Genomic DNA, 57,671 nt, shown 5'->3' on the forward strand with positions numbered 1-57,671 from the left:
CGACCTTCTGCTCTCCTGGTGGTTCCGGGGGAAAACCTGGGCCGACAAGCGATTCCACTGGGCCGGAACCCCCGAACACACCCAAACCCTGCAACTCATGGATCGTGCGGTCCGCACCGAAAACCACGACGAAGCGAAGAAATACTGGGGCCAGGCCATCAACATCATCGCCGATCAGGTCCCGCTCTATCCGATTTTTCATCGCAAGCTCCCGACGGCGTGGCACGGCAACGAGCTCAAAGGCTTCCAGCCGCTCCCCACCACCGGTCTCTCATTTCTGGGAGTTGAGCGAGCATGACTTTCCGTTCCGGCACGCCCACGATCCAAGGAGGATGACCCGTGGGGAATTTTCTGAGACTTCTAGGGCGTCGACTCATCGCCCTGCCCTTCATGATCCTGGGCATCACGCTCCTGGTGTTCATCGTCTTGCAACTCGCACCGGGAGATCAAGCCATCACCGCGCTGGGCGAGAACTCGACCCCCGAAGCGCGCGATGCTTACCGGCAAGAGCACGGACTCAACGACCCGCTCGTGGTCCAGTACTTCTCTTTCCTCGGTCGCCTGGTCACCTTGAATTTCGGGTCGACGACGCCGCCCGAGTCTCCGATCTCGACGATGATCGCCGGGGCTTTCCCCGTCACCCTGCAACTGACGTTCTGGGGTGTGCTGATCGCAGCCGTCGCGTCGTTGGTGCTGGGAGTCGTGGCTGCGCTGTGGCGCGATCGCTGGCCCGATCAGGTGATTCGCGTGGTTTCGATTGCCGCAGTGGCGACACCGTCCTTCTGGCTCGGCATTCTGCTGATCCAGTGGTTCGCGGTCGGGTGGAAGATTCTTCCCTCGGGCGGATACACCTCCTTCTTCGAGAGTCCCGGACAGTACGCGAGCTCGATGCTCATGCCCGCCGTGGCGCTCGCCGTCCCGGTGTGCGCCTCGCTGATCCGTGTGGTGCGAACCTCGATGGTCGAGGAACTGGACAAGGACTACGTCCGAACCGCGATCGGTAACGGCGTTCCGCGAAGCGAGGTGTTGCGAACCAACGTGCTCCGCAACGCCCTCGTCACCCCGATTACGGTTCTTGGCCTGCGCATCGGTTACCTGCTCGGTGGTGCCGTGGTCATCGAAATGATCTTCTCGATGCCGGGCATGGGTCAGCTGATCCTGAACGGCATTACCAATAAGGACGTCAACTTGGTGCAGGGCGTCGTCGTCACCATCGCCGTGACGTTCGTACTGGTCAACATCGTCGTCGACCTGCTCTACCTGCTCATCAACCCGCGCATTAGGACGGTGTGACCATGAGATTCCGACTCGCAGACCGCCTTTCCCAACCGGGAATTCGATTCCGCCGGATGCCTTGGGGTTCCAAGGTTGCGTCCGTCTTCCTCATACTCGTGGTCCTCGCGGCGATTTTCGCACCGCTGATCGCGCCCTACGACCCCTTGGCCACGGGATCTGGCATGCCGGCCGCCCCGAGCCTTCAACACCCCTTCGGCACCGACCGGCTCAACCGGGACATCCTGTCTCGCCTGCTCTACGGTGCCCGAGGATCGCTGATGATCGGCATCGGATCGGTCCTCTTGGCCTTGGTTCTCGGAGGCATCCTGGGCTCGATTGCCGCGACCGGACGTCGCTGGGTCAACGAAACCACGATGCGGGTCATGGACGTCATCATGGCGTTCCCCGGCATCGCCCTGGCAGCGATGTTGCTCTCGACGTTGGGTAACTCGGTTCCCGTGATCATCGTGGCCATCGCGATTATCTACACCCCACAGCTCGCTCGAGTGGTGCGCGCCAACGTTCTGACCCAGTGGAACGAAGACTACGTGCGGGCCGAACGCATCATCGGTGCACGGCGCACGTTCATTCTGCTCAAGCACGTCGTGCGCAACTGCGCGGCGCCGGTGCTCGTGTTCGCGACCGTGATGGTGGCCGACGCCATCATTTTCGAGGCCTCGCTGTCCTTCCTCGGCGCCGGTATTCAAGATCCCGAGCCGAGCTGGGGCAACGTGATCTCCTACGGTCGCAATGTGGTTCTGGCGGGGGCCTGGTGGGCCACGACCTTCGCGGGTATCACCATCTTGCTGACCGTCTTGGCGCTCAACGTCCTCTCGGAGGGTATGACCGACGCGATGGCCAACCCCAAGTTGCGGACGCGTCCGGTCAGCTCGGAAGACAGCACCGTACCGTCCTCTGACGCGCACCCCTCCACCGAGGCCTTGCAAACTCAAGAACGTGCCGATATTCCGACGTCGAATATCCAGACGGTGAGCCCCGGGGCCCAGAGTCTCCTCGATGAACAGCTCGCGAAACTTGCGCGCGTCGAAAAGACTCGGACCGACCGATTCCGTCCGGATCTCGAGGCGAGCCCGTTGCTCGAGGTGAAAAACCTGAGCATCGCTTTCCCCGACCGATACGGAGACACCGAAGTCGTCAGCGACGTCAGTTTCTCGGTCGCACCCGGCGAAACCATGGGCTTGGTGGGGGAGTCAGGTTCCGGCAAGTCCATCACCTCCTTGGCGATCATGGGCCTCCAAGCCCCGAATGCGCGCGTGACGGGATCGATCCTGTTCAACGGTAGGGAACTCGTGCCGAGCACGCCGGGACGCCGTGCCCTGGATCAAACCTTCGACGGCCTGCGCGGCGAGCAGATCGCGATGGTCTACCAGGACGCGCTCTCCTCTCTTAACCCGTCCATGTTGATCAAGGATCAACTGCGTCAGCTGACACGGCGTGGTGGGCGGACTTCACCTTCAGAGCTGCTCAGTATGGTCAACCTCGACCCGGAACGAACCCTCGCGAGCTATCCGCACGAACTGTCCGGAGGCCAGCGTCAACGAGTCCTCATCGCGATGGCCCTGTCCCGTTCGCCCAAGCTCGTGGTGGCCGATGAGCCAACGACGGCGCTCGACGTCACGGTCCAGCGCCAGGTCGTGGATCTCCTGCTGGACCTGCAGCAGAAACTGGGATTCGCGATGATCTTCGTCAGCCACGATCTTGCCCTGGTCGGTTCGCTGTCGCACAGGGTGACGGTGATGTACGCCGGTCAGGTCGTGGAAACCGGGACCTCCTCGGACGTCCTCTCGGACCCGCGCCACGAATACACTCGTGGTCTGCTCGGAGCGGTGCTGTCCATTGAGTCCTCGGCCGAGAGGCTGTACCAGATCCCCGGGACCGTCCCGAGTCCCACGGAGTTCGCTTCGGGAGACCGATTCGCTCCGCGCTCGCAGTCCCCGGAGGCGAATCCGCTCGCGCCCTTGCGACTCGAGCAGGTGGGCGACCAGGACCATTACTGGGCCACGAACGCGCCGACGTCGGGCGAAGCCCGGGTACACATTGTTCAAGGAGATCCATCATGAGCATCGCGGCATCGACCACGGAAACACCCGTCCTGGAACTGAAGGATTTGCAGGTTCACTTCACGACGCGGATCGGCACGCTGTTTCGGCGCAAGGTCGTGAAGGCGGTCGACGGGATTTCCCTCGAGATTCGGCGGGGGCGCACCGTCGGCGTCGTCGGCGAATCCGGTTCCGGAAAGACCACCCTGGCCAACGTGATAGTGGGTTTGCAGGAACCGACCGGGGGCGAACTGCTTTATCGCGGTCGGCCGGTGGGGAACAGGTCCGCGGACCGCAAGGAATTCGGCAAGTCGATCACCATGATCTTCCAGAATGCCTCCACCGCGCTGAACCCGAGGATGACGACGCACGACATCATCCGCGATCCGATGGACGTTCACTCGATGGGATCCACAGTGGATCGTTCACGGCGCGTCAGTGAGCTGCTCGACCTGGTGGGGCTTCCGGCATCGGCGGCGGAGGCGGTCCCGGCCCAGCTCTCGGGCGGTCAGCGGCAACGCGTCGCGATCGCCCGGGCGCTCTCTTTGAATCCCGAAGTGATCGTGGCCGATGAGCCTACGAGCGCCCTCGACGTCTCAGTTCGCGCGCAGGTGCTGAATCTCTTGATCGACCTCAAAGACGAGCTGAACCTGGGCATGGTCTTCATCTCCCACGACATTCAGACCGTCCGCCACATCTCCGACGACATACTGGTGATGACCGGTGGCCAGGCCGTGGAGCAAGGACCGGCGGATCGGGTCTTGACCGACCCCTCCACCGATTACACGCGCTCGCTCCTCGGCGCTGCGCCGAGCCTCTTACGAGGTATGTAGCCAAGGGGCCCGAATCGGCCCTCAACCCCACTTTTCACGCGGTGCCCTCGTTGCCGCACCCCCACAACAAGGAGAAATATTCCATTGTCTGCACAGCCCGCATTCCACGGCGTCATCCCCCCGGTCATCACGCCCCGCACCGCGAACGGCGAGATTGACCGTGAAGGCCTGCAACGGGTGATTCGTCACCTGCTGGACGGCGGCGTCCACGGATTGTTCATGTTGGGTTCGTCCGCCGAGACGCCGTACATGAGCAATGAGGAGCGACGCCAGGTCGTCGAGCTCACGGCCGAGTTCGTGGATGGTTCGGTCCCGGTGATCGTCGGTGCGAACGATCAGACCGCCGTGCGCGTGGCCGACGAGGCCCGGCGCATGACGGATTCCGGCGCAGATGCCGTGGTAGTTTCGAGCCCGTACTACGTCATCACCGACCGCCACGAAATCCTCGATCACTTCCGGTGCGTGCGCGAAGCCGTGAACGTTCCGGTCTTCGCCTATAACGTGCCGGTGCGAACTCACATCCCGCTGACCGTCGACCTTCTGGCTGAATTGGCGCGCGAAGGCACCATCGTGGGCGTGAAGGACTCCTCCAACGACGACGTCTCCTTCCGCCAACTTCGTCTCGCGACCCGTGAGCTGCCGGAGTTTTCCTTGTTCACCGGCCATGAGGTCGTGTGCGATGGCGCGATGCTCTCCGGCGCGGACGGGTTGGTTCCGGGGCTCGGCAATGTCGATCCCGCCGGGTACGTTCGGTTGTACGAGGCGGCCCGAGCCGGAGATTGGGAGGCCGCACGTCGAGAGCAAGACCGCCTGGCCGATCTGTTCACGATCGTGACCTGCGCCGATCCCACCAAGATCTCTGGTGGCGCGGCCGGCCTCGGGGCGTTCAAGTCAGCTCTCGTGGAGCTTGGCGTGATGGAATCGAACACGATGTCCCGCCCCATGGTGTCCCTCGACGACCACGCCGCGGCATCGATTCGACGAATCTTGGAAAGGAACGGACTTCTATGACTCGAGCTGCGGTCGCTCTCGACCTGGGCGGAACCAAAACCGCCGGTGCCCTCGTGACCTCCACGGGGGAGGTGATCGCCCGGGCCGAGGAGCCGACGCCGGCCAAGGACGGCCCTGACGCGGTCCTCGATGCCGTGGCCTCGGTCGCCAGACAGCTCGTGGGCCAGGCCGTCGATCGTGGGATCGACGTGCGGCCCATCCTGGGCATCGGATCTGCCGGCGTCATCAATCCGCACACCGGGTGCGTCGTTTCGGCGACGCCGCATATTCCCGGTTGGACCGGCACACACCTCGCGGAACGTCTGACCGAGCGTTTGGCGGATATCCCAGGTCGGCCGATCCACACGGTGCGGCCGATTAACGACGTGCACGCTCATGCCCTCGGTGAAGACATGTTCCGGAGGAACTCCGGACAAGATTCCGAAGGCACCACCGTATTGGTGGCCTTCGGGACCGGCGTGGGCGGCGCCGTGCTGATCGACGGGAAACCGCAAGTGGGTAAGCACTTCGTGGCCGGGCACGTCGGCATGATGCCGGTTCCATATCACCCCGAGATGGACCTGTTTGTGCCCACGGCCGTGGATCCCGAGCACCTCATCCTGGAAGATGCGTGCGCCGGAGCTTCGTTTCCCGGGGTTTATCGCACGGCCGGTGGCACCCGCGACGTCGCGACCACCCGGGACCTGTTTGCCGTGGCCGAGAGCGACCCGGTGGCACAAAAGGTGATTCGGGTGTCTGCGGAGATCGCGGGGTCTTTCCTGGCGGGCCTGGCCAATGCGCTCGACCCCGACCGTTTGGTGCTCTCGGGGGGTCTCGCAACCGCTGGCCCGCTCTGGTGGGAACCCATGCTCCGCACGTATCGGCACGTCCGCATTTCCGGTATCGAAACACTTCCCGAACCCGTGTCTTCGGGAGGGTCCGCCGCATTGCTGGGCGCCGCTTCTCTGGCCTGGGCGGACGAGAACCCGGCCGACCCTCAGAGCTGACCACGAGAACGGGCGGTGAAAGGCCCGAACCTGCGAAAGGAATATCCCATGCTTCTCACCGACCGCGAGCTGGAGGCCCTCCGGGGCAAACTCATCGTCTCGGCCCAAGCCTATCCGGGCGAGGCGATGAGAGACCCCCGCACCATGGCGCAGGTGTCGCAGGCCGCCGTCGTCGGCGGCGCGGCGGCGGTCAGGGTGCAGGGAATTGCCGATATCCAGTTTGCTCGCTCAGCCGTGGAAGTCCCCGTAATTGGCCTTTTCAAAGACGGCCACGAGGGAGTTTTCATCACCCCGACGCTGCATCACGCCCTCGCGGTGGCTCAGGCCGGTGCCCACATCGTGGCCCTGGATGGAACCCGCCGGCCTCGGCCCGACGGTCGCTCGCTCCGGGAAACCATCACGGCCCTGCATGAGAGCACCGGGGCCCGCGTCATGGCGGATTGTGGGTCACTCGACGACGCGATCGCGGCCGTCGACGCCGGTGCCGACCTCGTGGGGACGACGCTCGCCGGGTACACCGGAGAACGTCCCGTGAGCAACGGGCCCGACCTGGAACTCATTCGCGCCATCGCCGAGGCGGGACTAGGCCGCATGCTCGTGGCCGAAGGGCGCATTCATACGCCGGATCAAGCGGCGGAAGCGATGCGGGCTGGTGCGGACGCCGTCGTGGTGGGGACCGCGATCACGCATCCGTCGAGCATTACCTCGTGGTTCGTGGAGGCCCTGAACTAGGGCGCACCGCGTGGGCACGTGCCCGGTGCTCCTCGCCATGGCGGTGGGGGCACCGGGCTGTGCCGTTGGACGGTGCGGCTAGCGTTGCCAGTCGGGACGGTTGTCCCGGACGAAGTCGTAATACTCCCTCTGCGTCAATTGAGAGGCCGCGGCTTCGTCCACCACGATGATCGCCCGACGGTGCCATTGAAGGGCCGTGGCGGGACAGAACGCTCCGGCGGGTCCCTCGACCATGGCCTGGACCGCGGAGGCCTTATCTTCGCCGGTCGCCACGAGAAGTGCGATCCTGGCATCCAGGATGGTGCCAATTCCTTGCGTGATGCAGTGCGTGGGGACCCGGGAGAGGTCGCCGCCGAAGAAGCGCGCATTATCGCTGCGCGTCTTGGGAGTGAGGGTCTTGACGCGGGTGCGGCCTGCGAGCGAGGAACTGGGTTCGTTGAAGCCGATGTGGCCATTCGCCCCGATGCCGAGTAGCTGAATGTCGACGCCACCGGCGGTTGCGATGGCGCGCTCGTACTCCTCACACGCCGCGGGGATGTCGTCAGCGTGGCCGCGGGGAACATGGACCCGCTCCGGATTCATGCCGAGGCGTTCGGTGACGTCGCGGCGGATAACCTCCGCGTAGCTTTGGGGGTGACCCTCCGGTAAGCCGACGTATTCGTCGAGTGCGAAGGCGCTGGCCTGGGAAAAATCCAAGCCCTGTTGGGCCATGCGCTCGAGGGCCTCATACGTCGGAACGGGGCTGGACCCTGTGGCCACACCCAAGACGGCGTTCGGTTTAGCGTCGAGAACTTTCGCGATGCGACCGGCCGCGAATTCGCCGACATGTTTCGGGGTGGGAGCAACGATGATTTCCATACCTCCAGCATATCCCTCATCCTCACTAGAGGTACGTACCAATCTCGATATTTTTGGGTGGGAGTGTATCTTTGGTTCGTACCACTATGGGAGGACGGTTCGAATGGTCGAGAAGTCTGGCGATGCCGCGTCGCGGTCCAAATATCGCGAACTCGCGGCGACGCTCCGGCGTGATGTCCTGACCGGTCTCGCTTTTCACGAGGCCATTCCCACCGAGCGGGAGCTCCAGAAAACGTACGGCGTGAGCCGAGCAACGGTACGCCGGGCCATCGCCCAGCTGGTGGATGAGGGCATGCTGTACGTGGTTCACGGCTCGGGAACCTATGTGGCCGATCCGGAACTGATCCGTAAAGATGTGCGGCTCACCTCCTTTTCTCAGGACATGGTGCAGCGTGGTCACGTCCCGGACAGCATGCCGTTGGGCTGCACCTCGCGACCTGCCGGTCAGCGGTTGGCCGAGTTGCTTAGGGTCGCGGCGGATTCACCAGTCGTTCGTTTGCACCGGCTTCGTTTGGCCGACGGTGAGCCGATGGCTCTGGAATTCGCGGACGTCCCACTGGATGCGTTGGGCGGGCGGCTTCCCGATCCTCACGCATCTCTGGACCGTCATCTGAGCGAGTGCGGGCATCGAGCCGAATCGGCGCATCAGTCGATCCGCGCGGTGAACCTGACCCCAGAGGAGGCGGGTCATCTTCGGGAACCCGTGGGTGCGGCGGCCCTCTGCGTGGAGCGGCTCGCATTTGATGCCCGAGGGGGCCCCGTGGAACACACCGAGACCACCTACCGAGCCGACCGATACGGTTTTGACCTGACCGTGATCCGTACACCGAAGGATTCCGTTTCATGACGACGCTTTTGCATTCCGCCCGGCCCACGCGTTCTCTGCATACCCATCACGCATTCGCCCACCTTCCCGAAGCGTCGCTCGCTCAAGGACGCCACAGCGTGTGGGTGCTGTTCGACGAGGTGGGGTTCCCGCTCAAAGCAGGACTCGACGAGACGTACACCTCCGCGATCGACCCGGTAACGGTGGATGAATGGACCGACGGTTCTGGCCTGATGATGGTCCCACCATTCACGGATATTCACTGTCATGGCGGAGGTGGGCATGCCTACGAGGACGCGGACGGAATGCGGCAGTTATTGGAGACCCACAGACGTCACGGGACAGGCCGAACCGTCGCCTCCCTCGTGGCCAATCCAATCGAGCAGTTGGAAGCTTCCTGCCGACGGATTGCCCGAGCGATCGAGTCGGGCCGCGACATACCCGAGGGCATCCGTTTGGAGGGAATTCACGCGGAAGGACCGTGGATTTCCCCGGCGCACAAGGGCGCGCACAATGCCGATTACCTGCATCAAGCCTCGATCGACGAGGCGCGACGTCTCGTGGAGGCATCCGATGGATACCTCCGTCAGGTCACGCTCGCACCCGAGATGGACCCCGGACTTGCCGTGACGCGCTACCTTGCGGACCAGGGAGTGCGTGTGGCCGTGGGGCATACCGACGCCGACTATCCGACATCGCGCGCGGCCTTCGACGCCGGTGCATCGATCCTGACCCACGCATTCAACGCGATGAACGGGATTCATCACCGTCAACCCGGTCCCGTGGTGGCGGCGATGGAATCCCCGCACGTGTATTTGGAGGTCATCGCAGACGGGGTGCACGTGGCACCTGAAGTGATTGCGATGCTGTTCCGGGCGGCACCTGGTCGGGTCGTCCTCATTACCGATGCGATGTCCGCCACCGGGCAACCCGACGGCGACTACCGGCTCGGTAGCCTGGGCGTTCGGGTCGACGCCGGCGTGGCACGCCTCGTGACCGATGACGGCTCCCAGGGTGCGATTGCCGGTTCCACGCTGACGCTGGATCAGGCGGTGCGCACGGCCGTAGCCGCGGGAGTCTCACCCGACGAAGCGCTGGAGGCAGCAACCAGCAGGCCCGCCCAGGCGCTCGGTCTCGCCACCTGGGGCGAGGGCCTGCCGCTTCAGCTCGTGGACGAGGAATTCTCTCCCGTGCGAGACCTCACTCCCAGAACATCGTCTCGACGTCTACGCCCCTGATCATGAGCTCTTCCAGGAGCACGTGGCGGCTCTCGATGGGGAGCGCCACGGAACCGATGGTGTCGTCGGGCCCCAGGTAAGAGGTCAGCTGGTCGAATCCCACCCGGAATCGACCCAGGGTTCGGCACAGGTCGGTGATGTCCCGGAGGTCTTCTTCCGAGGCGAAGACCCAGTAAGAATCCTCCTCGGTCAACTGGAACAGACCCACAGGGTATCCGCGGCCGTCGGAGGCACTGCGGCGTCGTATCCACCCGCCGTCGCTACCTGGTCCGAGCGCAGGCGCTATGGGGTCGAAGAACCACGACTGCGCGCGGTACAACCAGTCGGGTATATGGGGAGCGTAGGCAACGGCGCCGTCTTCTTCGGGCCATTCGGTCTGCTGGAAGATCGCGGATTCGATGGCGTTCCAAAACGTGGTCTCGTCACCTTCGATCCCGACGCTGTTGATGTCTTCGGGTTCGGGATCGGGGTCGAAATCTTCTGGGTCCTGGGTGATGCGGTCCCAATAGGTGGTTCGGGTGGCCAGATCCGCGGTGAGCAGATAGGTCTCGATGGGTTTCAGAAACGACGGGTCACCCAAGACCACGGTTTGTTCCTCAAAATGAAAAATATAAGGAGTCCGTGCCCTGTAGCTGGGTGTGATGTTCACCGTCCACTCCTCTTCTGGCCTTCTCTTTTGGTCTCCATCATTATTCACGGGTCGCACCTCCGTTGTCCTGCTTGCTCCCTGAGAGCGGAAGTTCATGCCACGCACGGGCGTCCCGGCGAAGTCCTGTGAAGCCTCCCAGGATCGCCAGTGATTCCGGCGTGACGGGCCAAAAATTCGTCAGCTGTGGTGAGCTGACGACGACGGCGGCCCACTGCCCACGTGAGACCGCGACATTGATTCGATGTGGTGACAAGAGGAAGTCCATCCCCCGAGGCACCTCGTCCGCGGACGACGCCGCCATGGACACGATCACGATGGGTGCCTCTTGCCCCTGGAAACGATCCACTGTTCCGACGCGAGGGCCCTTCGCTTCGCCGTCACCAAGACCCGCCTCGGCCAAGACCTCAGCAATGAGTTCGACCTGAGCGTTATATGAGGCCACGACGAGGATGTCTTCAGCCTCGAGCGGGCGAGGAGTTGCATCGGCGCCTGGGGTCCACTGGAGTCCGATCAGCTGCCGCGCGACCTCGGCGATCACGCGGGCCTCCTCAGGGGACGAGGTCGCGTTGCCGTGATGGTCGACATCGAGTCGATACACACCGGGTCCTATACCCTCGAGGCGCCGGGTGGCCGCGGCGGACGCCGAGTGCAATCGGCCCTGATAAGACAGCTTGGACACCGGCTCACACAATTCGGGGTGCATGCGCCACGACGCGTCCAGAAAATAGCCGTATTCGGGCGGCAAGGTGCGTTCTCCGGCGGAGAGCCATCCGAGCGCGGATTCGTCCACCGGGTACGGATGGCTTCCCTGCGTCACCTGCGGCAATTGCTGTGGGTCTCCCAACAGGAGCATGTTTCGCGACGACCGAGATACCGCGAGCATATTGGCCAAGGAATACTGGCCAGCCTCGTCGACCACGAGGAGATCGAGCGAACCCGGCGCGAAGCGATCCTGATGGGAAAAGTCCCAAGCAGTACCGCCGTAAATGCGGCCTTCGGGCGGTCCACCCGTGGTCTCGGTGGCTTCGGCGAAAAAGTCGGGGAGCTCCTTCGGGGAAATTTCACGCCAGGGCACCGCCGGACGATCCGCGGCGTCGGTACCCCGGGATCGCTTGGCCTTGGCGATGGCATCGCCCGGTACACCGCCATTGGTGATGCACCCGCGCAACAGATTTTCGACGACCGCGTGCGACTGCGCCACGACACCGATCCGCCACCCTTGACGCACGAGCCGGCCGATCACATGTGAGCCCACAAAGGACTTTCCGGTGCCCGGAGGGCCTTGAACGGCGACGTAGGAGTCGTCCAGACGCGTGACGGCGGAGTGGATAGCGTCAGCCATGGGCAATGAGCCGTCGCCGAGGCCCGGTTCCCCGACCTGAGGCAAGGGGCCGCCACCGCGGAGTCGTGGACGGCGTCGGGCGAGAATGTCCAGACCAGCGCCGAGGGGCAACTCGGGGAGGGAAGCGTCTACCTCTTCCGCCAGGGCTGCCAGAGATTCTTCTTGCGCGACAGTACGAATCGGCGCAGGAGGCGTGATGGCCATGGGGACCTGGTCGAAAGGTTCGGAATCTTGCGGCCGTGACTCGGTGAGGTGGATTCGGAATTGGCCGGGCGTCTGAGTGGGTTCGATCTCCTCGAGCGTTAGGCGAGCCGCGCTCGCTCGAGTGACCACGGAACCGCCATGCTCCGGGGCCGAAGGTGAATTGCCGGCGTCGTCGCGGAGATACGGCGGAAGGGGAAAGGCGTACATCCCAAAGAGCCCGGACTCTCCGGGGCGGAGCGAGGATCCTTCCGGAACGCGTACCGTTCCCTCGAGCACGCGCTTTTCCACCCTCGCCCGGGCGGACGCCTTGTGCCAGTCTTCCGCCACGGCTAACCGCTCGACGACGGCGACATCTCGTTGGTCCTCCCAATCCGAGACCGGGGCACTGAGCCGGTCGAAATGGGTCCACCAGAATTGCTTGCGTTCGCGGCGGTGATACCCCGTCGCGCTCGCGACCATGGCGACTGCTCTCACCACGGCGCGGTGCTCTTCCGGGTCCAAACCGGTTACGTCCGGTGATGCGGTTTCCACGAAGTGCCCGAGGGACTCCTCCACGGGGGAAGCCGAGGCGTCTTCCGCGAGGATGTCTTGGTCGACGGTCTGCCTTGTCGGAGTAGGGGCCGAGCGTTCCGCCTCGGCGGACCGGGAAGCGAGGGAGAGGAGCCAGTCCCTGAGCCGCAGTGTGGACAGGCAATCGTACTCGTTGTAATCCCCGATGGCGGCGAGGATTCCGTGAGCATCTTCATCGCGGCCGGCGTCCCGGGCGGCACAGAATTCGGAATATGCCACCACCGACGCCGCGGCGTTGGTGACGTCGCCAGCGCGGAGATTTTCCCCCATATAGAGCGGTTCGAGCTTCTTGATCGAATAGGAACCCTCCGAAATCCGTAGTGCCTCGCGGACTGGTTCGTACAGATCGACGAGAACCTCGTGGCGCAGGAGATCGTCGACGTCTTCCTCACCGACGCCATGCCGTGCCGCGAGATCGCGGAGCGCACGCTTCTCATAGTTGGCGTAGTGGTAGATCTTCATGTCCGGGTAGCGTTCGCGACGGTCACGAACGTAGGCGAGGAAATCGATCAGGGCTTGCTTTTCCTCGGCCCGGGAGTGTGCCCAAAACGGGACAAACCGGGGAGTCTCGGCTGGGTCTTCTGGGGTCTCGACGAGGCCGAAAAGGTACTCGATGCCCCAAGAAGAATCTTCTGGATCCTGCCACAGGGGGTCTCCTTCGAAGTCGAAGAAGATGTCCCCTGGGTTGGCCCGCGGAATCCGGGTTAACGCGGCGGCATGGGAGACCACGTACGAGACCGTATGCTCGACGCCGTCGTTAGCGGTGTAGGTCACCGAGTTGTCGGGAACGGCCAGCCCCGCTTGCATTGCCGCTTGGTCGCGGGCCTTGCGCACGGACGATGGTAAGGATGGGTCGTCCAGTTGTGCGAGATCGTGGACCGTTCGCACACCGTAGCGTTCCCGAAGTTTCGCGCGACGCGTCCGAGACATTCCCGCCACGAGCAGGACATCCTCGTGCGCCTCGATTTCGGCCGCACAATGTGGACACGAGCCGCATCGGGGAATGGAATCATCCCACCAATCCAGTGGTTCGGAGGCCGCCCTGCGCTGCCGGGTGAGTTCCTCGAAGCGCTCGCGCCGCTCCAGATAGACAGCCATGAACTCGGTGACCGGGAAGGTTGCCTGTTCGCGATTGCCGAGGATCAGCGAGACCTCCGGGGAAACCGGAATTCCCGCCGCGCTGAGTTGATCCGCGTATGCCGCGAGCTGGAGCAGCGCCGTCACCTTGGCGTGCCGAGCCAGTTTGGTGTCGAAGACGCGATAGCTGCCATCCGGTTCGCGCACCAGGAAGTCGGACCGTCCGTGGAAACGACCGTCAAAGAAGGACGCCTGAAAAACGACGTCGGCACCGGAGCGAAGGGCCGCCAAAGATTCGAGGTGCTTGGCTTCGAGGGTTGCCCAATCCATCTTCTGTGCGGGTTCAATCTCATAGACGCCGCGCCCGGTTGCCGGATCAAATCGACCGTACCGTTCGACCATTTCTGCGAGAACGGCGGCTTCGTGCTCGTCACCGAGTTTGGAGGTTCGCTCGAGCATGGGGTCTTCAGGGACCTCATGCCGCGGGATTTTGCCGATCTTCTCGTCCAGCAGATGCAACGTAGCCCAGGTGCATTCCGCGGCGCGGACGAGATCCGATGCCGAGTACACAAGGGTTTTCGAAGAATCCTCTGACTCGTGAGCCGGGGCGTCGACGAAGAACACAGCCACCTCCTGGGTTGCCACCCGGTCCGGTACCGGGTGTTGACCCCAGGTTACGGGCGGCGACCGACAAGTTAAGCGTTGTCTGCGGATTCGAAGTTGACGGATCGGTCGGGAGAGAGCTGTAGATGCATGGACAACTGGTACCGATCCGAGCGGTAGGTCGAAATGGAGTATTCCAAGGGAACCGGCGCGCCGTCCTGTACCGAGAACGTGTGGCGGATGAAGCGCAACACGGGGGAGGCTTCGGCAATATCCAAAACCTGCGCCAACTCAGATTCCGCCGATGTTGCCTCCACTGTCTGGTGCGCCGAGCGGACCGGAAAATCCGTGGTGGACAAGTGTCCGTAGAGGGACTTCGTGAGGTCCTGCGCGAGGAGGAATTCGGTCAGGTCCGGACGCATCCATGATTCATCCACGCTGACCGGCGCATCATTGGCCGAGCGGAGACGCTTGATGCACAGTGTCGGTTGATTCGCGCCGAGCCCAAAGAACTCCGAAACCTCGGACGGGGGAGTGAGAGGCTCGGCCACCAGAATCTGGGTGGAGGGCTGTAAACCGGCGAGGCCCATATCTTCGGTGAACGACGCCAGGTGGAGATCCGACCGGACTCTGCCGTGAGAGACGAAGGTGCCCTTGCCGTGGATGCGGACCAGCACGCCCTCGGCCACGAGATCTGCGACTGCGCGCCGCACCGTGATCCGAGAAACGCCGAAATGCTTCTCGAGCTGACGTTCCCCGGGAAGCGAAGCCCCCGGGGACAGCTCGGTGAGGGCGTATCGGCGCAGCGCGGTCCGAACTTTTTCGTGTTTATGAACCATGAACGAGGCGGAACTACAGAAGATCCTGGATATCTTCGGCAATGTTCTCGGCCTGAGGCCCAACGACCACCTGCACCATGCTTCCCGAGACGACGACGCCGTGCGCACCCTGAGCCTTCAAGGCGTCCTGATTGACCAGGGATGAGTCTCCGACCTCGGTGCGAAGCCGAGTGATGCATCCTTCGATGTCCTCGACGTTATCGGCGCCGCCCAGGGCTTCCAGGATCTGCTTCGGGTCCAACATGAGAATCTCCTCAAGTCTTGACAAGTTTCAACGGGTCGATGAGAGTGATCAGAACCACTGGTTATAATCAGTACGAAGAGCGTATCACTGCGCTCCCTCAGCACCAATCCACGCCAATCTCGGACACCCGAGAATCGAGGTCCCCATGACATCCCCAGCAGCCTCAACGGCCACCTCGCAGAAAAAGGGTGACGGCCGTGCCATGAAGGTCTTGCAGCGCTTTGGGCGTAGCCTGATGCTTCCGATTGCCGCTTTGCCTGCGGCAGCGATCTTGCAAAGGCTCGGCCAGGACGACCTTCTGGGTCAGTTCTCCTCCATCGAAACCGCCGCCCACGTGATCGGCGCGGCGGGCTCCGCGCTCTTTGACGGCCTTCCGTTGCTTTTCGCCGTCGGCATTTCCTTCGGCTTCGCCAAGAAGGGCGATGGCTCGACGGCGCTCGCCGCCGTCGTTGGCTATCTGGTGATGACCAACGTTTTCAAGGTCATGTCGCCGATCGTCCTGTCGGATCAATCCGTTTCCTCGGGAGACCAAGGCAGTGGCATTAACTATGGCGTTCTCGGTGGCATCGTGATCGGTCTGACCTCCGCCCTGCTGTGGCAGAGATTTCATCGCACCCGCCTCCCGGACTTCCTCGGGTTCTTCGGCGGCCGCCGGCTGGTACCGATTCTGACGTCCGTCGCGGCGCTCGTCCTGGGCGTGATCCTAGCGCTGGTGTATCCCCTGTTTGATAAAGGACTGTCTTCGCTCGGGGAAGCGGTTTCGAGCAATACCATCGTGGGTGCCGGCGCCTACGGCTTCCTGAACCGGCTCCTGATTCCCTTTGGGCTCCACCACATTCTCAACTCGATCGTGTGGTTCATATTGGGCGACTACAACGGCGTCCACGGCGATCTCAACAGGTTCTTCGCCGGCGACCCGAGCGCCGGCGTCTTCATGACCGGCTTCTTCCCCATCATGATGTTTGGTCTGCCGGCCGCCGCCCTGGCCATCTGGCAGGAGGCCAAGCCGAGTCAGAAAAAGGTCGTCGGTGGCGTCATGCTCTCGACGGGTTTGACCGCGTTTCTCACGGGAATCACCGAACCGCTGGAATTCTCGTTCATGTTTATCGCGTGGCCTTTGTACCTGATTCACGCGGTGCTCATGGGAACCTCCATGGCTTTGGTCAATTTCCTGGATATCCATACCGGTTTTGGATTCTCCGCCGGGTTGATCGACTATTTGTTGAACTTCGGAATCTCGCAAAATTCGATCTGGCTGATTCCCATTGGGCTGGGCTATGCCGTGATCTACTACGTTCTCTTCCGATTCGTGATCCGTAAATGGAATCTGCGAACGCCGGGTCGCGAAGAGGATGAAACGGAGAAAGCGAATGAGCATGCTCCGGCGCAAGACGGCGAGTCTGCGGTAGTCACATCGTCGACCCCGGAGAGCGGTGACGAGGCGACCTTCAAGAACTCTACGGAAAAGTAGCGTTTATCGAGACGCCGGGAATCTCACTTGCTAAAGTCTTTGACGATGGCACAGATTGATTCCCGGCGTCCGCGTGGCCCTCGTGCGCCGTATTCGAAGGGCGTGGCCAAGCGTGCAGAAATCCTCGACTGCGCCCTGCGCTTATACGGAATTTCGCCCGGGCATGCACCGACGCTGAGCGCGATTGCCGACGAGGCGAACCTCACCGAGGCGGGGGTGCTGCATTACTTCGGATCCAAAACCGAGCTTTTCGTCGAAGTCCTCCGTTCCAGGGATGCACAGATTCGTGATCACTACGATGTCGACGATCCGAATTTCGTCTGGCAGTACCTTCAAGACATGACCAAAACGCCTGGTCTCATGCGGCTTTTTGAGGACATGTCCCTTGCTGCGACCGACCCGGAGCATCCGGCCGCAGCCTTTATGGTGGAGCACGAGAATCTAGCTCGCCAAGTGATCACCCGTGCGCTCAACATCGATGACGAAGAGATCGTCAATACGCTCATCGCGACCGCGGAAGGACTCAGCATTCGCTGGCTTCGGGATCCATCCGTCGACATTGTTGGTTCGTTGCGGAGCTTGATTCGGTCATTGGGACTTCTTCCGGCGAACGACCAGAGTTAAAAGTCCCAGTCGGAGTCGTCCGTATCCTCGGCTTTCCCGATGACATAGGCCGAACCTGAGCCACTGAAGAAGTCGTGGTTTTCGTCCGCCCCGGGGGCCAGGGCCGCGAGAATTTCCGGCTTGACGGCGGTTTCCTCCGCGGAGAAATACGCGGGATATCCCAGGTTCATCATCGCCTTATTGGCGTTGTATCGCACGAACACGGCGACGTCGTCCATCAGCCCCAAAGGCTCATACAGTTCACCGGAATACTGGAGCTCTAGCTCGTACAGCTCTTCCAAGAGCGTGTGCGTGAAATCGTGAATCTCTTCTTGCCGCGTGGTCGATGCTTTTTCGAGGCCTCGCTGGAATTTATATCCCGAGTAATAGCCGTGTACGGCTTTGTCGCGCAGAATGAGGCGAATCATGTCCGCGGTGTTCGTCAGGGTGGCTCGAACCGAGAAATGCAGCGGCAGATAGAACCCGGCGTACAACAGGAGCGACGAGAGCAAGGTCGACGCGATTTTTCGCTTGAGCGGGTCGTCGCCGTAGTAATGCACCAGAACTTTTTTGGCGCGCTCCTGGAGCAGGTCATTGTCCACGGCCCAGCGATACGCCGCATCGATTTCCGGGGTGCTGGTGAGTGTCGAGAAGACGCTGGAGTACGACCTGGCGTGAACGGCTTGCATGAAAGCGATGTTGGTGTACACGGCTTCTTCGTGTTCGGTGCGGGCGTCTTGAATCTGACTGATTTCGCCCACGGTGGCCTGAACCGTATCCAGCATGGTGAGTCCCGTGAAGACCCGCATGGTCAAGGTGCGTTCTTGGCGGCTCAAGCCATTCCACGCCGGTAGGTCGTTAGACAGCGGCACCTTTTCTGGGAGCCAAAAATTCGAGGTCAGACGGTTCCAGACTTCGCGATCTTTCTCGTCGGGGATGCGATTCCAGTTCACGGGCCGTAGGCGTTGCTGGGGATCGTGGCGAAACGACGGAGGAGTCACGGAGAGCTCGGTCAGGGGGAGATTCTGGGGGAGAGAGGTCATGAGGTGCTTTCTAGATAAGTGTGGATGAGGTGTAGGAGGCGTTGACCTTCTAGGCCGCCGTGGTGGACCAGAAGGTCGCGAGCCCACGCTGGATGGTTTCGACGTCGTGTGGATTGCCTAGGAGCTCGAATCGGTACAGCTCGGGGACCTGGCATTTTTGGGAAATCACGGGGCCGGCTACGCAATAGTGCTCACCGAAATTCGTGTTACCCGCGGTGATGACGCCGCGAATCAGATCGCGATTTTGAGGGTCGTTGAGGAAGGCGATCACTTGCCGTGGAACGGCCTTCGCGGGGTCTCCTCCGCCGTAGCTCGGGACCACTAGGACATACGGACGGCTCACCCGGATCATTCCCTCACGTTGGGGGCGGAGGGGTATGCGGACCGCTGGAATGTCGAGACGCTCGACGAGGCGACGGGTGTTTTCCGAGGCGCTGGAGAAGTACACAAGATTCGGCGATTCCTCGGGTGGGAGCTCCGTGAAGGTGAGCGGGGGACGGGGTCGTGTGGCTGGAACGGTCACGATCTTCCTTTCGGTTTGAGCGTCGAAACGACCACAAGATGTAGGGGTTGAGTGTTGTTCGAGATGCCATATATAGAAATATCATGCATATGAACTTAAAACTACGTCGAGCCGTACTAGTTGACGGACGTCACGATTGAAAGAAAACTTCTCACTATGACCCAAATTCAGAAGGAAAACTCCTGCGAGGTAGATGTTCTCTCGGTCCTGCGAGGGTTGGTCCCGAATTTGAGCCGAGGCCCTGCGGCCGTCGCGGACTTCCTGCTCGAGGACCCCACTCGTGTCGTCCCCATGACGGTGGGCGAGGTCGCGGCGCATAGTGGTACCAGCGATGCTTCGGTCATCCGGCTCGCGCGTGCCGCTGGGTGTCGGGGATTCCGCGAGCTGCGGACGAGCCTGGCCACCTCACTGGGCCGGTCTCAGGCTGTTCCCGGGGATGGGTCGTACCCGGGAGGCATCGAATCCGTGGATGCGCCCGAGACCGTCATCGCCAAGCTCGCGGCGATCGAGCGCGAATCCATCACCCACACCCAGCGTTCCCTCGATCCCGAGGTGGTGTTCGCCGTCGCGGAACAGCTTGCGGTCGCCCGACGAATCGTCGTGGTCGGCATCGGGGCATCTGGCCTCGTCGCCCGGGATTTGGCCGCCAAATTAAGCCGCATCGGTCTCGTAGCGCATGCCGCCGACGAAGCTCATGCGGCGCTCACCCTCGCGGTCTTGCTGGAACCCGGCGACGTTATTGTCGGCATCTCCGGTTCGGGCTGCACGCGCGACGTCGTGGAAGCGCTGGATCTGGCATCCCAGGCGGGAGCCACGACGGTTGGCCTCACCACGCAACCCCGTAGCCCTCTCGCGGAGGCCGACCACGTGCTGATCAGCGTCGCCACACAGGAGGCCGGATTGAGGATCGGCGCCACGACGTCGCGAACGGGCCAGCTCTTTGCCGTCGATGCGCTCTTCACGATGGTGTACCAGCTACGAGAGGAGCAGTCGGACCGCGCGTTGGCCCTCTCACGCGAGGCGCTCGCCCCTAAGAAATCGTCACGAACGCGGCGACCCGCGCCGCACGAGGAGCCCACGTCATGAGCCAGTCTTCACCCCTGACCACCACGGAATCGGTCAACGCCGAATTCGCCGACCTGGACCGGATGTCCACCGAGGAATTGGCGCGCACGATGAATCGTCAAGACGCCGTGGTCCCCGAGGCGGTGGCCCAGAGGACCACAGAGATTGCGAACCTCGTCGAGGCGGCCCTTCCCGGGCTGCGCGCCGGTGGTCGCTTGATCTACGCGGGCGCGGGCACCGCGGGTCGGCTGGGCGTTCTTGACGCCTCTGAATGTCCGCCGACCTTCAATACCAGGCCAGGCCAGGTCGTCGGGTTGATTGCCGGGGGATCCGAGGCACTTGTCTCCGCGATCGAGGGTGCCGAGGACGACGCCGACGCCGGTGCGCGCGCCGTCGCGGCCCTCGACGTCGGGCCGGAGGACACGGTCGTCGGCGTTTCCGCGTCCGGCCGTACTCCTTACGCCATCGGCGCGGTTCGCGAGGCCGCCCGCCGCCAGGCCACCACGGCTTCCATCGCGTGCAACGAAGGGTCAGAGCTCGCCGCGGCGGCGCAACATCCGATCGACGTCGTCGTGGGACCGGAGCTGGTTGCTGGCTCGACCCGGTTAAAGTCCGGGACCGCACAGAAGCTGGTGTTGAACATGATCTCGACGATCGCGATGGTTCGACTCGGCAAAACGTACGGAAACCTCATGGTCGACGTGCAGTCCACCAATGTGAAGCTTCGTGAGCGGGTTCGACGCATCGTCGCGGACGTGACCGGGGCGGGTCCGCAGGAGGTGGAAAACGCCGTCGAGGGTGCTGACGGTAGTGCCAAGGTCGCGATCCTGTCGATTCTCGGCGGGATGACCGCGGAACAGGCGCGAACGGAGCTGGATCACCACGCGGGTGTGCTGCGGGCCGCCCTCGAACGCGCCGGAAACCACCACTAAAACGAAATCGCGACGGCACACGGACAAAGGAGTCATCATGGCCGAAGAAAATAGCATGTCCCAGAAGGTGATCGCCGGACTCGGCGGACCCTCGAATATCGGCGGTGTGGAGAACTGCATCACCCGGTTACGCATCCCGGTGGCTCGTGAATCGGACGTCGACCTCGAGGGGCTGCGTGCCATCGACGGCGTGCTCGGGGTCGTCCCCGGTCCGACCATGCAGGTGGTGCTCGGCCCCGGAGTCGTGGACACCGTGGCGCGCGACATCGAAAAATCCCTCGCCACGTCCAGCTCCACCGCGGAGGAATCGGCCCCGACCACGAAGTCGAGCAATTCAGCGGCCGCCGACGACGGACCCTCGTCACCGAACGACCTCCAAGCCCTGGGCGCTCGCATGAAGAGCGCCCAGAAGGAAAAACGTTCCTCGCCCGTCCGAGCATTCTTGGGGCGCATCGCCAATATTTTCTTGCCGCTGATCCCAGCATTGATCGCGTGCGGCATCGTCGCCGGACTCAGCGGGGTCTTGCAGAACTTCGCGGCCAATGGGGCTTGGCCGTGGGCCGCCGACGTCGTGCCCGTGCTGACCGCTATTTCCAGCGGATTCATGACCTTGATCGCCGTGTTTGTAGGCATGAACGCTGCCAAAGAATTCGGCGGAACGCCGGTTTTGGGTGGCGCCGTCGCGGCCATTATTCCTTTCGCGGGCGTGGCCAAGGTATCCATCCTGGGTACGGAACTCGTGCCGGGGCAGGGCGGCGTGATCGGTGCGCTGTTCGCCGCGATCCTTGCCGCATATATCGAGCGGTGGTGCCGCAAATGGGCCCCGGAATCGTTGGCGATGCTGATCGTCCCGACCGTGACCGTGCTCGTCGCCGGCGCATTGACTCTTTTCCCGTTGATGACCGTGGCCGGGTGGATCTCCACCGGAATCGGTACGGCCGCGACCTGGTTGCTCGGTACCGGCGGCGGATTCGCCGGGTTCGTGTTGGCCGGTCTGTTCCTGCCCCTGGTGATGCTCGGCCTGCATCAGGCGCTCATTCCGATTCACACCACACTGATCTCCCAGGCCGGCTACACCGTGCTGCTTCCCATCCTCGCGATGGCGGGTGGCGGCCAGGTCGGTGCGACGGCGGCGGTTTACCTGCGCATCCGGAATCGCGCCCTGCGCAACACCATCAAATCCGCCCTTCCGGCCGGCATCTTGGGTGTGGGCGAACCGCTCATCTACGGCGTGACCCTGCCGATGGGTCGCCCCTTCATCACCGCCTGCATTGGAGGTGCGTTCGGTGGCGGATTCATCGGGTTGTTCAATCAGTTGGGCTTCGCCACGGGATCCACCGCGATTGGGCCGAGCGGTTGGGCGTTGTTTCCGCTGGCCGCGGGCAATCACGGCATCGGCGCCGCCATTGCGGTGTACGGCGTCGGACTCGTGATCTCGTACATCGCCGGTTTTGTGCTGACGTACTTCTTTGGGGTGCCCAAGGACCTGGTGGAACGCATGTCGGATGAGGAGCGGACTGTTGAGAGCGCGGGGGCATGAGGTAGAAAAGGGGATCATGCACTCCTACCTCTTGCGTCAGGTCCGCGACGCCGCCACCGGGGCGATCGTCGATGCACGCCTCGCCGATGGCCGCGTGGAAATGGGCCCCAGCATCGAACCCCGGTCCTCGGACGAGGTCGTCGAGGCCGACGGGCGATGGCTCCTCCCCGGATTATGGGATGCCCACGTCCATTTCGACCAGTGGGCCGTCTCGAGGTCGCGTCTGGATCTGCGGGGTGCGGAGTCTCCCGAGGCCGTGACCCGGATCGTTGGGGAGGCCATCCTGGCTCGTCCCGACGACGAAGCCGTGATCTTTGGGTTCGGGTACCGCGCCTCGGTGTGGAATCGGCAGCCCACCGTTGCCGAATTGGATGCGGTGACCGGGTCTCGGCCCGCCATCCTCATTAGCGGAGACATGCACAACGGCTGGTTGAATTCGGCCGCGCTCGCGTTGGTGGGTGTGACCGGAATCGACGGGCTCATCGACGAGGACCGTTGGTTCCCACTTTTTGGTCTGCTTCAGCCGTACGTTCCGGATACCGAGTCTGCCGTCCGTGACGCAATGCAGGCCGCCTCGGCTCGTGGCGTGGTGGGGATCGTAGACCTCGAGTTCGCGGCGAATTACGACGTCTGGCCGGAACGGTTATCCGGTGACCCCTCGCCGTTGAGGGTGCGCACCGGCGTCTACCCGGATCGATTGGATGCGGTTCTGGAGCGAGGCCTGAGGAGCGGAGACGCCCTGGATGAATTTGGACTGGTCCGTATGGGGCCGCTCAAGATCATCTCGGACGGTTCCCTGGGGACCCGCACGGCGCACTGCTGTGATCCGTACTTGGAGGCCTCCGACTTGGTGAATGCCTGCGGAGTGCAGACGGTTCCCGCCGAGGAGCTGCACAGGCTTTTGGGGTTAGCGCGGACTTCTGGTCTGGATGTGGCCCTTCACGCGCTGGGCGACGCCGCCGTCGACCTAGCCTTGGGTGCCTTCGAGCAGACGGGTGCGCGCGGTTCGATCGAGCACGCCCAGGTGATTCGCTGGGACGACGTCGACCGTTTGGCCCAGGCCGGGCTCACCGCGAGTGTGCAACCGGCTCACCTGTACGACGACCGCGACGTGATGGACCGGCTGTGGGCCGACCGCGCCGACCGCTGTTTTGCCGTGCGAACCATGAAGGAACGCGGGGTGAATCTGGCACTTGGGTCGGACGCGCCCGTCTCGCCCCTCGACCCGTGGCTCGCGATGGCGGCCGCCGTGCACCGCTCGGCGGACGAGCGCGGACCGTGGCATCCGGAACAGTCCCTCACGGCGAGGGAAGCGCTCGCCGCATCCACCGACGGGGTGAACCGAATCCGCACCGGCGACGCCGCCGACGTCGTGCTCGTGGACCGCGACCCGTTCGCGGGAGACACCCCGGAGGAGTCCGCCCGGAATCTAGTGGATATGCCGGTGGCGGCGACGTTCGTTGGGGGACGGGTGACGCACTGGGGGCTGTAGATGTATAAAAACGTGAACATATCGTTCAGTCTGTAAAGCGTGAGGGTCTCGAAAAGCGATCAGAACGTCTTGTCTGTGCCCATCCTTTGGCATAAAATTAACTACTGATAGATCCCCGGTCCGGCCTCTTGCTCCTGCGAGCAACGCACAAATGACCGGGGCCTTTCATTTAAGTGGGAGGCACGGGATGTCCAAGAGCTGGGTCAGCTACGAGGATCAAGTGACGCTACTGGAGCAGCGTGGCATGCGAATCGATGATGCTGAAGCTGCGGCTGTGTTCCTATCCAAGGTGAGTTACTACCGGTTGTCGGGGTACTTCAGACATTGGCAGCAGGATCCCCAACTTGGCGACAACCGATTCACCGAGGGCGCCTCTTTCGATGCGCTGTGTGCACTGTATGACGCCGAACAGAAGATCGTGGCCACCTGCGACGATCTTCTGCACAAGTTGGAAGTCCTGCTACGAACGAGGTTTGCTCATGCCTATGGGCAGATAGTTGGAGTGTCGGGCACGTTTGCGCGAGGTAAGGGGTTCACTCAGTCGCCCAAGTCGGGTCAGGAGCGGGTCGAAGAACACTCATTGAGGGACCTGGACCGCAGCAAGGAAGCTTTCATCACCCACTACCGTGATGAGATCAAACAGGGCCATGTTTATAAGCCGGAAGCTTATGCTCGCATGCCTATTTGGGTGGCTGTTGAAGCATTCTCCTTCGGGAGTTTATCGCGCCTTATTCAAGCATCAGGCCAGTCCGGTGTTTTAGATCAAGTTGCGGACTCCCTGAGCACTTCCCGAAAACTCTTACCCAGCCAGGTGCGTTCTTTTGTCTACCTGCGGAACCGGATCGCGCACTGCGCACAATTATGGAACCACTTTGTCCTTGATGTTCCCGGACTGCAGCCCAAGAAAACAAGGAATGTTCAGCAAAGCCATCGAAGCTTCACTGACCACTCGATATATAAGATCCTGGTTGCTCTCGATGACGTAGCCTCCCGGTCTGGGCTGCGCTCGGAATGGCTGCAGCAAGTTGTGGAACCGATTCTCAACGACCACCCCCTATTGGCACGAGGGATCGCAACCCCTTGCAAATTTGGTGAAATGCCGAAGGATCTTCTTCGTTCGGCCTGATGCATGGCAGATGAGAGCAGGTCAGAGAATGAATGTTTGCCCATTGCAAGATCGTGCGGGCCAATAAACACCTGACCCTTGGGGCGGTGAGCTACATGCCATATATCTGCTGCATCGTGGATGTGCGCAGTCTCAAGACGACATGGCTTCAGCATCAGGTGTACAGAGGTTTCTGGCGACGATAAGCATCTGAGCCTCCGCTGATTCTTGAGATCGTTCGCAACACCTGTTCATGATGGATTCGCTACGTAGGTAGCGTCCGTAGGAGAGTAACTGCCCTACGAACGCGTCAGCCCCAGCCTGAAGCCATCTGATGGGAGTTTCTGATCGAAGGCGAATTTCAAGTTGGAGTTAACAACTTGGCCCCAGGTTCAGGACTAGCGTCAGGGATTTCTGCCGATGAGGGCTCAGGTATAAGACTTTGGCCGTGGGATAAATTCAGGTGAACCATCGCTGATGACGAGTTTCGGCACCGTCGGTCCATAGACTGAAGGGGTACACCGAGACCTTCAGGAGAGCAACACATGGTTCCCACGACCCGAGAGGCCCAACGGGCCGAGCTGCACAAGACGATCTGGCGGATTGCCAATGATCTGCGGGGATCCGTGGATGGGTGGGATTTCAAGACATACGTACTGGGCATGATGTTCTACCGGTTTATCTCGGAGAATCTGACGGTGCACTTCGACGAAAACGAACATAAGGCCGGGAATACCGAGTTCTCTTACGCAAAGATGTCGGATGTGGCGGCCGAAGAAGTCCGTAGCGTCACCGTTGTGGAAAAGGGCTTCTACATCATGCCCTCCGAACTCTTTGAGAACGTTCGAGCTGAAGCCTTCACTAACCCGAACCTCAACGAGACCCTCGAGACGGCCTTCCGGAATATCGAGCTTTCCGCCCACGGAACCGCCAGTGAAGGCGACATCAAGGGTCTCTTCGACGATCTGAATGTGAACAGCTCCAAGCTGGGCAATACCGTCGGCCGGCGGAACGAAAAGCTTGCCAAATTGATGCAGGCCGTTGGGGATATGCCCCTGGGTAGGTTCTCGGATAACTCCATCGACCTCTTTGGTGATGCCTACGAGTACCTCATGCAGATGTATGCCTCGCAAGCCGGAAAATCCGGGGGCGAATACTACACTCCGCAGGAAGTCTCCGAGGTACTTGCTCGTATCACCGTTATGGACAAGACCCGAGTGAATAAGGTTTACGACCCTGCATGTGGTTCAGGTTCGCTACTGCTGAAGTTCGAAAAGATCTTGGGCAAGGAAAACGTCGGGCACTACTTCGGCCAGGAGATCAACCTGACCACGTACAACCTGGCCCGGATCAACATGTTCCTGCATAACCTGAACTACAACCACTTCGACATCGCACACGGGGACACCCTGACCGATCCCTATTTTTTGGATGACGAGCCCTTCGAAGCGATCGTCTCTAATCCTCCCTATTCCATTAAGTGGGAGGGTGACTCCAACCCGATCCTGATCAACGACGAACGGTTTTCTCCGGCGGGTGTTCTAGCGCCAAAGTCTAAGGCGGACCTCGCGTTCACGATGCACATCCTGTCCTGGCTCGCGGTTGATGGACGGGCTGCAATCGTTGAGTTCCCAGGCGTCCTTTATCGTGGGGGAGCTGAGCGGAAGATCCGCAAATACTTAATCGATAACAATTACGTTGAAGCCGTGATCCAGTTGCCACCGGATCTCTTCTTCGGCACGACGATCGCCACGTGCATCATCGTTTTGAGGAAGTCGAAAACAGATAGCTCGGTGTTCTTCCTGGACGCTTCGAAACAGTTCGAGCGTTCCGGTAACAAGAACAAACTGACGGAAGCGAACCAGCGGTTCATTCTGGATCATCTCAAGGCCCGGACAGACGCGGATTACGAGACAAAGCTCGTTCCCAACGAGGACATCGCGGAGAACGACTACAACATCTCGGTGTCCTCGTACGTGGAGGCGGAAGATACTCGAGAGGAAATCGACATCGAGGCGTTGAACGCTGAGATAGCACGAATCGTTGCTCGCCAGGCTGAGCTGCGGACCTCCATTGATGCGATTGTGGCTGATTTGGAGGATGGGAAATGAGCCGGATTGATGATCTGATCGCTGAGGCGTGTCCAAATGGGGTTGAATTTAGGCCTTTAGGCGAGGTCGTCATTATCAAAAACGGGAGCGACCATAAGAAGCTCAGTGAAGGAGACGTCCCAGTCTATGGAAGCGGAGGAGTCATGAGACATGTCGACACCGCAATGGCAGTCGGGCCTTCCGTATTGATTCCTCGAAAGGGTTCACTTGGAAATATATTCTATGTCGAAGGTGAATTTTGGGTTGTAGATACAATTTTTCGTACTGAGGTAGATGAGGAAGTTCTTTTTCCAAAGTTTTTGTATCATCAGTTGCTCACAATGGGGTTGGGAGAAATGAATCAGGCTGGCGGGGTGCCGAGCCAGACTCAGACAGCTCTTAAAAAATTGCGTATACCAGTACCGCCCATGGAGGTCCAGCGGGAAATTGTGCGCATCTTGGATCAATTCATCGACCTGGAGGCCGACCTGGAGGCCGACCTGGAGGCCGAGCTGGAGGCTCGATGCGCCCAGTACGAGGGCTATCGACGACAGCTGTTGAAAATTGGTGATGCTAATAGCGGGCGCACGCTTCCGATGGGAGAAATCTTCGAGATGCGCGCCGGTACACACATTAAGGCGGCCGAGATTTCTGATGAACAGACCGAAGGCAAGCCATATCCTTGCTATGGTGGGAACGGCCTGCGCGGTTTTGTGGGGTCATATAACTATGACGAGAGCGTCATATTGGTTGGCAGGCAGGGGGCGCTGTGTGGCAACGTGCATCGTGCCGAGGGAAAGATCTACGCAACTGAGCACGCGGTGGTCGTGACGCCGAAATTGCTGATCGATATGTCTTGGGCGTTTCACAAACTTATTGAGATGGACCTCAACCAGTACAAGACGAAGTCTGCACAACCAGGCCTGTCTGTTGGGCGCCTCAAGCAAGTCGAAGTTCAGTATGCGCCGGTCGATGAGCAACGTAGAGATGGAGAAGTGCTCGACAAGCTCGCTACTCTTGCCAATGACATTGGCATCGGACTCCCAGCTGAGATTGCCGCGCGTCGCAAGCAGTATGCGTACTACCGTGACAAGTTGCTGTCTTTCAAGGAAGCTGTCTAGATGGAAAAGCCTCAAGAAACGCATCATGAAACGATTTCGAGCTTGACGGATCAGGTGCGAAGAAATATTAAAGATCGTAATAGCATCCTCATTTATGCTCCGAATGCAACCGGAAAAACTCGGCTGGCTCAGCATCTAAAGGAAGACGATTCCGAGGGGGTACTCCTCTATAATTCCTTCGTCGAGGATGCATTCACTTGGGATAACGATCGGGTTGTATTCCAGATGAATACGCATTCAGAACTCTTTGAAATCATCGAGAGGCAAGGTGTTGAAAATGCGATCGTAAATAACTTTAAAAGCTTTACGAACGGAAAAATCGAACCAAGGATCGACTATACTAACGGCGATATTAGTTTCGGTTTACATACGGGTGATGACAACTCGGTGGATCGCATCAAAATTTCACGGGCCGAGGAGAGTATATTCGTTTGGAGTGTGTACTTTTCTGTTTTGAATGACGCGATCGATTTGCTTGAGGAAGATCCTGATTCGCACTCAACAAAAAACCAAGACGGGCCAACTCTTGTCGTCATAGACGATCCGGTTTCATCAATGGATGATGTGCGTGTAGTTTCAGTTGCTCTCGAATTGGCGGAGCTTGTTAAGCGAGCTTCGAAATTGAATATGAAATTTGTAATTACAACCCATCATGCTACATTTTTTAACGTTTTGCATAACCAGCTCAAACGTAATAGAAACACATCACACATCCTCATGCGCGGGCCAGCCGTTGGGTGGACACTTGCTCGGCAAAATAATGACTCGCCGTTTAGCTACCACCTAGGGGTTGTAAAAGAGATTCAGAAAGCCATTTCTGAAGACGAAATTGAAAGAATCCACTTTAATCAGTTCCGAGCCTTGCTTGAGAAGACAGCAAACTTCCTCGGTTACTCAAAAGGTTGGGGCAGTTTGTTGACGGGCCCGAATGCTAAGGTGATTACGCAAGTGCTTAATCTGTATAGTCATGACCGTTTCGCTGATATTGAATCATCTAGGGTATACGAAGAATATGGGAAAGCTTTTAAGGATGCCTTTCAGGATTTTCTGACGAAGTTTGGATGGGCAGAAAGTGAGTGAGCTGTCTACAAGTAAGTACGAACCCATTGTGGTGTCTGACGAAAGCACCGTCGTCGCCGAATATGTGCCGGAAGAGGACGTGGACGAGGGGTACCAGTCCGAGGCGGCGCTGGAAGCGGAAATGATTCGCCTGCTCCAGCGCCAGGCCTACGAATACCTCCCCATCACTTCGGAAGAGCAAATGGTCCAGAACCTGCGGACGCAGCTGGAGAAGCTCAACGCTGTGGCCTTCAGCGATGCCGAATGGGAACGGTTCTTCCGTCTGAGCATTTCCGGAAAGAACGACGGCATCAAGGAAAAGACGCTGCGCATTCAATCGGATCACGTGCAGGTGCTCACCCGAGACGACGGCTCGTCCAAGAACATCACCCTTCTGGATAAGCACCACATTCACAACAATTCCCTACAGGTCATTAACCAGTACGAGCGGGAACGAGGCGAAGGCGGGGCGAATTACTCCAACCGCTACGACGTGACCGTCCTGGTGAATGGCCTGCCGCTCGTGCACATCGAACTCAAGCGCCGTGGCGTCGAGATTCGCGAGGCCTTCAATCAGATCAAGCGTTATCAGCGGGACAGTTTTTGGGCGGGCTCCGGCCTGTTTGACTACGTTCAGCTCTTCGTGATTTCCAACGGAACCCACACCAAGTACTACTCAAACAGCACTCGAAGTGCACGGGTTGGTGAATCCGAGAAGGCTAGCCGGGCCGGTGGGAGGCAAACGTCCAACAGCTTCGAATTCACCTCATGGTGGGCCGACGCAACGAACCGGCCCATTGCCGATCTGACCTCATTCATCAAGACATTCTTTGCGAAGCACACGCTCCTGAATCTCCTGACCAAGTATTGCGTGTTGACGGCTGACCAGACGCTCCTCGTGATGCGTCCGTATCAGGTGGTAGCGACCGAACGTATTCTTCGGAAAATCGACATTTCCACCAATTACAAGAAGCTCGGAACCCTCGAGGCTGGGGGATACGTATGGCACACCACCGGATCCGGAAAAACCCTGACCTCGTTCAAGACGGCGCAGCTTGCTTCCCGCATGGAGAGCGTGGACAAAGTGCTTTTTGTGGTGGACCGCAAGGACCTGGATTACCAGACTATGCGGGAGTACGACCGCTTTGAAAAGGGCTCCGCGAATTCCAATACGTCGACCAGCGTGCTCAAGGCTCAGCTGGAGGATCCCGAAAAACGGATCATCATCACGACCATCCAGAAGCTCTCCACATTTATCCGCGGGAACAAGGATCACAAGATCTATTCCGGACACGTCGTGATTATCTTCGACGAGTGCCACCGCTCCCAGTTCGGGGACATGCACACCGACATCACCAAGGCGTTCAAGCGGTATAACCTCTTCGGTTTCACCGGGACCCCAATTTTCGCCAGCAACTCCGGCAAGGGCGGCAACCCGCGTCTGAAGACCACCGAACAGGCCTTTGGCGAAAAGCTCCACACCTACACGATCGTGGATGCCATTACGGACAAAAACGTCTTACCCTTCCGCGTTGAGTACTTCAACACGGTCAAAATGGGCCAACCCGACGAGATAGACGTCGCCAGCATCGACACCGAAAGTGCGCTCCGTGATGAGCGCCGACTGCGACAGATCGTCCAATATATCCTCGAACACTTCGACCAGAAGACGAAACGGTCGTCGTCCTACTCGCATTCTGTGGTGACCAACGTTGCCGAATCATCCCGAGTGACTTCGAACCCCAGAAAAAGGATCGAAGCCACGTCCGGAAAACGTACAGTTCGTGGATTTAACGCGCTCTTCGCGACGGACTCCATTACCTCGGCGCGGGACTACTATGAGCTCTTCAAAGAAGAACAAGAGAATCTCCCATCGGATCGCCGCCTAAAAATTGGCATCATCTATTCCTACAGGGCAAACGAGGCCGTGGACGACGGGATGCTGGACGACGAAGCCTTCGATGCAGAGTCTTTACCGGAGGATTCCCGCTCCTTCCTGGAATCAGCGATTCGGGACTATAACGCCATGTTTGGCACGTCCTGGGACACCAGCGCGGATAATTTCCAGAGCTACTACAAAGACCTTTCGCAGCGCCTGAAAAACCGCGAGCTAGACCTCGTGATTGTAGTGAACATGTTCCTCACCGGCTTCGACGCGACCACGCTCAATACCCTTTTCGTGGACAAAAACCTCAAAGCCCACGGGCTGATTCAGGCCTACTCACGGACCAACCGCATCCTCAACTCGGTCAAGACCTACGGAAACATCGTGGCATTCAGAAACCTTGAGGCCGCCACGAATGAGGCACTCGAACTGTTCGGCAATAAGGAGGTACGCGGCGCCGTCCTCCTGAAGCCATATGCCGATTACTACGGAGAGTACACGGAACGAGTGGACCAGCTTCTGAGAAAGTTCCCGCTGGATCAGGAGATCGTGGGGGAGAGTGCCAAAAAGGAATTCATCCAAGAATTTGGCGCCATCCTGAAATTACAGAATATTCTGAGTTCCTTCGACGAGTTCATCAGCCAGGACCCGATGAGCGAGCGGCAAGGCCAGAACTTCCGAAGCCGCTATCTGGACCTTCACGCGGAATTCCGTGGTGGTCAGGACGCCGAGAAGGAAGAGATCAACGACGACGTCGTCTTTGAAATGGAGCTTGTGCGCCAGGTTGAGGTGAATGTTGACTACATCCTCCTGCTCGTCGAGAAATATCGTGAAGAACATGGCAACGGTGAAGACCGCGTGGCCCGGGGCGAAATTACCCGCGCCATCGACGCGAGTCCGACTCTTAGAAACAAGCGGGACCTCGTGGAGGACTTCGTGGATACCGTCAGCCTAGACACCGACGTGCCTTTCGAATTCGCCGAATTTGTGGAGAGGCGCCGTCAAAAGGAAATTGACGAGATCATCGACGCCGAGAACCTCAAACCCGATGAGGCCCGGCGATTCATCGACGATGCTTTCCGCAGAGGAATCGTGAATTCTCAAGGTACGGAGATCACCCGCATCATGAAGCCGATGTCCCGCTTTGGCGGCGGAGGAAACTACGCGAAGAAGCGGGCTGGGGTCATTGAGCGCGTCACCCAGCTATTTCACCGGTTCGATGGTCTGATGCACATCAACGACTAAACCCCGCACGCCGCTTCACCTGCGAGCTACCGCGGCTGTCCGCCCAACCCCGCCTGTGCATCGGCGTCGGCCCCCGGAACCCGCATTTCGAAGGTGTCCGTGACCACCGTGTAGTCGAAATACCCCATGCGGGCGATCGGCTTCACGGCCTCGATGTCCACTCGCCCGGTGTCGGTCAAGAACCGTTCGTCCAAGTGAATGCGCTCGACGGTCGCATACACCACGTCGATCGTTCCAACGTCGGACCTGCCCGGCAGGCGGTGCGTGGTGAGGTACTTGCACTCGTAGTGGAACGGGCTCTCCGCGACCATCGGGGTGTTTGAGAGGTCCGCATAAGAGCGCGTGACGTCTAGGCGGTCAAACTCGCTCTCCTCGGACGGCAAAACCATCGCACTGGTATTCACCGCATCCCGCAGATCCCACGTCGCCATGTTCCACACGAACCAACCGGTCTTCTCCGCGTTAACCACGGTGTCCTTGCGGCGACCGTCGGGGTATTGGTTCGCGGCAAACATGACCATTGGTGGGTCGAAAGTCAGGTTCTGCCACTGGCTATAGGGCGCAATATTCTCGACGCCGTCCTCACTGATACTCGAAAGCCAGCCAATGGGGCGCGGCACGGTCAACGCCTTGAACGGCGAGTGGGCCAGAGGCTTCTGTCCGGAATTCGGGTCGTATTTCACGAGGCAACCTTTTCTGTGGCAGGTTCGGAAGTCTCGAGAGGCTTTCCTGCGGGATTGAGGCCGCGGGCTTGATTGTGCTTGGCCAAGATGAGGTAGAGACCACCCGAGACCACCAAACCGATGATCCAGGCCACCTCGGCTCCACCGAAGAGATTCGCGATGGGACCCACGTACAGTTCGGAATTCATGAACGGAATCTGGATCAGAACGCCCAATGCGTAGGCGAGAAAAGCACCCTTGTTGATGGTTCCGTACGGTCCATTGCGCTCGAAGAGGGCGGCGACGTCGTACTTCTTATGGCGCACAAGGTAGTAGTCCACAAGGTTGATGGCCGACCACGGCGTCATGAAATACAGCAGGAACAACAGGAAGTCCGTAAACACGGCCACGAAATTATCCGAGGCCAACAGGGCGATGACCACGGCGGTCACGGAGATGATCAGCACGTAGACGGAACGCGCCTTGGGCTTGATGACCTCGTGGCGTGCGATGGCCGTGACGATGGTCGCCAGCGACATGAAACCACCGTAGGAACTCAAGGTGTTGCCCGTGAGTTTCCCGACGACGACGGCGAGCAACACCAACCAGAAGAACGAACCGGCCAGCCCAGACAGATACCCGACCTGATGCTCTCCGAAGGCCTCGCCGCCGAGCTGAGCGGCAAATGCGCCGACGGTCATGGCCAGGGAAGCGCCCAAGAAGCTGCCGGCGAAGGTCCAGCCGATGGTGGAGCGTTGCGTCGTCGACTCGGGAAGGTAGCGGCTGTAGTCGGCGATATACGGGCCGAAGGTCAGCTGCCACGATGCCGAGAGGGAGACGCCCAAAATGAACGGGGCCAGAGCGAAGCCGTTGCTCGCGGCGATGTCGTGACGCATGGGTCCACCCAAAATGATCACGAGCAATACGACGAACACCAAGCCGCTCAAGACGGAGGCCACATGCGAGAACTTGTGAATCCACTTGTAGCCGGCGATAGCGAGGACCGTGGAGAAGACGGCGAAGATCACCGCACCCCATCGCACGCTGACGTGGAGGAGAGTCGCTAGGGCCTGGCCGCCCAGGACAAGCCCCGTGGCGTAAAAGCCGATGTAGATAATCAACGCAAGGATCAACGGCAGGATTGCGCCGTAGTAACCGAACTGCGCGCGGGACTGGATCATCTGAGGCACGCCGAGCTGGGGGCCTTGGGCCGAGTGCAAAGCGGTGATGAAACCGCCCACCAGGTTTCCGATGATGATCGCGGGGATCGACCACAGCGCGGAATTGCCCAGGATCACGAAGAGTCCGCCGGTCACGAGGGCCGTGATGGAACTGTTCGCCGCAAACCAGAGGAAAAACAGGGAAAGGGGGGATCCGTGACGTTCCTTGGGTGGGATCCAGTCGATGGACCGCATCTCCATGGTTTTGGGGCCGACGTCGGGCGTGGTGGTCATGTGTCAATCTCCTCGTCATATCGCCGATCGAGTGATCTGCGACACTTATGTTGTGGGACACTCTACCGATATATCGGTTGTATATATAACCTCCACGCCAGAAATTTTTCTGACCTTTGAATCCTTGCCCGGAAGGACGCCGCATGACTCGCGCCGAGCGCACCGCCACCCCACGCTCCTTGACCGATCGAGCCTACGAACGGATCGAACACATGATCATCCACGGTGAGATCGAACCGCTGACCTTCGTCTCCGAGGCGGAATTCATGGAGCACACGGGTCTTGGTCGCACGCCGGTGCGGGAGGCGGTACATCGGCTCGCGAGGGAACGCATGGTCGAGATCCACCCGAATCGAGGCCTCCTCATCACGGACGTCGGAGCCGAAACCGAGATACGCATCTTGGAGCTGCGCCGAGAGTTGGACGGCCTCGCCGTGAGACTCGCCTGCGATCGCGCGACCCTCGCCGAACGCGAAGAGATCCAGACCATGGCCCACCGTCTCGCGACCGAAGAGTTCACGCTAGCCAGCTACTCCGAGACCGTCCGTGAGACCCACCGTCTGGTGCACGGGGCGGCCCATAATGACTTCCTGGTGGACGCGATGATTCCCCTACAGAACCTCTCGCGCCGGTTCTGGACCTCGCACGTGACCGACCCAGAGGACCTCGTGACCGGAGCGGGGCTGCACCGCCGGATGCTCGAAGCGATCCTGGAGAGGAACCCGGACGCGGGCGACGGCGCGGCCCGGGAACTCAACGACTATCTCCGCGGATTTGCCCAACGGGTGCTGAGCGCCTGATCGTTCCGGTATTCGTCCCCGGCTCCTAGGCTGGAAGCATGCAGATCGACATCCATCCCGGAGACATCACCCAATTCACTGCCGAGGCCATCGTCAACGCCGCGAATTCCTCGCTTCTGGGCGGCGGAGGCGTGGACGGCGCGATACACCGTGCCGGCGGGTCGAGGATCCTTGAAGAATGCCGTCACCTTCGGAAGACGCGCTTCCCTGATGGGTTGGAGGCAGGTCAGGCCGCCGCGACCACCGCCGGGAATTTGCCGGCCCGCTGGGTCATCCACACTGTCGGCCCGACCTATGCGTCCTCCCCGGAGAAATACGCGCAGAAGGCTCCGATCTTGGCCTCCTGCTACCGGACCTGCCTCCTAACTGCGGCCGAGCTCGGCGCAAAGACCATCGCTTTTCCCGCCATCTCGGCTGGCGTCTACGGGTGGCCGATGAAGGATGCGACCCGCATCGCCGTGGACACCGTGCGGGACATGAGTGCGCAGGTCGGCGAGGCCATCGACACCGTGACCTTTGTGCCGTTCGGCCGAGAGGCGGAAGATGGGTACCGAGCGGCCCTGACCGGATAGGCCCACGACGCTCCGATCCGGCCCTCCACCCCGGATCGCTCCACGATCAATGGGAGGAATTTATGGGACATCAGCCCGAGAACGTCCTGACGAAACTTGCGGACCAGATCGATTGGCAAGAAGAAATCTACAAAGACCTCCACAGCCACCCCGAGCTTGGAATGCAGGAGGAGCGCACCAGCACGGTCATCCAACGCGAACTCGCCGAGCTCGGATTGTCGCCGCAGGTGGTCGGCAAGACCGGCGTCGTCGCCGTCATCGAGAACGGCGACGGCCCCACGATCATGGCCCGGGCCGACGTCGATGCCCTGCCCGTGACCGAACGCACCGGTCTTGAGTACGCTTCAGAGAACGACGGCGTGATGCACGCGTGCGGCCACGACATGCACGTTGCCTGCCTGCTCGGGGCCGTCCGGTTGATGACCGAGCACAAAGATGCCTGGTCCGGAACGTACGTCGCGCTCTTCCAGCCTTCGGAAGAAAATGCGAAGGGCGCTCGCGCGATGATCGACGACGGCCTCGTCACGAAAGTGCCTCACCCGGAGGTCGTCGTGGGGCAACACGTCATGCCGAAGCCTGCCGGGCAGGTGTTCACGTCGTCCGGCCCCATGCTCTCGATGGCGGATTCGCTGAAGATCACGGTGCATGGCCGGGGTTCGCACGGTTCGATGCCGCACCTGTCGATTGACCCGGTGGTTTTGGCGTCGTCGATCGTCTTGCGCTTACAGACCGTGGTCTCGCGCGAGGTCGAGCCGGGCGCCTTTGCCGTGTTGACCGTGGGTGCGTTGTCCGCCGGAGACCAGGCCAATGTGATTCCGGATCGTGCGGAATTGCGCCTCAACCTCCGGACGTACGACGAGGAGGTGCGCAACCGCGTCGTCGCCTCGATCGAGCGGATCGTGCGCGGAGAGTGCGAAGCGGCCGGTTCTCCCGAAGAACCCGAGTTCGAGTACTACGACCAATTCCCGCTGACCGACAACGACTCGACCACGACGCACCGGGTAACCCAAGCGCTGCAAGATGGCTTCGAGACGGGCACGGTTCAGGAGGGTTCCCCGGCCACGGCGTCGGAGGATTTCAGTGAGATTCCGGAAGCCTTTGGAGTTCCGTACACCTACTGGTTCTTCGGCGGCGCGGACGCCACGACGTATGAGCAGGCAGAACAAAACGGCAGCATCCAGGAGGACATCCCTGCCAATCACTCGCCGTATTTCTATCCGGTGATTCATCCGACCCTTGAGACGGGCACCAAGGCTCAGGTGATCGCCGCGCTGGGATACCTAGGGAAGTAGCCCCGAATACACGAGGGCCCGCCGCACGGTGAAAACCGCGGGGCGGGCCCTGACGCTTGAAGCGGTGTGGAACTACTTGTTCAGGCGTTCCTGCGCCTCGGTAACCAGGCGCTCGGCCTCGGACTTGGGGCCCCAGCCTTCGCCCTTAACCCACTTACCGGGCTCAAGATCCTTGTAGCGCTCGAAGAAGTGCTTGATCTCGTCCTTCTTGAAGTCGTCGACGTCGTCGAGCGACTGGATGGAGTCGTAGCGCTTGTCGGTCGGGACGCACAGAACCTTGGCGTCGCCGCCGGCCTCGTCGGTCATGTTGAACACGCCGATGGGGCGGGCTTCCACGACGACGCCCGGGATGATGTCGACGTCCATCAGCACCATGGCATCCAGCGGATCGCCGTCTTCGCCCAGGGTGTTTTCGAAGTAGCCGTAGTGGGTCGGGTACTGCATCGAGGTGAACAGAACACGGTCCAGGTGCAAACGCCCCGTCTCGTGGTCGAATTCATACTTCACGCGGGATCCCTGCGGGATCTCGATCATGACCTCAAGTTCCATGATTGGTGCTCCTTGAACGTGTTTTCCGCGGCGATCCGCGGTGGATTGGGCCGCTGTGCGACCTTTCATCTTCACAATCTATCGCCCGGCACAACTTTGGGAAAACGTGAGCCGCGGTGGATGGGCATAAACTCGTGGGAGATCGTCATTCGGGCACCTGCCCATCCGTGCCGTAACCACCACATCTGACGTCAGGAGATCGATGAGCTCGCGCCGACCGCACACCTCGAAGCGGAAGCCCTCGCGGGGGTGGTGGGTCGGTTCGGCGATCGTCGCGGCCGGATGCATCGGCGTCGGGGCGTGGCTCGTGCCGACGGCGTCCGCGAACTGGGACCAGCTCACGGGCGCGGACCAGCCCCACCCTTTGTCCTCCAGTTCTTCGGCACCAGCATCACTGGCCGACCTTCCCAGCGATGCGCCGCAACCAACAGCCGAACAGGTGAGCGGGCCGCTCTCCCAGATCGCCCAAAAGCTCGGCGGGGGAGGCACCATGTCTGCGCAGGTGGTCGACGTTCAGAGCGGCAAGGTGCTGTATTCCGACGCCGCCGAGCACCCCGTGACCCCGGCGTCGAACCTGAAGCTCCTGACGGAATTTGCACTCCTCAGCCACTCGGACCCCAACGCTCGGTATTCCACGGACGCCTATCTCGCACAGGACTCTTCCTCACTGAACCTGGTGGCAGGCGGTGACACGATGCTCGCAGACGGTTCCTCGGAGGACGGCGAGGTGCTCGGCCACGCAGGTCTGGGGACCCTCGCGGAGCGCACCGTGGATCGTCTCGCGGCCGACGGTGTGAAGGGGAATCTTCCGGTGAATCTCGACGCCTCGATGTACACCGGTCAGGCGGTCAACCCGGCCTGGGCACCGGAAGACGTCGACAGCGGGTACGCCACCGGGATTTCCCCGATCGCCCTGTGGGACCACCACACGCAGCGCCCCAGCGATGGAGAAGACGTGTCTCACCGCCCCGAAAATGCCGGAGCCGATGCCCTCAAGTCCTACGTCGATGCCCTCAACCGAGCCGGCGCCCAACACGGTTTGAGTTTTTCGAGCGGTTCGACCTCAGCGGCCGCAACCGATCGCGACCACGACCAACGCGTCGCGTCGGTCGAATCGGCCACCGTCCTGGAACAGGCCCGCTACATGATGGAGAACTCAGACAACGTCTTGGCCGAAGTGCTCGGCCGCAATGCTGCGGTATCCGCCGGGAACGAAGGCTCCATTGACGGCGCCATCAAGACCGTGAAATCGTCCCTCGAAGACGCCGGAATCTCGACCGAGGGATTGACTCAAAAGGATTCGAGCGGGCTCTCTGCGGGTAACCGCGTGACCCCGGTGACTCTTTCGCACGTGATCGCGAAAGCGACTCAGTCCCGCACCGCCACCGCCGATCTCGCCGAAACCTTGCCCGTGGGTGGTGGAACCGGAACCCTGGCCGGTCGGTTCGAAGGTAAGGACACGAGCGTCGCTCAAGGAAAGGCCCGGGCCAAGACGGGAACCTTGCTGACCGTGAATTCCCTGACGGGATACACCACGACCAGCAAGGGCCGGCTCCTGGCCTATTCCCTGGTGGTCAACGACGTTAAGGATTCCAAGGCCGCAGTGACGGCCCTGGACGAATCCGTCGCGCGGCTCACCGAACTCTGAGCCCGCTAGAGCGGCGGATGTCCAAGGCCATCACCGATTGTTCACTGGTGCTGAGGTGAGGATGATGCCGATTCCAACTCTCGTGCAAGATCGGCCGTCAGCTTATTGGGGATGGCGGTCAGCTCGTCGGGTGTCGACCTGACGACTCTGCGAATCCGTGTTGCCGGGAGGCGGAGGGTTCGGACATCGCTCATCGCGGCGAGCGTGGTCAGTCGGCCGTCACGGTTGATATCCACGGCGACCGGGGTTGAGGAAATTGTTCCGTCGCCATCGAAATCGATAGGTCCATTAGCCGCAACCTTTTGATAACCATTGGTCCCACGGTATTCGTACGCGTAACCGGCGGTGCTAGGGCCAAATCCTTCAGATTCGATGAGGGCGTTTTCATCGAGCGGTCGCATGGTGCGCGTCGAATATCCGTAATACCGAGAATTGTTCATTCTCGGAACGCCGGAAACCTGATATCGATAATTCATGACACTCAGATATTGAGGCTTGCCATTAATGTCATCCGAACCTCCATGACCTAATCCGAGATTATGACCTAATTCATGAATAAACGTTCCCACTCGAGCGCCTTCGGAGGCTCGTCCCCAGAAACGCGGACCGACTGTTACGAGAAACTCCATGCCGTTCACCCAGGAGATTCCTGAAGAACCTTGACCGCCATAAGAGTCTCCCCAAATCATGTAATGGAAAATCCCTCGTCGGTTGGGGTCGGATTCGGATTGGCGGTAGCGAGTCACGTCGAACATTCCTCTCGGCAAATCGTTGTGAGGAATTTCGTTGCCGCCGCCCAAGTCGTAGGCATCGCCACGGGCGGGGCCGGCGTCGAGGTGAATGGCAATGCCGCGGGAACCGTCGGGATTGATCATCGGAATTTCGGCGAAACTCTCGACGATTAGATCCAGCTCATGCTGTGGCGGCAGCAATCCGGGCATGTAGTCCATCTCGACAAAGAGGTCTTTGTGGTGAGGGGAAGCGCCCATTGCGGGAAGGTCGACGTCCACGACCCCGTCGCCGTCGGCGTCGTATCCGTGCTCTTCCCATGCGTCGGGAATTCCGTCCCGGTCGCGATCGCCAGAGCTTGCGGCTTGGGCGGCAGGGAGGCCGCATCCGACCACCGAGATGGCGATTCCCCACGTCAGAATGTGTTTCATAAGTTTTCGGAATCTCATGAAGTTCTCATGCCTCTTCTGAAAAGAATAGTGAATCTATGAATAGTCACAGGAAGCCCGCGACGAGAATTAGAATAAGGGATTCGAGAGGGGCGATTTTTGCGAGGTTCTGTGAATCGACTCTCCAGCATTCATTGGTTATGGAGTGGGAGTTAACTGTGCAATATATGCCTGACCTGCGAATTCGTCCGTCTCGCCGTGGGCTGGTGAAGTCCGTTGCCTGGTCGGTCCCTCTGATCGCCGCCTCGGCGACCGTTCCCGCACGGGCAGTTTCTTCGGACGACGAGGTCACGGCCGACATCGGATTGTTTGTTCAGGTGGCAGACCAGAACTGGGATAACGCGTACGACACCGTCTTTGGGGTGACCTCCTTCGCGGGGCAATCGTCCGACCCGTCCGGAAATCAATCCCGGGATACGCGCGATCAGGCCACACCCGTCGGTTTCGTCGCGTCGGCCGGCGGCACCTTCACCCCTGGAGGCACGCTTCAATACGACGGTGTTGACGGATATGGCGGGGCCGGCCTGTATGTGTCCATGCCGAAGACCTCGGACGGGCAATGGTTGCCCGGACGGACCCTTCTGAGCAGTGGGACCGTCATCGAGGTGGAATACCGCATGACCTTCACCGACGATCCGCCCTACGAACCGATCACCTGGGTTGACGGACAGACGGACGAATTTCCGGCATTGCCACAAGGGGGAAATGCGCAACGCGCAGCCCTCAATGCCGCCGACTTTGAGGCCACCTTCCAGACGCCGACCGTCACGGATAGTGAATGGCGCGGCATCCAGCGGGTCGAACTCACCTCGGACCTGATGGTTGACCAGACCGACGTGCCCTACGCACAGATTTTGACGAGCCATCAGCCGGTCTATTACACGGAACACGGCCCCCGGTCGATGCAGGCCACGGTGACGCTCGTGAGCGGAACCCTGATCATCGAGCCGGAAGACCGAGATCGTCAGGTCATCACCGTGGATGGAAAGACCGCGAGCGCAATCCTCTCGATCGACGAGGAACAAAGCGACCCCAACGACGAACAAAACACCGCCGAAGCGAACGGGTAGAACCGCTTTTCGCTCGTCGAGGACTAGCCCGCAAGCCTGCGTTGGCGGGGGCCGGATATGACAAGGTGGGGTCCATGAGCGAGAACATCATCAGTTGGAAGTCCGCCGCCGCTACCGCAGCGCGCCTCACGCCGGCGGGTCCCAAGGTGACTGCCGCGGAGGTGCGCGGCGCCGTCGAATCTATTCGGTATTTCGCGACGGCGTCGGTAGACCACGTGCATCGCATCACCGGCCTGGACGCCGCCGAGAACCTCCACGATTCCGAGGTCTTGGTGGTGGACCGCGCCGGGTGGTCGAGGGCAAATGCTCAGACGTTCTCGTTCCTGTTGAACCGCTTGATCCAATCCGGCCTGAAAAGCCGTTTCGATCACATGGGGGAGATGGACCGCAAGGTCGCCGAGGTGGGAACCGCTATCGAGCTGGGCGGCGTCTTGGGTTTCATGTCCAGCAAGGTGCTCGGGCAATACGACCCCTTCGCCGCCCTCGGAGGTTTTGGGGCGTCGGGCGGCCGGTTGTTACTCGTGGCACCCAACGTGCTCATGATCGAGAAGGAACTCAACCTCGACCCCGAGGACTTCCGCCTGTGGGTGTGCCTCCACGAGCAGACGCACCGGGTGCAATTTGCCGCGGCGCCTTGGCTGCGCGAGCACATGCTCGATCTCATGTCCCGCCTGCCCGAGTCCGTTTCGGGAGGCGGGCAGGAGCTGGTCCAGCGGTTGGTGCAAGGAGCAAGTGAGGCCGTCAAGAATTCCTTCTCCTCGTCGTCTCAGGATGTCGAGACCCCCGACGGCTCCGAGCCGGAGCAGGGTGGGCTGCGGCCGGTTCCGAAAAACCGCATGTCGTCCTTGCTCGACGAGGAATCCGCGGCCGTGTTTTCCCAACTCACCGGCATCATGAGCCTCATGGAAGGCCACGCCAACGTGGTCATGGACGCGGTGGACTCCAGCATCGTGCCGTCGATCAAGACCATTCGCCGTCGTTTCGATCGTCGGGCCAAGAACCGCGGGGCGTTGGACACGATGATTCGCAAGGCCATGGGCCTGGACATCAAGATGCGTCAGTACCGGGACGGTCAGAATTTCGTGCGCGCCGTCGTTGACGCTCACGGCATGGATCAGTTCAATCGCATCTGGGACGGGCCCGAGAACCTTCCGAGCGAACTCGAAATCCACAATCCCAGCTTGTGGGTCGAGCGTGTTTTGGGGGAGAGCCCGTGGATCGCGGAAGATGAATCTTCTGAGAATTCCGTCGCCGACGACGCCGACCGGAGGGGAGAAGCCGCCGCGCGCTATCCGGGAGATGAGCGCTAATGGCGCAGTCCGGCAGGGAAGGCCGGTTGCATCCCGCGGTAGGCGCTGCCCGTCATCACACGGTTGCTCACCTGAAGCGCCACCTTCCGGGATTCGATGCGGCGCCCACGGGTAAGTCTGGACAGCGCTCTTCCGGCGAGGTCCAGCGGGATCTCGAATCGTTGCCGCTGGTGCTGGTTGCGTGCAGTGGGGGGCCCGACTCCCTCGCGTTGGCCTCTGTCGCCGCGCATTTTTCCCGCCGGGGAGACCTTCGGGCGGGAGCGGTCGTCGTCGACCATGACCTGCAACCGGGGAGTGCGGAACAAGCAGAGCGAGCGGCCGACCAGTGCCGAAAGCTTGGGCTGGACCCGGTGCGTGTGGTGACCGCGGCCGTAGAACGCAACGGAATGGGCCCGGAGATGGCTGCCCGGACGGCCCGATACGACGCTTTGGAGGAAGCCGCGCGTGAGGTGGGAGCCTCGGCCGTCCTCCTGGGGCATACCCTTGACGACCAAGCGGAAACCGTATTGCTCGGGCTGAGCCGCGGGTCGGGAACACGTTCACTGGCGGGCATGCCGGAAGCTCGTGAGTTGCGCGAAGGTAGCGGCGGTCCGTTGGTCTTACGTCCGTTGCTCACGCTCAGGCGTGAAGACACCCACGCCATCTGTGAGGCGGAAGGCCTGTCGCCGTGGAGCGATCCGACCAACGAGGAACGCACCTTCCGTCGAAACCAGGTACGCCACGAGGTCCTGCCCTACCTGGAGGACCGGCTCGGACCAGGCATTTCGGTGGCGCTGTCCCGGACGGCATCCGTCCTCGGTGCGGACGCCGAATTGCTGGAAGATTTGACCGACGAAGCCCTCCGTGCCGCCGCCGTGGATCCCGCAGCCTATCAGGCGGTCCCCGACTCTCAAGGGCGGGTTGCTGCCGGATTGTCGATGCCTGCCCTCCGCGAGATGCACCGGGCCATCCGGCGTCGGGTGCTCGCGCGAACCGTCGTCGGCATTGGGGGAGAGTCGCCGAGCTTCGAGAGGCTCGGGGCCATGGAGGACCTCTTGGAGCCGACCGGAAAATCTGGACCCATCCAGTTGGCGGGTCACGTTGCGGTGTGGCGGTGCCGTCCGTTGCCCACCGGCGGACGCCGCGGTGCCGCCCGAGAGGGTGCTTTGATCTATGTCGTGACGGACTGACCTGGCCGTGCCCACCCCACCCCGATGGAGCACTCGCGGCGAGGACGGGTAGAGTGACCATGTGCCGCCGCGGTCCGGGCGGATTCCCTCCGCAAGGCGCACGCCACAGACTTCACAACTCACGCAGGAGACACCAGTGGACGCACAGGACGTCAAGGACGATCTGAAACACGTTCTCTTCACCAATGAGGAGATTCAGGCCAAGATCTCGGAGCTCGCGGCTCAGATCGACAAAGACTACGAAGAACGAGACGTCCTCCTGGTTGGCGTGCTCAAGGGCGCGATCATGGTCATGGCCGACCTCTCCCGCGCTCTGCATGCGCACTACACCATGGACTGGATGGCGGTGTCCTCCTACGGCTCGGGCACCAAATCGTCCGGCGTCGTGCGCATCCTCAAGGATCTGGACACGGACCTTCACGGCCGCGACGTTCTGATCGTCGAGGACATCATCGATTCCGGGCTCACCCTCTCGTGGCTGAAGTCCAACCTGGAATCCCGGGGCGCCAACTCCGTGGAGATTTGCGCACTCCTGCGTAAGCCCGCCTCGGTCAAGACCGACATTCCCGTCCGTTACATCGGCTGGGACATCGATCCGGAATTCGTGGTCGGCTACGGTCTCGACTTCGCCGAGCAATACCGCAATCTCGACTGCATCGGAACGCTCGCACCCCACGTCTACTCCTAGGGTCGGTGGCTTCCCTCGAAGGCCGCTGACGCAGTGTCCGCTGTGAGGTGAAGGCTCAACGATCTTCAGCTCACGGCGGTACCCTGTTCCGAAGTACCCAATCGCGACCGTGAACGCCTCACGCGAAGGAACAAAGCTTGGCTCAGCAGAACACTCACCGGAAGAAGACCCTGCGGGAACGAATTCTCAAGGGACCTTATTTCTGGATCTTTTTGGCGCTCTTGGTCCTCCTGCCGATGATCTTTGTCTCGACGTCGTCCAGCAGCAATCGCGTGGACACCAACGTCGGCATGAAGTTGCTCAAGGACGACAAGGTCGACGAGGCCAAAATCTACGACGGCGACCAAAAGGTGGAGCTGTCCCTCAAGGACTCGTACCACGAGGGCGATCGCGACCTCGGCAAAAATGTTGAGTTCTACTATGTGCAGCCGCGTGCCGGCGACGTCGTCAAGGCGATGGACGACGCCGGGCTGAAGGGCTACACGGACCAGCCGGTTCAAAACAACTGGTTCACCTCGATGCTGGGCTTCATTGTTCCGTTCATCATCGTGATGTTGCTGTTCTGGTTCCTGCTCTCCCGCATGGGCGGTGGCGGCGGCCAGATCATGAGCTTCGGCAAGTCCAAGGCCAAGAAGTTCAATAAGGAAAACTCCACGGTCAAATTCCACGACGTCGCCGGTGCGGATGAGGCCGTCGAGGAGCTGCAGGAAGTCAAAGAATTCCTGACCGACCCCGCACGCTTCACTTCGGTCGGAGCCAAGATCCCCAAGGGCGTTTTGCTCTATGGCCCTCCCGGCACGGGTAAGACCCTGCTGGCCAAGGCCGTTGCCGGTGAGGCCGGAGTTCCGTTCTACTCGATTTCGGGTTCGGACTTCGTGGAAATGTTCGTCGGTGTGGGCGCGTCTCGCGTGCGTGACCTCTTCGAACAGGCCAAGCAAAACGAGGCCGCGATCATCTTCGTGGACGAGATCGACGCCGTCGGCCGCCAGCGCGGTGCCGGCATGGGTGGCGGCAACGATGAGCGTGAACAGACGCTGAATCAGCTGCTCGTCGAAATGGACGGGTTCGACGAGAACACCAACATCATTTTGATTGCCGCGACCAACCGGCCTGATGTGCTCGATCCGGCCCTCTTGCGTCCCGGCCGTTTCGACCGACAGATCGGCGTGGACGCCCCGGACCTCAAGGGTCGCCTGCACATCCTGAAGGTGCATTCGCAGGGCAAGCGTTTGGCCCAGAACGTGGACCTGGCGACCGTGGCCAAGAGGACCCCCGGATTTACGGGTGCGGACCTCGCCAACGTCATGAACGAGGCGGCCCTCCTGACTGCCCGTTCCAACGCTCAGATCATCGACGACCGAGCCCTCGACGAAGCGATCGACCGCGTGATCGCCGGACCGCAGCGGCGTTCGCGTCTCATGAAGGAACTCGAGCGCAAGATCACCGCGTACCACGAGGGCGGTCACGCCCTGGTCGCCGCGGCCCTGCGGAACACGGACCCGGTCACCAAGATCACCATCCTTCCTCGAGGCCGGGCCCTCGGCTACACCATGGTCATGCCGGTGGACGACAAATACTCCACGACGCGCAACGAGCTGTTGGACCAGCTCGCGTACGCCTTGGGTGGCCGAGCCGCGGAGGAGATCGTGTTCCACGACCCCTCGACTGGCGCAGCCAACGACATCGAGAAGGCCACCGGAACCGCCCGCAAGATGGTCACCGAGTACGGCATGAGCGCCCTGGTGGGTTCGGTCAAGCTCGGCTCCGGTAGCAGCGAACCGTTCATGGGGCGCGACGGCGGATCCGGCGGACCCGAATACTCGGATCAGCTCGCCGCGACCATCGACTCCGAGGTCCGGGCCCTGATCGACCGGGCCCACGATGAGGCTTACGAGATCCTGATGGAGAACCGCGACGTTCTGGACCGTTTGGCCTTCGAGTTGCTCGACAAGGAAACGTTGAACGAGCGCGAAATTGCCGAGATCTTCCGCGATGTCCGCAAGCGTCCGTTGCGCGACGTCTGGCTCTCCAAGAACTCGCGACCGGTTTCGGAGCTCCCTCCGATCACCACTCCCGCCGAGAAGCAGGAAGCCGCCGAGGCAGGAGCCGAGGATCCCGAAACCATGGCTCCTCAGGATCAGGCCGTCGCGGCCAAGCCCGAGCATCCGCTGGAGGTCCCGGAGAACTCCACCGGCGCGACCCCGCCGGACAACGGTCCACAGCCCGGCCCCGGAGAACCCGGAACGGACGAGCCCGGTAACGGCCCCTCGGGTGCCCAGGGCACCGGCGATCGGCAGGACGACCGGGGGTAATCGTGGACCTTCCCCGCATCGAGTCCGCCGTCCGTGAGATCCTTTCCGCCATTGGAGAGGATCCCGACCGCGACGGGCTGAAAGAGACCCCGGCCAGAGTCGCCCGGTCCTACGCCGAGGTCTTCTCCGGAATGGCCTCGGCCCCGGCCGAGCTCTTGGAGACGACCTTCGACATCGGCCACTCCGAGATGGTGCTGGTCAAGGACATCGACTTTTTCTCGATGTGCGAGCACCATCTCGTGCCGTTCTTCGGGCGTGCACACGTTGCGTACATTCCGGGTGAGGATGGCCGCGTCACGGGGCTGTCCAAGCTCGCTCGGCTCGTCGACCTGTACGCCAAACGACCGCAGGTTCAGGAACGCCTGACCACACAGGTCGTCGAGGCCCTCGAGAAATTCCTGCATCCGGCAGGGTCGATCGTCGTCGTCGAAGGCGAACACATGTGCATGGCCATGCGAGGCGTCCAAAAGCCCGGCACCCAGACCATCACCTCGGCCGTGCGCGGCCAGCTGCGCGATCCCGCGACTCGAGCCGAGGCCATGAGCCTCATTCTCGGGGGAGCGCGCCGGTGACTCCCGCTTCGGCTCAGAGTGCCGTCGCACCGAGCAATGGCCGAAACCCAGATGTTATGAACCTCCGCGGGTGGGGTTGCTGGGAGAACCTCCCGAAAAACCGGACCCTCGTGATGGGAATTCTCAACGTCACGCCGGATTCCTTTTCCGACGGCGGCTTGCACGACGAACCCTCACAGGCGGTTCGGCACGCGATGCGATTGGTCGCGGACGGGGCGGACCTCATCGACGTCGGCGGCGAATCCACCCGCCCGGGAGCCGAGCCTGTGCCGCCCGAGGTCGAGCGACAACGAATCCTCCCCGTCATTCGAGAATTGGCCGATCGAGACGTCGTCATGTCGGTGGATACGATGCACGCGGAGACGGCCCGGGCCGCGGTCGAGGCTGGGGCGCACATCATCAACGACGTCTCCGGGCAGCGGCTCGACGACGCGATGATCGACGTCGTCCGCGAAACCGGCGTGCCGTACATCTTGATGCACGCTCGGGGAGATTCACGCTCCATGGATAGCCTGGCTCACTATGACGACACCGTGGAGGACGTCCGTTCCGAACTTGCCCAGTGGCGTCACCGTCTGCTCGACGCCGGAGTGCCGGCCGAGAAGATCATCGTCGACCCAGGGCTGGGATTTGCCAAAGGCGGGGTCCAGGATTGGGAATTGCTGGCCGGTATGGATCGCATCGTTGACCTCGGCCATCCCGTGCTCATCGCTGCATCTCGAAAACGATTCCTCGGCACCCTCTTGGGGGAAGCCCGGGCATCGATTTCTGGGACCCCTGAGGCCAGCGTCCGTGAGGTGCCTCGACCCGCTGAGCGAGACGCGGCCACGGCCGCCATCTCGGCCCTTGCCGCGGAGCACGGAGCGTGGGCGGTCCGTGTTCACGACGCCGCTTCGTCGCGAGATGCGGTAGAAGTCACCCGTCAACTACTCGCGGTCAAGGGGGCCCGTCCAGCATCCTGATACAAAGGATTACTGAGCATCGACCGGCGATGCGCCCCCACGGACCCACAAGGAAGGCCAGTAGATGACGGAGAAGCTCGAAGCGGCGAGCATGGCGTTGCCCCGCCACGCCACGGACCGCCGGGATCAGATTTCGATCACCGGCATCGGGGCCGTGGGCTATCACGGCGTCTTCGAGAATGAGCGCCGGGTGGGTCAACCCTTCTTCGTGGACGTCACGCTGTTCTCCGATTGCGCGACCGCCGGTCGCACCGACGACCTACACGACACCATCCACTACGGAGAGGTCGCGGAGACCATCAAAGAGGCCATCGTTGGTCCGCCTCTCAATCTCATCGAGGCGCTCGCCGAACGCATTGTGCAAAATCTCTTCGAAAAATTTGGGATTTCCGCGGTGGAGATCACCGTCCACAAACCCAAAGCGCCCATCGAGGTCACTTTCGCCGACGTGGCCGTGACCATCTACCGGGAGAACACATGAGCGCCGTCTCCGTCATCGCTCTCGGCTCGAATTTGGGCGAATCCCGCGACACCCTGGCGCGCGCCATCACGGCTCTGATCGATCACGAGAAGATCACCCTCGAGGCGACGTCGCCCATCGCGGTCACCGCAGCAGTGGGTGGGCCCTCGGGGCAGCCGGATTACCTCAACCAGATCATCCGGATTCGCACCGAAATGAGCCCCTTCTCGCTGTTGCGTCACGCTCAGCAGATCGAAGAGGACTTCCACCGAGTCCGGACCATTCGCTGGGGGCCGCGCACTCTCGATGTGGACATCGTGACCTTCGACGACCTGTTCATGGACGAACCCGAGCTGTGCCTACCGCATCCGCGAGCCGCTGAACGTGCCTTCGTCTTGGCGCCCTGGGCCCGGATGGACCCCGACGCCGAGCTCGACGGCCAGTCTGTTGCGGTCCTCGCCTCCCGGGCCGCGGACCGAGACGGCATCCGCGGCTATCTGGACGAGAAGGACGGCGAGGTTAGGCCGTGAAACCCCTTCGGTACCGTTGGTTGGCGTTGATGGCAGCCATTGCCTTGGCAGTCAGCGGAGTCGCCTGTGGGCTATGGCCCGACGTGCGCCGCGTCGTCTTTACGGTGCCCTGGGTTACCCTCGCGTTCAGCGTGGTGTTGGCTCTCGTGGCCTTGGCCCTCGCCTGGCGTGTGAGGGCCTACACCAAGGAACCGAAGCGGCGACCGATCAACGCCGTCTTCGCCTCCCGCATAGCGGTCCTCGCGCAAACATGCGCCGTCTACGGGGCGCTCCTCTTCGGGTGGGCCGGGGGTCTGCTGCTGTACGACCTCTCCCTCTTGAGATACCGTTCAGTAACGGAGAACCTGCCCCTGACTGTGGCAAACGTCGTCGTCGGGTTCGGAGTATGTGTTGCCGGCTGTCTCGCGGAGACCTGGTGTAAACGCCCACCGGACGACCCCACGGACTCTCAGGGTTCTCGCGATGCACGAGCTCACGACTACCCCGAAGGAGAAGGCGGGTATGCCCGACACGGAGACCATTGATGGCCCGCTCGAGTCCACGCCCGAACATCCACGCTTAGGGCCCGGTGGCCCGAAATTCGAGGCTCGTCTCCGGAGCCTCGACGCCTGGGACACCGAATGGATTCGTCCAGATCGTCGGTTCCTCCAGGTTCTTTTGCTGTCCGAAGCAATCAATGGGTTGATCGGCGTCGTCCTCCTTTGCATCCCCCTGATCTTGGTGCTGACCGGGATCTGGACCTGGCCGTGGCTCTGGCTGGCGATCCTCGTTCCCGCGCTACTTGCAGCGAGCGTGGTGATTAACATGATGCTGACTCCACGGCGCGCGCGAGCCCACGGCTACGTGGAACGAGAAGAAGACCTGCTGGTTCGACGCGGCGTCATCCGGCATCGAGTCAACGCGATTCCATACGGCCGCCTCCAATACGTCGAGGTCTCCGTGGGACCCATCGACCGAATCTTCGGATTGGCCACGGTGGAAATACACACGGCTTCCTCCTCCACGGATTCCAAAATTCGCGGCATCTGCGCCGATGACGCCGCGCGCTTGCGTGAAGACCTTTCACGTCGTGGCGACGACCGCCTCGCGGGGCTCTAATGAGTGAGAACACCACCGACGGATCGCACCATGACTCGAAGGAAACCCACTGGGAGCGCGTCCATCCGCTGAGTCCCTTGGCACGTTTTTGGGTGGCCATCGCCGTTGTCATCTTTACTCTGGGTAGGAACGTCCTGGAGGACGTTATCGAAGGCGACCAAGGTGCCAACGAGTTCTGGGGAGGGATCGGTCAAACCATCGCGTCGCTGACCCTGATCGCCTGGCTCAGCTTCACGGGAATGGTCGTCGTCCTTCTAGGAGGCATGTTCTGGAGTTGGTGGTTTACACGGTATGCCGTGACCAGCGATTCGGTTCGTCTTCGGAGAGGCTTGGTCTTCCGGAGCGATAAACAGGCCCGTTTGGACCGAGTGCAGACCATCGAAATTTCTCAACCGTTTTTCGCCCGGTTGGTGGGGTTGGCGGAACTGCGGTTTAACGTCGCAGACTCCGGAGATTCCACCCTTCACCTGCAATATTTGCGCCGGCGAGATGCCGAAAACTTGAGATCCAGGCTCTTGGGCCAGAAGCATGATTTGGCGCGTGAGGCCTCAGAGGAGGGGGCTCCCCTGAGTGAGGAATCCGCCGCGGACCGGCGTCACACCACGAGCGAGCGCCCAGCCGTTCACGCTAACGGCGCCTCGACCGCACCCGCCGTCGTCGAAGGAACCGAGCCCACGGAAGGCCGCGTCCTCGCCCAGATGTCCGTGGGACGCGCGCTGGGGGCGACCTTCTTATCAGGTACGGGCCTGTGGCTCGCCGTGGTCCTTCTCGGCGCGGCGATGGTTACGGTTTTCGTGCCTGACGTGGGGTTCGTGACCTTCATCCCGACGGTCTTGGGCTTCGGCAGTGTGATCTGGTCCAGCATCAATGAGGGATCGAATTTCCGCATCGCGCGGACCTCCGAAGGGTTCCGGGTGCGTCACGGGCTGACCTCGACCTCGGCGCAATCCATTCCGATCGGACGAATCCAGGCGATCGGCATCGAACAACCGTGGCTCTGGCGATTCCCGGGATGGTTCCGTGTGCGGATTAACTCCGCCGGAATGAGCACTCTGAAAGGGGAGGACTCCCAGCATCTCCTCTTGCCCGCAGGCACGGGCCAAGAGCTGCTGAACATCTTGCCGCACGTGGTGGAATCCTCGAGTGACGGTGGCCTTGACGGTTACGCATTGCGCGAGGCCCTCGAAGGTCATGGCTCCGAGCACGGTTTCGTCGTCGCCCCACGGCGCTCGCGGTGGCTGGACCCGTTGGAGTATCGGCGGAACGGCTACGCCAGCACACGGGAACTCTTGCTCTTCCGTAGAGGGTGGTTAAACCGTCGGCTCTCGGTCATTCCGCACGCGCGAACGCAATCGGCGGCCATTATTAATGGACCGATCACGCGCCGACTACGGCTCGCGGATGTCCGCCTCGACTCTGTGGGAGGAACCGTCGACACGCTGGTCGAACACCTCGACCTCGACGACGCCCGCCAACTCATTCGGGAGCAGGCCGAACGTGCCTCCTTCGCCCGCCGACTTGACGTTTCGGCTGCGACCGGCGGATCGTCGAGTGCACCATGGAAATCTTTGACCGAAAGCGAAATACCACGTGACTGAAGCCTCTCACCGCCCCGGACGTCTCGGCATCGGCATCATTGGGGCGGGTCGCGTGGGCGCCGTTCTGGGCGCCGCGTTGCACGCCGCGGGGCACGCGATCGTGGGCGTACACGCCGTGTCGGAAGAGTCACGTACCCGGGCCGAAGCGCTCCTGCCAGAGGTCCCGGTCCTGCAGATTCCAGAGATCGTGGAACGTAGCGAGGTGGTTCTCTTTGCGGTGCCCGACGACGCCCTGGAATCTTTGATCGCGGGCTTGGCCAGCGGGGGTCACTTCTCTTCGGGGCAAATCCTGATTCACACTTCTGGGCGCTACGGCATCGACGTCTTGGGTCCGGGGCGTGAAGTGGGCGCGATCGGGCTCGCCATCCATCCCGCCATGACGTTTACGGGTTTGTCCCTGGACCTCACGCGTCTGCGAACCGCCTCATTTGGTGTGACGGCTCCAGGTCCTTTCCTCCCGATTGCTCAGGCACTTGTGGTGGAGATGGGTGGAGAGCCCGTGCCCATCGCGGAGGGGGATCGCCCTCTCTATCACGCCGCCTTGGCACACGCGTCGAATCACACCGTGACTCTTCTCGGACAGGCCTCACAGATCTTGGCCAGCATCGGCGTCGACGACCCGGGGGAGTTGCTCGGTCCGCTCGTGCGAGCCAGCGTGGATAACGCGCTGGCGTCGGGGGACAGCGCCCTCACCGGACCGGTGGTGCGCGGCGACGTCGGAACGGTCGAGTCCCATCGCGACATCTTGCGAGGCTTCGCCTCGGAAGAGGGCGCCCCAGACATCGGGGAGGCTTACCTGGCGTTGGCTAGGGCCAGCGCCGAACGTGCGCACCGCCGCGGTGCTCTGGGGGACGAGTCATATCGTCGTATTCTTCGTGCTCTGGCTCTCGATGAGGGGTCTGGAAGTGAAAGCGACGAGACAGATCAGTAAACTTTGTAGCGGCCGTTCACGCATCGGGCGAGACTGTTCTCTGCGCGTCGGCCTCACTTACCGGGTCGGCCAGAGAGGTCGACATGACGTCTGGTACCGGTGAAGGAAGGACGACTATGACGGGTGAGCTTTATGTTGCTCGCACCCTGGAAGAATTTTTCGCCCAGATCAGCCAACGAATGGGCGAAGCCGAGGCTCGAATCCACGCGGAAGAATCCGAGCGGATCACCTCTGAGGGAATGGACCCGGCCAGCGAACCCGGCCAGCCCCGCGTCGCGACCATGGGCCTCGTCCCCACGATGGGCGCCCTCCACCAGGGCCACGCGACCCTCATCCGTCGCGCTCGGGAACAGAACGACGTCGTCGCGGTCTCCCTCTTCGTGAACCCCCTCCAATTCGGTCCGAATGAGGATTACGAGAAGTACCCTCGAACCGAGGAGAAAGACCTCGAGATGCTCCGCGAATACGGCGTGGACATCGCGTTCGCCCCGGATCTCGAGGCCATGTACCCGGATGGTGAGCCGCTCGTGCGGGTCAGCTCAGGAAAACTGGGCACCATGTTTGAAGGCGCGGCCCGACCGGGGCACTTCGACGGCGTCTTGACCGTGGTCAATAAGCTCTTCAACGTGGTCGTCTCGGCGGCGGGAACGTACCGCGCCCGGGCCTACTTCGGGCAAAAAGACGCTCAGCAAGTCGCCCTGGTGCAACGCATGGTTGCGGACTTCAACATCCCCATCACCGTGTGCCCGGTGGCCATAGTCCGCGACGACGATGGCCTCGCTCTTTCTTCTCGCAACGTTTACCTTTCCCCGGAGCAACGCCGTGCGGCCCTCGTCCTGTCTCGGACCTTGGCCCTGCTGCGCGAGGAAGGCCTCTCCCGTGGGTATGCAGGTATCGACGTCGACGCCGCGAGGGAGCGCATTTCAGAGCGCGACGGTGTCGAACTCGAATATCTGGAGATCGTTGATCCCACGACCTTCGCGGCCCCAACCGAAAATTCCGAACGTGCCACCGCGCTAGCGGCGATCCGGGTGGGCGAGACGCGCCTGTTGGACAACATGGACGTCATCTAGAAGTTCGCTTCCCCGTACCTTTCCTTCCAGGAACCAACGATAGGCTTGAGACCGTGACTACCTCAGATTCGACCTCCCAGCAGCCGCACGCCACCGATACCTCCGCCGAGGTCAACGAGCAGATGCGAATCCGCATGGACAAACGCGCGGAATTGCTGAAGCGGGGCCGCGAGTCGTACCCGGTCGGCGTGCCCGTCACGCGAACCATCCAGTCCATTCGCGAGCAGTACGAAGGTTTGGAAGCCGGCGATGAAACGGGCGACGTCGTCGGCGTGGCCGGTCGCGTGGTGTTCGTGCGCAATACCGGCAAGCTGTGCTTCGCGAGCCTCCAGGCCGGCGACGGCACGCGCCTTCAGGCCATGATCTCGTTGGCCAAGGCCGGCCAGGACAACCTGGATGACTGGAAAGCCCTGGTAGACCTGGGAGACCACGTGTTCGTGCACGGCGAGGTCATCAGTTCTCGCCGCGGAGAGCTCTCCGTGATGGTGGACGAGTGGAGCATGGCATCCAAGTCACTGCGTCCTTTGCCCACCCTCCACAAGGACCTCAACGAGGAAACCCGAATCCGCCAGCGGTACTTGGACCTCATGGTGCGTCCGGAAGCGCAGGAAGTCGTCCGACGCCGGGCCAAGATCATCAACACCGTTCGCCAGGTGATGATCGACGAAGGCTACATCGAGATCGAAACCCCGATGTTGCAGCTCGTGCACGGCGGCGCGACCGCTCGGCCTTTCGCCACGCACCTCAACGCCTTCGACCAGGACATGACGCTGCGCATCGCGACCGAGCTGTACCTCAAGCGCGCGGTAGTGGGCGGCATCGACAGGGTCTTTGAGATGGGACGAGTCTTCCGGAATGAGGGTGTGGATTCGACCCACAGCCCCGAATTCACGACGATTGAGGCCTACCAAGCCTACGGTGACCAGTTCACGATGGCCGAGCTGATCCACAAGATCATCATGGCCTGCGCGGATGCCGTGGGCATTCATCAGATCGAGACCGACGCCGGAACCGTGGACCTCACGGGTGAGTGGCAGTGGCTTGGCGTCTACCCGGGCCTGTCCGAGGCCGTGGGCCAGGAGATTACCCCAGAGACGCCCGCCGAAACCCTGCGTGAGATCGCCCGGCAGCGCGACGTCTCGGTGGACCCCGCGTGGGGCGCCGAGAAGCTCGTCATGGAGCTGTTTGAAGAATTCGTGGAGCCTACGCTCATTAATCCGACCTTTGTGTGTGATTATCCGCCGTCGGCCCAGCCGCTTGCGCGTCCGCACCGTTCGAAGCCCGGGGTTATTGAGGCCTGGGACCTCATCATTGGTGGCATGGAGCGCGGAACGGCATTCTCCGAGTTGATCGACCCGGTGATTCAGCGTGAACGCCTGACCGAACAGTCTCGGATGGCTGCGGGTGGCGACGAAGAAGCCATGCAATTGGACGAGGATTTCCTGCGCGCCCTGGAACATGCGGCACCGCCGATGGGCGGATTCGGTTTGGGAATTGATCGTTTGATCATGTTGTTTACTGGATTGGGCATCCGCGAAACCATTCTGTTTCCGCTGATGAAACCCGAATAGATTCGGGTAATCCAAGGATCGGGCCTCGTTGCCCGGAGAGAAGGTCAAGCCGTGGAATATGTGGCCGTTTTACTGCCATCTGTGGCGATCGGCGTCGTCTTCTACGTGTTGATGCGCTGGGCGTTCCGGGCGGACAGCGCAGAACGTAAAGCACGCAGCACCTCGGAGGACGACGCACGGCGTTGGTATGAGGAAATTCGACAGCGAGAGGGCGATGGAGAGATTTTCCAACCCCGCGCTGACAAGGATTCATAAGTAATTCCCAGGAAGTACATTGCTGATCCTGCGGATTCGACTGTGAATTTCTTCTTTTGATTGATAACCTGTGACTCATACGAATAAAAAGTCACATTGGCTTTAGTGTCGCGATTCGAGTGTTGGGGACACTGGCATCGCTCATCGTTTTTACGGTCGAGAACGCAAATCCGCGCCGGCCGGATGCTCACAAGGATTGAGGAGACATTCATGGCTCAGAAAGTAAAGATCATTCTGGAAGATGACCTCGAGGGCGGCTCGGCAGACGAGACGGTTCGCTTTGGTCTGGATGGCGGTCAGTACGAAATTGACCTCACCTCCGAGAACGCCGCTAAGCTCCGGGATGCGATCCGTCCTTACGCCGCCAAGGCTCGGCGCGTGCAGGCTCGTACCGCCGCTCGCACGTCGGCCAAGGGCTCGGGTCAGGTTCGTAACCCTGAGACCGCGTTGATCCGTAAGTGGGCCAAGGACAACGGTTACAACGTTTCCGACCGCGGCCGCATTCACCAGGAGATTCAGGACGCGTACTACGCGGCACGTAAGAAGGACTCCTAAGTCATTTACGAGAAATTGCCTGAGGCGACGAATCTTCTCCGATGAGGAGTTGCTTGAGAGGTAATTTTCCAGCTCAGGGCGGAAATGCAGACGCATTTTCCGCCCTGAGCTTTATGTCGTCTCGCCGCTGGCGAACAGCTCAGGATCAGGGATTTTCTCTGCGTAGCATCGAGTCAAAGACGTACAAGGAGATCACCTATGTTTGAACGGTTTACGGACCGCGCACGGCGTGTTGTGGTGCTGGCTCAAGAAGAGGCCCGCATGCTCAACCACAATTACATCGGCACAGAGCATCTGTTGCTGGGTCTGATCCATGAAGGTGAAGGCATCGCCGCCAAGGCGTTGGAATCCATGGGCGTGACCCTTTCTTCCGTCCGTGAGCAGGTGCAAGACATCATCGGGCCTGGCCAGCAGGCTCCCAGCGGGCACATCCCCTTCACGCCCCGCGCCAAAAAGGTCCTCGAGCTCTCACTGCGTGAAGCGCTTCAGCTCGGACACAACTACATCGGAACCGAACACATCCTGCTCGGCCTCATTCGGGCCGGAGAGGGCGTGGCCTCGCAGGTTCTCTCGAAACTCGGCGCAGAGCCCTCTCGCGTCCGCCAGACCGTGATCGACATGATCTCGGGATATCAGGGCGGCTCGGGCGACTCCAAGGAGACCGCGGGCGTCGGCGCCGGCGGCAAGGATGGGGTTCCGGCAGGCTCGGCCGTTTTGGACCAGTTCGGCACCAACTTGACCGCACAGGCTCGCGAAAACAAGTTGGACCCTGTGATTGGCCGTTTCCAGGAGATGGAGCGCGTCATGCAGGTTCTGTCTCGCCGCACCAAGAACAACCCCG

General features: G+C 61.2%; 53 protein-coding genes (2 of these 53 cut by a window edge). 42 read left to right on the plus strand and 11 right to left on the minus strand.

The features are described from left to right. The 7 genes from D8M21_RS06145 to D8M21_RS06175 form a co-directional block, all read left to right on the plus strand. Nucleotides 1-298: the final stretch of an ABC transporter substrate-binding protein gene (locus tag D8M21_RS06145; RefSeq protein WP_202975607.1), read on the plus strand. The gene continues 1,304 nt to the left of window position 1, outside the view; only the last 298 of its 1,602 coding nucleotides appear in the window; the start codon falls outside the window, past its left edge; its stop codon occupies nucleotides 296-298. A gap of 41 nt (nucleotides 299-339) precedes the next feature. Then, nucleotides 340-1,293 (plus strand): ABC transporter permease, encoded by a 954-nt coding sequence (locus D8M21_RS06150; RefSeq protein ID WP_126855723.1) that lies wholly within the window; start codon nucleotides 340-342, stop codon nucleotides 1,291-1,293. Nucleotides 1,294-1,295: 2 nt separating this feature from the next. Further along, on the plus strand, nucleotides 1,296-3,356 hold the full coding sequence (locus D8M21_RS06155) for a dipeptide/oligopeptide/nickel ABC transporter permease/ATP-binding protein (RefSeq protein WP_048681928.1): 2,061 nt from the start codon (nucleotides 1,296-1,298) through the stop codon (nucleotides 3,354-3,356). After that, a complete protein-coding gene (locus D8M21_RS06160) occupies nucleotides 3,353-4,168 on the plus strand; it encodes an ATP-binding cassette domain-containing protein (protein ID WP_048681925.1) in 816 nt (271 codons plus the stop codon). The genes D8M21_RS06155 and D8M21_RS06160 overlap by 4 nt, the downstream gene beginning before the upstream one ends. 84 nt (nucleotides 4,169-4,252) lie before the next feature. After that, nucleotides 4,253-5,179 (plus strand): dihydrodipicolinate synthase family protein, encoded by a 927-nt coding sequence (locus tag D8M21_RS06165; protein ID WP_048681922.1) that lies wholly within the window; start codon nucleotides 4,253-4,255, stop codon nucleotides 5,177-5,179. Next, nucleotides 5,176-6,165: an ROK family protein gene (locus D8M21_RS06170; RefSeq protein WP_048681920.1), complete on the plus strand. Its 990-nt coding sequence runs from the start codon at nucleotides 5,176-5,178 to the stop codon at nucleotides 6,163-6,165. The genes D8M21_RS06165 and D8M21_RS06170 overlap by 4 nt, the downstream gene beginning before the upstream one ends. Before the next feature lie 48 nt (nucleotides 6,166-6,213). Then, nucleotides 6,214-6,897 carry an N-acetylmannosamine-6-phosphate 2-epimerase gene (locus tag D8M21_RS06175; protein ID WP_048682492.1) on the plus strand — a complete coding sequence of 228 codons (684 nt, stop codon included), beginning with the start codon at nucleotides 6,214-6,216 and terminating at the stop codon, nucleotides 6,895-6,897. Nucleotides 6,898-6,975: 78 nt separating this feature from the next. Here D8M21_RS06175 and nagB read toward each other — a convergent pair whose 3' ends face one another. Further along, nucleotides 6,976-7,755, minus strand: coding sequence for a glucosamine-6-phosphate deaminase (gene nagB, locus D8M21_RS06180; RefSeq protein ID WP_048681918.1), 780 nt, complete (start codon nucleotides 7,753-7,755; stop codon nucleotides 6,976-6,978). Nucleotides 7,756-7,858: 103 nt separating this feature from the next. Here nagB and D8M21_RS06185 point away from each other — a divergent pair, with 103 nt between their 5' ends. Next, nucleotides 7,859-8,602: a GntR family transcriptional regulator gene (locus D8M21_RS06185; protein WP_048681916.1), complete on the plus strand. Its 744-nt coding sequence runs from the start codon at nucleotides 7,859-7,861 to the stop codon at nucleotides 8,600-8,602. Then, a complete protein-coding gene (locus D8M21_RS06190; RefSeq protein ID WP_053090000.1) occupies nucleotides 8,599-9,819 on the plus strand; it encodes an N-acetylglucosamine-6-phosphate deacetylase in 1,221 nt (406 codons plus the stop codon). Before D8M21_RS06185 ends, D8M21_RS06190 begins: the two co-directional genes overlap by 4 nt. Here the strand turns inward: D8M21_RS06190 and D8M21_RS06195 are convergent. The 4 genes from D8M21_RS06195 to D8M21_RS06210 form a co-directional block, all read right to left on the minus strand. After that, nucleotides 9,782-10,468: a hypothetical protein gene (locus D8M21_RS06195; RefSeq protein WP_048681914.1), complete on the minus strand. Its 687-nt coding sequence runs from the start codon at nucleotides 10,466-10,468 to the stop codon at nucleotides 9,782-9,784. The genes D8M21_RS06190 and D8M21_RS06195 overlap by 38 nt on opposite strands. 40 nt (nucleotides 10,469-10,508) lie before the next feature. Next, nucleotides 10,509-14,285, minus strand: coding sequence for a TM0106 family RecB-like putative nuclease (locus D8M21_RS06200; RefSeq protein WP_065424295.1), 3,777 nt, complete (start codon nucleotides 14,283-14,285; stop codon nucleotides 10,509-10,511). Nucleotides 14,286-14,356: 71 nt separating this feature from the next. Beyond that, on the minus strand, nucleotides 14,357-15,103 hold the full coding sequence (locus tag D8M21_RS06205; RefSeq protein WP_048681911.1) for a GntR family transcriptional regulator: 747 nt from the start codon (nucleotides 15,101-15,103) through the stop codon (nucleotides 14,357-14,359). Nucleotides 15,104-15,116: 13 nt separating this feature from the next. Beyond that, entirely contained in the window at nucleotides 15,117-15,347 is a 231-nt protein-coding gene (locus tag D8M21_RS06210; protein ID WP_048681908.1) for a glucose PTS transporter subunit EIIB, read from the minus strand. Between the two features lie 145 nt (nucleotides 15,348-15,492). Here D8M21_RS06210 and D8M21_RS06215 point away from each other — a divergent pair, with 145 nt between their 5' ends. Then, on the plus strand, nucleotides 15,493-16,818 hold the full coding sequence (locus tag D8M21_RS06215; RefSeq protein WP_082156820.1) for a PTS transporter subunit EIIC: 1,326 nt from the start codon (nucleotides 15,493-15,495) through the stop codon (nucleotides 16,816-16,818). A 45-nt stretch (nucleotides 16,819-16,863) separates the two neighbouring features. Beyond that, nucleotides 16,864-17,442: a TetR/AcrR family transcriptional regulator gene (locus D8M21_RS06220; protein WP_048681905.1), complete on the plus strand. Its 579-nt coding sequence runs from the start codon at nucleotides 16,864-16,866 to the stop codon at nucleotides 17,440-17,442. Here D8M21_RS06220 and nrdF read toward each other — a convergent pair. Together nrdF and nrdI are read right to left on the minus strand one after the other, a co-directional pair. Next, on the minus strand, nucleotides 17,439-18,464 hold the full coding sequence (gene nrdF, locus D8M21_RS06225; RefSeq protein WP_082156819.1) for a class 1b ribonucleoside-diphosphate reductase subunit beta: 1,026 nt from the start codon (nucleotides 18,462-18,464) through the stop codon (nucleotides 17,439-17,441). The two genes, D8M21_RS06220 and nrdF, sit on opposite strands and share 4 nt — an antisense overlap. A gap of 49 nt (nucleotides 18,465-18,513) precedes the next feature. Then, nucleotides 18,514-18,912: a class Ib ribonucleoside-diphosphate reductase assembly flavoprotein NrdI gene (gene nrdI / locus D8M21_RS06230; protein ID WP_446720493.1), complete on the minus strand. Its 399-nt coding sequence runs from the start codon at nucleotides 18,910-18,912 to the stop codon at nucleotides 18,514-18,516. 231 nt (nucleotides 18,913-19,143) lie between these two features. Here nrdI and D8M21_RS06235 point away from each other — a divergent pair, with 231 nt between their 5' ends. From D8M21_RS06235 to D8M21_RS06275, 9 genes are all read left to right on the plus strand, one after another. Continuing rightward, the gene (locus D8M21_RS06235; protein WP_048681900.1) at nucleotides 19,144-20,073 is read left to right on the plus strand and encodes a MurR/RpiR family transcriptional regulator; all 930 of its coding nucleotides are present in this window, start codon (nucleotides 19,144-19,146) and stop codon (nucleotides 20,071-20,073) included. Next, nucleotides 20,070-20,984 carry an N-acetylmuramic acid 6-phosphate etherase gene (murQ, locus tag D8M21_RS06240; protein WP_048681896.1) on the plus strand — a complete coding sequence of 305 codons (915 nt, stop codon included), beginning with the start codon at nucleotides 20,070-20,072 and terminating at the stop codon, nucleotides 20,982-20,984. Before D8M21_RS06235 ends, murQ begins: the two co-directional genes overlap by 4 nt. 37 nt (nucleotides 20,985-21,021) lie before the next feature. Next, nucleotides 21,022-22,524 (plus strand): PTS transporter subunit EIIC, encoded by a 1,503-nt coding sequence (locus tag D8M21_RS06245; RefSeq protein WP_126855725.1) that lies wholly within the window; start codon nucleotides 21,022-21,024, stop codon nucleotides 22,522-22,524. Between the two features lie 16 nt (nucleotides 22,525-22,540). Then, nucleotides 22,541-24,016 carry an amidohydrolase gene (locus D8M21_RS06250; protein WP_048681891.1) on the plus strand — a complete coding sequence of 492 codons (1,476 nt, stop codon included), beginning with the start codon at nucleotides 22,541-22,543 and terminating at the stop codon, nucleotides 24,014-24,016. Nucleotides 24,017-24,203: 187 nt separating this feature from the next. Then, nucleotides 24,204-25,142: an Abi family protein gene (locus D8M21_RS06255; RefSeq protein ID WP_048681889.1), complete on the plus strand. Its 939-nt coding sequence runs from the start codon at nucleotides 24,204-24,206 to the stop codon at nucleotides 25,140-25,142. Nucleotides 25,143-25,666: 524 nt separating this feature from the next. Further along, nucleotides 25,667-27,232, plus strand: coding sequence for a type I restriction-modification system subunit M (locus D8M21_RS06260; RefSeq protein ID WP_048681886.1), 1,566 nt, complete (start codon nucleotides 25,667-25,669; stop codon nucleotides 27,230-27,232). Further along, the gene (locus tag D8M21_RS06265) at nucleotides 27,229-28,332 is read left to right on the plus strand and encodes a restriction endonuclease subunit S (protein ID WP_126855726.1); all 1,104 of its coding nucleotides are present in this window, start codon (nucleotides 27,229-27,231) and stop codon (nucleotides 28,330-28,332) included. The genes D8M21_RS06260 and D8M21_RS06265 overlap by 4 nt, the downstream gene beginning before the upstream one ends. Beyond that, on the plus strand, nucleotides 28,333-29,412 hold the full coding sequence (locus D8M21_RS06270) for an AAA family ATPase (RefSeq protein WP_048681883.1): 1,080 nt from the start codon (nucleotides 28,333-28,335) through the stop codon (nucleotides 29,410-29,412). Next, the gene (locus tag D8M21_RS06275; protein WP_048681879.1) at nucleotides 29,405-32,521 is read left to right on the plus strand and encodes a type I restriction endonuclease subunit R; all 3,117 of its coding nucleotides are present in this window, start codon (nucleotides 29,405-29,407) and stop codon (nucleotides 32,519-32,521) included. Before D8M21_RS06270 ends, D8M21_RS06275 begins: the two co-directional genes overlap by 8 nt. A 26-nt stretch (nucleotides 32,522-32,547) precedes the next feature. Here the strand turns inward: D8M21_RS06275 and D8M21_RS06280 are convergent, their stop codons facing one another. Both D8M21_RS06280 and D8M21_RS06285 read right to left on the minus strand, forming a co-directional pair. Beyond that, complete coding sequence (locus tag D8M21_RS06280) at nucleotides 32,548-33,204, minus strand: flavin reductase family protein (protein ID WP_048681875.1); 657 nt, start codon at nucleotides 33,202-33,204, stop codon at nucleotides 32,548-32,550. Next, nucleotides 33,201-34,637, minus strand: a complete 1,437-nt coding sequence (locus D8M21_RS06285; RefSeq protein WP_048681872.1) for a purine-cytosine permease family protein — start codon at nucleotides 34,635-34,637, stop codon at nucleotides 33,201-33,203. The genes D8M21_RS06280 and D8M21_RS06285 overlap by 4 nt, the downstream gene beginning before the upstream one ends. A gap of 143 nt (nucleotides 34,638-34,780) precedes the next feature. On the opposite strand from D8M21_RS06285, the gene D8M21_RS06290 reads away from it, so the two are divergent. From D8M21_RS06290 to D8M21_RS06300, 3 genes are all read left to right on the plus strand, one after another. Next, nucleotides 34,781-35,437 carry a GntR family transcriptional regulator gene (locus D8M21_RS06290; protein WP_048681870.1) on the plus strand — a complete coding sequence of 219 codons (657 nt, stop codon included), beginning with the start codon at nucleotides 34,781-34,783 and terminating at the stop codon, nucleotides 35,435-35,437. A gap of 38 nt (nucleotides 35,438-35,475) precedes the next feature. Next, complete coding sequence (locus tag D8M21_RS06295; RefSeq protein WP_048681867.1) at nucleotides 35,476-36,009, plus strand: O-acetyl-ADP-ribose deacetylase; 534 nt, start codon at nucleotides 35,476-35,478, stop codon at nucleotides 36,007-36,009. A 62-nt stretch (nucleotides 36,010-36,071) separates the two neighbouring features. After that, a complete protein-coding gene (locus D8M21_RS06300) occupies nucleotides 36,072-37,301 on the plus strand; it encodes an amidohydrolase (RefSeq protein ID WP_048681865.1) in 1,230 nt (409 codons plus the stop codon). A 72-nt stretch (nucleotides 37,302-37,373) separates the two neighbouring features. Here the strand turns inward: D8M21_RS06300 and ppa are convergent, their stop codons facing one another. Continuing rightward, nucleotides 37,374-37,850, minus strand: a complete 477-nt coding sequence (gene ppa, locus D8M21_RS06305) for an inorganic diphosphatase (RefSeq protein WP_048681862.1) — start codon at nucleotides 37,848-37,850, stop codon at nucleotides 37,374-37,376. A gap of 202 nt (nucleotides 37,851-38,052) precedes the next feature. On the opposite strand from ppa, the gene dacB reads away from it, so the two are divergent. After that, on the plus strand, nucleotides 38,053-39,498 hold the full coding sequence (dacB, locus tag D8M21_RS06310) for a D-alanyl-D-alanine carboxypeptidase/D-alanyl-D-alanine endopeptidase (protein ID WP_048681859.1): 1,446 nt from the start codon (nucleotides 38,053-38,055) through the stop codon (nucleotides 39,496-39,498). Between the two features lie 41 nt (nucleotides 39,499-39,539). On the opposite strand, the gene D8M21_RS06315 is transcribed toward dacB, so the two are convergent. Continuing rightward, nucleotides 39,540-40,658, minus strand: a complete 1,119-nt coding sequence (locus tag D8M21_RS06315; protein WP_126855727.1) for a M66 family metalloprotease — start codon at nucleotides 40,656-40,658, stop codon at nucleotides 39,540-39,542. Between the two features lie 185 nt (nucleotides 40,659-40,843). Between D8M21_RS06315 and D8M21_RS06320 the strand changes: the two genes are divergently transcribed. The 18 genes from D8M21_RS06320 to D8M21_RS06405 form a co-directional block, all read left to right on the plus strand. Further along, on the plus strand, nucleotides 40,844-41,746 hold the full coding sequence (locus D8M21_RS06320) for a hypothetical protein (protein WP_048681854.1): 903 nt from the start codon (nucleotides 40,844-40,846) through the stop codon (nucleotides 41,744-41,746). A gap of 74 nt (nucleotides 41,747-41,820) precedes the next feature. Continuing rightward, nucleotides 41,821-43,056: a zinc-dependent metalloprotease gene (locus D8M21_RS06325; protein ID WP_065424294.1), complete on the plus strand. Its 1,236-nt coding sequence runs from the start codon at nucleotides 41,821-41,823 to the stop codon at nucleotides 43,054-43,056. Beyond that, entirely contained in the window at nucleotides 43,056-44,225 is a 1,170-nt protein-coding gene (gene tilS / locus D8M21_RS06330; protein WP_048681852.1) for a tRNA lysidine(34) synthetase TilS, read from the plus strand. The genes D8M21_RS06325 and tilS overlap by 1 nt, the downstream gene beginning before the upstream one ends. Nucleotides 44,226-44,361: 136 nt before the next feature. Then, complete coding sequence (gene hpt / locus D8M21_RS06335) at nucleotides 44,362-44,913, plus strand: hypoxanthine phosphoribosyltransferase (RefSeq protein ID WP_048681850.1); 552 nt, start codon at nucleotides 44,362-44,364, stop codon at nucleotides 44,911-44,913. 137 nt (nucleotides 44,914-45,050) lie between these two features. Beyond that, nucleotides 45,051-47,225 (plus strand): ATP-dependent zinc metalloprotease FtsH, encoded by a 2,175-nt coding sequence (gene ftsH / locus D8M21_RS06340; protein WP_193389227.1) that lies wholly within the window; start codon nucleotides 45,051-45,053, stop codon nucleotides 47,223-47,225. A gap of 2 nt (nucleotides 47,226-47,227) precedes the next feature. Next, on the plus strand, nucleotides 47,228-47,797 hold the full coding sequence (folE, locus tag D8M21_RS06345) for a GTP cyclohydrolase I FolE (RefSeq protein WP_048681847.1): 570 nt from the start codon (nucleotides 47,228-47,230) through the stop codon (nucleotides 47,795-47,797). A gap of 56 nt (nucleotides 47,798-47,853) precedes the next feature. Further along, nucleotides 47,854-48,759: a dihydropteroate synthase gene (gene folP, locus D8M21_RS06350; RefSeq protein ID WP_048681844.1), complete on the plus strand. Its 906-nt coding sequence runs from the start codon at nucleotides 47,854-47,856 to the stop codon at nucleotides 48,757-48,759. A gap of 64 nt (nucleotides 48,760-48,823) precedes the next feature. After that, on the plus strand, nucleotides 48,824-49,240 hold the full coding sequence (folB, locus tag D8M21_RS06355; protein ID WP_048681841.1) for a dihydroneopterin aldolase: 417 nt from the start codon (nucleotides 48,824-48,826) through the stop codon (nucleotides 49,238-49,240). Next, entirely contained in the window at nucleotides 49,237-49,749 is a 513-nt protein-coding gene (folK, locus tag D8M21_RS06360; protein ID WP_048681838.1) for a 2-amino-4-hydroxy-6-hydroxymethyldihydropteridine diphosphokinase, read from the plus strand. The genes folB and folK overlap by 4 nt, the downstream gene beginning before the upstream one ends. Continuing rightward, nucleotides 49,746-50,273, plus strand: coding sequence for a DUF3180 domain-containing protein (locus D8M21_RS06365; RefSeq protein WP_048681837.1), 528 nt, complete (start codon nucleotides 49,746-49,748; stop codon nucleotides 50,271-50,273). The genes folK and D8M21_RS06365 overlap by 4 nt, the downstream gene beginning before the upstream one ends. After that, entirely contained in the window at nucleotides 50,251-50,847 is a 597-nt protein-coding gene (locus tag D8M21_RS06370) for a PH domain-containing protein (protein ID WP_082156816.1), read from the plus strand. Before D8M21_RS06365 ends, D8M21_RS06370 begins: the two co-directional genes overlap by 23 nt. Continuing rightward, a complete protein-coding gene (locus D8M21_RS06375) occupies nucleotides 50,847-52,445 on the plus strand; it encodes a PH domain-containing protein (RefSeq protein WP_126855728.1) in 1,599 nt (532 codons plus the stop codon). Before D8M21_RS06370 ends, D8M21_RS06375 begins: the two co-directional genes overlap by 1 nt. Next, nucleotides 52,438-53,376 (plus strand): Rossmann-like and DUF2520 domain-containing protein, encoded by a 939-nt coding sequence (locus tag D8M21_RS06380; protein ID WP_048681831.1) that lies wholly within the window; start codon nucleotides 52,438-52,440, stop codon nucleotides 53,374-53,376. The genes D8M21_RS06375 and D8M21_RS06380 overlap by 8 nt, the downstream gene beginning before the upstream one ends. A gap of 116 nt (nucleotides 53,377-53,492) precedes the next feature. Further along, nucleotides 53,493-54,449, plus strand: coding sequence for a pantoate--beta-alanine ligase (gene panC / locus D8M21_RS06385; RefSeq protein ID WP_053089998.1), 957 nt, complete (start codon nucleotides 53,493-53,495; stop codon nucleotides 54,447-54,449). Between the two features lie 122 nt (nucleotides 54,450-54,571). Then, nucleotides 54,572-56,020, plus strand: a complete 1,449-nt coding sequence (lysS, locus tag D8M21_RS06390; protein WP_082156838.1) for a lysine--tRNA ligase — start codon at nucleotides 54,572-54,574, stop codon at nucleotides 56,018-56,020. Between the two features lie 60 nt (nucleotides 56,021-56,080). Then, entirely contained in the window at nucleotides 56,081-56,275 is a 195-nt protein-coding gene (locus tag D8M21_RS06395; RefSeq protein WP_238651096.1) for a hypothetical protein, read from the plus strand. A 210-nt stretch (nucleotides 56,276-56,485) separates the two neighbouring features. Beyond that, complete coding sequence (locus D8M21_RS06400) at nucleotides 56,486-56,830, plus strand: histone-like nucleoid-structuring protein Lsr2 (protein ID WP_048681824.1); 345 nt, start codon at nucleotides 56,486-56,488, stop codon at nucleotides 56,828-56,830. A gap of 198 nt (nucleotides 56,831-57,028) precedes the next feature. Continuing rightward, a protein-coding gene (locus tag D8M21_RS06405) for an ATP-dependent Clp protease ATP-binding subunit (RefSeq protein ID WP_126855729.1) crosses the window boundary here: on the plus strand, nucleotides 57,029-57,671 show its 5' end (the start). The gene runs 1,970 nt beyond the window's last position; the window shows 643 of its 2,613 coding nt (coding positions 1-643); its start codon is at nucleotides 57,029-57,031; its stop codon lies beyond the right edge, outside the window.

The organism is Kocuria sp. HSID16901, from assembly GCF_003989425.1.
In the GTDB taxonomy this organism is placed as follows: Bacteria; Actinomycetota; Actinomycetes; order Actinomycetales; family Micrococcaceae; genus Rothia; species Rothia massiliensis.

Excerpts from the sequence above, each read along its gene's own strand:
- D8M21_RS06155 (WP_048681928.1), top strand. The coding sequence starts at position 1,296 with ATGAGATTCCGACTCGCAGACCGCCTTTCCCAACCGGGAATTCGATTC.
- D8M21_RS06160 (WP_048681925.1), top strand. The coding sequence starts at position 3,353 with ATGAGCATCGCGGCATCGACCACGGAAACACCCGTCCTGGAACTGAAG.
- D8M21_RS06170 (WP_048681920.1), top strand. The coding sequence starts at position 5,176 with ATGACTCGAGCTGCGGTCGCTCTCGACCTGGGCGGAACCAAAACCGCC.
- D8M21_RS06175 (WP_048682492.1), top strand. The coding sequence starts at position 6,214 with ATGCTTCTCACCGACCGCGAGCTGGAGGCCCTCCGGGGCAAACTCATC.
- nagB (WP_048681918.1), bottom strand. The coding sequence starts at position 7,755 with ATGGAAATCATCGTTGCTCCCACCCCGAAACATGTCGGCGAATTCGCG.
- D8M21_RS06185 (WP_048681916.1), top strand. The coding sequence starts at position 7,859 with ATGGTCGAGAAGTCTGGCGATGCCGCGTCGCGGTCCAAATATCGCGAA.
- D8M21_RS06190 (WP_053090000.1), top strand. The coding sequence starts at position 8,599 with ATGACGACGCTTTTGCATTCCGCCCGGCCCACGCGTTCTCTGCATACC.
- D8M21_RS06205 (WP_048681911.1), bottom strand. The coding sequence starts at position 15,103 with ATGGTTCATAAACACGAAAAAGTTCGGACCGCGCTGCGCCGATACGCC.
- D8M21_RS06210 (WP_048681908.1), bottom strand. The coding sequence starts at position 15,347 with ATGTTGGACCCGAAGCAGATCCTGGAAGCCCTGGGCGGCGCCGATAAC.
- D8M21_RS06215 (WP_082156820.1), top strand. The coding sequence starts at position 15,493 with ATGACATCCCCAGCAGCCTCAACGGCCACCTCGCAGAAAAAGGGTGAC.
- D8M21_RS06220 (WP_048681905.1), top strand. The coding sequence starts at position 16,864 with ATGGCACAGATTGATTCCCGGCGTCCGCGTGGCCCTCGTGCGCCGTAT.
- nrdF (WP_082156819.1), bottom strand. The coding sequence starts at position 18,464 with ATGACCTCTCTCCCCCAGAATCTCCCCCTGACCGAGCTCTCCGTGACT.
- D8M21_RS06235 (WP_048681900.1), top strand. The coding sequence starts at position 19,144 with ATGACCCAAATTCAGAAGGAAAACTCCTGCGAGGTAGATGTTCTCTCG.
- murQ (WP_048681896.1), top strand. The coding sequence starts at position 20,070 with ATGAGCCAGTCTTCACCCCTGACCACCACGGAATCGGTCAACGCCGAA.
- D8M21_RS06245 (WP_126855725.1), top strand. The coding sequence starts at position 21,022 with ATGGCCGAAGAAAATAGCATGTCCCAGAAGGTGATCGCCGGACTCGGC.
- D8M21_RS06250 (WP_048681891.1), top strand. The coding sequence starts at position 22,541 with ATGCACTCCTACCTCTTGCGTCAGGTCCGCGACGCCGCCACCGGGGCG.
- D8M21_RS06255 (WP_048681889.1), top strand. The coding sequence starts at position 24,204 with ATGTCCAAGAGCTGGGTCAGCTACGAGGATCAAGTGACGCTACTGGAG.
- D8M21_RS06260 (WP_048681886.1), top strand. The coding sequence starts at position 25,667 with ATGGTTCCCACGACCCGAGAGGCCCAACGGGCCGAGCTGCACAAGACG.
- D8M21_RS06265 (WP_126855726.1), top strand. The coding sequence starts at position 27,229 with ATGAGCCGGATTGATGATCTGATCGCTGAGGCGTGTCCAAATGGGGTT.
- D8M21_RS06270 (WP_048681883.1), top strand. The coding sequence starts at position 28,333 with ATGGAAAAGCCTCAAGAAACGCATCATGAAACGATTTCGAGCTTGACG.
- D8M21_RS06285 (WP_048681872.1), bottom strand. The coding sequence starts at position 34,637 with ATGACCACCACGCCCGACGTCGGCCCCAAAACCATGGAGATGCGGTCC.
- D8M21_RS06290 (WP_048681870.1), top strand. The coding sequence starts at position 34,781 with ATGACTCGCGCCGAGCGCACCGCCACCCCACGCTCCTTGACCGATCGA.
- D8M21_RS06295 (WP_048681867.1), top strand. The coding sequence starts at position 35,476 with ATGCAGATCGACATCCATCCCGGAGACATCACCCAATTCACTGCCGAG.
- D8M21_RS06300 (WP_048681865.1), top strand. The coding sequence starts at position 36,072 with ATGGGACATCAGCCCGAGAACGTCCTGACGAAACTTGCGGACCAGATC.
- ppa (WP_048681862.1), bottom strand. The coding sequence starts at position 37,850 with ATGGAACTTGAGGTCATGATCGAGATCCCGCAGGGATCCCGCGTGAAG.
- dacB (WP_048681859.1), top strand. The coding sequence starts at position 38,053 with ATGAGCTCGCGCCGACCGCACACCTCGAAGCGGAAGCCCTCGCGGGGG.
- D8M21_RS06315 (WP_126855727.1), bottom strand. The coding sequence starts at position 40,658 with ATGAAACACATTCTGACGTGGGGAATCGCCATCTCGGTGGTCGGATGC.
- D8M21_RS06320 (WP_048681854.1), top strand. The coding sequence starts at position 40,844 with ATGCCTGACCTGCGAATTCGTCCGTCTCGCCGTGGGCTGGTGAAGTCC.
- D8M21_RS06325 (WP_065424294.1), top strand. The coding sequence starts at position 41,821 with ATGAGCGAGAACATCATCAGTTGGAAGTCCGCCGCCGCTACCGCAGCG.
- tilS (WP_048681852.1), top strand. The coding sequence starts at position 43,056 with ATGGCGCAGTCCGGCAGGGAAGGCCGGTTGCATCCCGCGGTAGGCGCT.
- folP (WP_048681844.1), top strand. The coding sequence starts at position 47,854 with ATGAACCTCCGCGGGTGGGGTTGCTGGGAGAACCTCCCGAAAAACCGG.
- folB (WP_048681841.1), top strand. The coding sequence starts at position 48,824 with ATGACGGAGAAGCTCGAAGCGGCGAGCATGGCGTTGCCCCGCCACGCC.
- folK (WP_048681838.1), top strand. The coding sequence starts at position 49,237 with ATGAGCGCCGTCTCCGTCATCGCTCTCGGCTCGAATTTGGGCGAATCC.
- D8M21_RS06370 (WP_082156816.1), top strand. The coding sequence starts at position 50,251 with ATGCCCGACACGGAGACCATTGATGGCCCGCTCGAGTCCACGCCCGAA.
- D8M21_RS06375 (WP_126855728.1), top strand. The coding sequence starts at position 50,847 with ATGAGTGAGAACACCACCGACGGATCGCACCATGACTCGAAGGAAACC.
- panC (WP_053089998.1), top strand. The coding sequence starts at position 53,493 with ATGACGGGTGAGCTTTATGTTGCTCGCACCCTGGAAGAATTTTTCGCC.
- lysS (WP_082156838.1), top strand. The coding sequence starts at position 54,572 with ATGCGAATCCGCATGGACAAACGCGCGGAATTGCTGAAGCGGGGCCGC.
- D8M21_RS06400 (WP_048681824.1), top strand. The coding sequence starts at position 56,486 with ATGGCTCAGAAAGTAAAGATCATTCTGGAAGATGACCTCGAGGGCGGC.